This window comes from Archangium violaceum (assembly GCF_016887565.1).
Classification (GTDB): domain Bacteria; phylum Myxococcota; class Myxococcia; order Myxococcales; family Myxococcaceae; genus Archangium; species Archangium violaceum_B.
On record NZ_CP069396.1, the window covers coordinates 3671906 to 3728938 of the forward strand.

General features: G+C 69.0%; 48 protein-coding genes (2 of these 48 only partly in view). 23 read left to right on the forward strand and 25 right to left on the reverse strand.

Annotation, left to right across the window (positions count from 1 at the left end; genetic code table 11):
* From JRI60_RS15250 to JRI60_RS15260, 3 genes are all read right to left on the reverse strand, one after another.
* On the reverse strand, positions 1-1935 hold the 5' portion of the coding sequence (locus JRI60_RS15250) for a DUF1592 domain-containing protein (protein ID WP_204226589.1). Its footprint begins 363 nt before the window's first position; 1935 of the gene's 2298 nt are visible here — the first part of the coding sequence; its start codon is at positions 1933-1935; its stop codon lies off the left edge, out of view.
* Positions 1936-1984: 49 nt separating this feature from the next.
* Complete coding sequence (locus JRI60_RS15255) at positions 1985-3277, reverse strand: DUF1552 domain-containing protein (protein ID WP_204226590.1); 1293 nt, start codon at positions 3275-3277, stop codon at positions 1985-1987.
* Between the two features lie 224 nt (positions 3278-3501).
* Positions 3502-3705: a hypothetical protein gene (locus JRI60_RS15260; RefSeq protein ID WP_204226591.1), complete on the reverse strand. Its 204-nt coding sequence runs from the start codon at positions 3703-3705 to the stop codon at positions 3502-3504.
* Positions 3706-3841: 136 nt separating this feature from the next.
* Between JRI60_RS15260 and JRI60_RS15265 the strand changes: the two genes are divergently transcribed.
* Genes JRI60_RS15265 through JRI60_RS15295 form a run of 7 tightly spaced genes read left to right on the forward strand, consistent with a single transcriptional unit; the run spans position 3842 to position 12064 of the window.
* Positions 3842-4318: a chemotaxis protein CheW gene (locus JRI60_RS15265; RefSeq protein ID WP_204226592.1), complete on the forward strand. Its 477-nt coding sequence runs from the start codon at positions 3842-3844 to the stop codon at positions 4316-4318.
* Entirely contained in the window at positions 4315-5691 is a 1377-nt protein-coding gene (locus tag JRI60_RS15270) for a CheR family methyltransferase (protein ID WP_204226593.1), read from the forward strand. The genes JRI60_RS15265 and JRI60_RS15270 overlap by 4 nt, the downstream gene beginning before the upstream one ends.
* Complete coding sequence (locus JRI60_RS15275) at positions 5688-6227, forward strand: chemotaxis protein CheW (protein ID WP_204226594.1); 540 nt, start codon at positions 5688-5690, stop codon at positions 6225-6227. The genes JRI60_RS15270 and JRI60_RS15275 overlap by 4 nt, the downstream gene beginning before the upstream one ends.
* A 5-nt stretch (positions 6228-6232) precedes the next feature.
* Positions 6233-7708 carry a CHASE3 domain-containing protein gene (locus JRI60_RS15280; RefSeq protein ID WP_204226595.1) on the forward strand — a complete coding sequence of 492 codons (1476 nt, stop codon included), beginning with the start codon at positions 6233-6235 and terminating at the stop codon, positions 7706-7708.
* Positions 7705-9816 (forward strand): hybrid sensor histidine kinase/response regulator, encoded by a 2112-nt coding sequence (locus tag JRI60_RS15285; RefSeq protein WP_204226596.1) that lies wholly within the window; start codon positions 7705-7707, stop codon positions 9814-9816. The genes JRI60_RS15280 and JRI60_RS15285 overlap by 4 nt, the downstream gene beginning before the upstream one ends.
* On the forward strand, positions 9813-10883 hold the full coding sequence (cheB, locus tag JRI60_RS15290; protein ID WP_204226597.1) for a chemotaxis-specific protein-glutamate methyltransferase CheB: 1071 nt from the start codon (positions 9813-9815) through the stop codon (positions 10881-10883). The genes JRI60_RS15285 and cheB overlap by 4 nt, the downstream gene beginning before the upstream one ends.
* Positions 10880-12064: a response regulator gene (locus JRI60_RS15295; protein WP_204226598.1), complete on the forward strand. Its 1185-nt coding sequence runs from the start codon at positions 10880-10882 to the stop codon at positions 12062-12064. The genes cheB and JRI60_RS15295 overlap by 4 nt, the downstream gene beginning before the upstream one ends.
* A 33-nt stretch (positions 12065-12097) precedes the next feature.
* Here the strand turns inward: JRI60_RS15295 and JRI60_RS15300 are convergent, their stop codons facing one another.
* A complete protein-coding gene (locus JRI60_RS15300; RefSeq protein WP_204226599.1) occupies positions 12098-13099 on the reverse strand; it encodes a hypothetical protein in 1002 nt (333 codons plus the stop codon).
* Between the two features lie 23 nt (positions 13100-13122).
* On the opposite strand from JRI60_RS15300, the gene JRI60_RS15305 reads away from it, so the two are divergent.
* A complete protein-coding gene (locus tag JRI60_RS15305; RefSeq protein ID WP_204226600.1) occupies positions 13123-15024 on the forward strand; it encodes a hypothetical protein in 1902 nt (633 codons plus the stop codon).
* Here the strand turns inward: JRI60_RS15305 and JRI60_RS15310 are convergent.
* The 6 genes from JRI60_RS15310 to JRI60_RS15335 all read right to left on the reverse strand — a co-directional run bounded on the left by JRI60_RS15310 (position 15005) and on the right by JRI60_RS15335 (position 22634).
* The gene (locus JRI60_RS15310) at positions 15005-15436 is read right to left on the reverse strand and encodes a demethoxyubiquinone hydroxylase family protein (RefSeq protein ID WP_204226601.1); all 432 of its coding nucleotides are present in this window, start codon (positions 15434-15436) and stop codon (positions 15005-15007) included. The genes JRI60_RS15305 and JRI60_RS15310 overlap by 20 nt on opposite strands.
* 105 nt (positions 15437-15541) lie before the next feature.
* Positions 15542-16684: an NAD-dependent epimerase/dehydratase family protein gene (locus JRI60_RS15315; protein WP_204226602.1), complete on the reverse strand. Its 1143-nt coding sequence runs from the start codon at positions 16682-16684 to the stop codon at positions 15542-15544.
* A gap of 93 nt (positions 16685-16777) precedes the next feature.
* Complete coding sequence (locus tag JRI60_RS15320) at positions 16778-18412, reverse strand: hypothetical protein (protein WP_204226603.1); 1635 nt, start codon at positions 18410-18412, stop codon at positions 16778-16780.
* 37 nt (positions 18413-18449) lie between these two features.
* Positions 18450-19373, reverse strand: a complete 924-nt coding sequence (locus JRI60_RS15325) for a patatin-like phospholipase family protein (RefSeq protein ID WP_204226604.1) — start codon at positions 19371-19373, stop codon at positions 18450-18452.
* A gap of 179 nt (positions 19374-19552) precedes the next feature.
* Positions 19553-21343, reverse strand: coding sequence for a membrane dipeptidase (locus tag JRI60_RS15330; protein ID WP_204226605.1), 1791 nt, complete (start codon positions 21341-21343; stop codon positions 19553-19555).
* Positions 21344-21392: 49 nt separating this feature from the next.
* Entirely contained in the window at positions 21393-22634 is a 1242-nt protein-coding gene (locus JRI60_RS15335) for a radical SAM/SPASM domain-containing protein (RefSeq protein ID WP_239470536.1), read from the reverse strand.
* A gap of 175 nt (positions 22635-22809) precedes the next feature.
* On the opposite strand from JRI60_RS15335, the gene JRI60_RS15340 reads away from it, so the two are divergent.
* The gene (locus JRI60_RS15340) at positions 22810-23172 is read left to right on the forward strand and encodes a hypothetical protein (RefSeq protein ID WP_204226607.1); all 363 of its coding nucleotides are present in this window, start codon (positions 22810-22812) and stop codon (positions 23170-23172) included.
* 23 nt (positions 23173-23195) lie between these two features.
* Here JRI60_RS15340 and JRI60_RS15345 read toward each other — a convergent pair whose 3' ends face one another.
* Positions 23196-23705, reverse strand: coding sequence for a DUF4442 domain-containing protein (locus tag JRI60_RS15345; protein ID WP_204226608.1), 510 nt, complete (start codon positions 23703-23705; stop codon positions 23196-23198).
* 166 nt (positions 23706-23871) lie between these two features.
* On the opposite strand from JRI60_RS15345, the gene JRI60_RS15350 reads away from it, so the two are divergent.
* Entirely contained in the window at positions 23872-24324 is a 453-nt protein-coding gene (locus JRI60_RS15350; protein ID WP_204226609.1) for a hypothetical protein, read from the forward strand.
* A gap of 75 nt (positions 24325-24399) precedes the next feature.
* Here the strand turns inward: JRI60_RS15350 and JRI60_RS15355 are convergent, their stop codons facing one another.
* Both JRI60_RS15355 and JRI60_RS15360 read right to left on the reverse strand, forming a co-directional pair.
* Entirely contained in the window at positions 24400-24981 is a 582-nt protein-coding gene (locus JRI60_RS15355) for a DJ-1/PfpI family protein (RefSeq protein ID WP_204226610.1), read from the reverse strand.
* A gap of 60 nt (positions 24982-25041) precedes the next feature.
* Positions 25042-25695 (reverse strand): HAD family hydrolase, encoded by a 654-nt coding sequence (locus tag JRI60_RS15360; protein WP_204226611.1) that lies wholly within the window; start codon positions 25693-25695, stop codon positions 25042-25044.
* Between the two features lie 190 nt (positions 25696-25885).
* Here JRI60_RS15360 and JRI60_RS15365 point away from each other — a divergent pair, with 190 nt between their 5' ends.
* Together JRI60_RS15365 and JRI60_RS15370 are read left to right on the forward strand one after the other, a co-directional pair.
* On the forward strand, positions 25886-27808 hold the full coding sequence (locus JRI60_RS15365; RefSeq protein WP_204226612.1) for a YgiQ family radical SAM protein: 1923 nt from the start codon (positions 25886-25888) through the stop codon (positions 27806-27808).
* 88 nt (positions 27809-27896) lie between these two features.
* Entirely contained in the window at positions 27897-28346 is a 450-nt protein-coding gene (locus JRI60_RS15370) for a hypothetical protein (protein WP_204226613.1), read from the forward strand.
* 3 nt (positions 28347-28349) lie between these two features.
* Here JRI60_RS15370 and JRI60_RS15375 read toward each other — a convergent pair whose 3' ends face one another.
* The 6 genes from JRI60_RS15375 to JRI60_RS15400 all read right to left on the reverse strand — a co-directional run bounded on the left by JRI60_RS15375 (position 28350) and on the right by JRI60_RS15400 (position 39701).
* Positions 28350-29204 carry a CheR family methyltransferase gene (locus tag JRI60_RS15375; RefSeq protein ID WP_204226614.1) on the reverse strand — a complete coding sequence of 285 codons (855 nt, stop codon included), beginning with the start codon at positions 29202-29204 and terminating at the stop codon, positions 28350-28352.
* 37 nt (positions 29205-29241) lie between these two features.
* The gene (locus JRI60_RS15380) at positions 29242-35661 is read right to left on the reverse strand and encodes a hybrid sensor histidine kinase/response regulator (protein ID WP_204226615.1); all 6420 of its coding nucleotides are present in this window, start codon (positions 35659-35661) and stop codon (positions 29242-29244) included.
* A gap of 111 nt (positions 35662-35772) precedes the next feature.
* The gene (locus JRI60_RS15385) at positions 35773-38013 is read right to left on the reverse strand and encodes a response regulator (RefSeq protein WP_204226616.1); all 2241 of its coding nucleotides are present in this window, start codon (positions 38011-38013) and stop codon (positions 35773-35775) included.
* Positions 38014-38280: 267 nt separating this feature from the next.
* Positions 38281-38661 (reverse strand): helix-turn-helix domain-containing protein, encoded by a 381-nt coding sequence (locus JRI60_RS15390; protein WP_204226617.1) that lies wholly within the window; start codon positions 38659-38661, stop codon positions 38281-38283.
* Positions 38662-38740: 79 nt separating this feature from the next.
* Positions 38741-39205 (reverse strand): DUF2267 domain-containing protein, encoded by a 465-nt coding sequence (locus JRI60_RS15395; protein ID WP_204226618.1) that lies wholly within the window; start codon positions 39203-39205, stop codon positions 38741-38743.
* A 124-nt stretch (positions 39206-39329) separates the two neighbouring features.
* Positions 39330-39701: a DUF423 domain-containing protein gene (locus tag JRI60_RS15400; RefSeq protein WP_204226619.1), complete on the reverse strand. Its 372-nt coding sequence runs from the start codon at positions 39699-39701 to the stop codon at positions 39330-39332.
* Between the two features lie 82 nt (positions 39702-39783).
* Here JRI60_RS15400 and JRI60_RS15405 point away from each other — a divergent pair, with 82 nt between their 5' ends.
* The 3 genes from JRI60_RS15405 to JRI60_RS15415 all read left to right on the forward strand — a co-directional run bounded on the left by JRI60_RS15405 (position 39784) and on the right by JRI60_RS15415 (position 43561).
* On the forward strand, positions 39784-40461 hold the full coding sequence (locus JRI60_RS15405; RefSeq protein ID WP_204226620.1) for an SET domain-containing protein: 678 nt from the start codon (positions 39784-39786) through the stop codon (positions 40459-40461).
* Between the two features lie 236 nt (positions 40462-40697).
* Entirely contained in the window at positions 40698-42782 is a 2085-nt protein-coding gene (locus JRI60_RS15410) for an alpha/beta hydrolase family protein (protein ID WP_204226621.1), read from the forward strand.
* A gap of 134 nt (positions 42783-42916) precedes the next feature.
* Positions 42917-43561 (forward strand): DUF3332 domain-containing protein, encoded by a 645-nt coding sequence (locus JRI60_RS15415; RefSeq protein WP_204226622.1) that lies wholly within the window; start codon positions 42917-42919, stop codon positions 43559-43561.
* Between the two features lie 9 nt (positions 43562-43570).
* Here the strand turns inward: JRI60_RS15415 and JRI60_RS15420 are convergent, their stop codons facing one another.
* A complete protein-coding gene (locus JRI60_RS15420) occupies positions 43571-44275 on the reverse strand; it encodes an NAD(P)H-dependent oxidoreductase (protein ID WP_204226623.1) in 705 nt (234 codons plus the stop codon).
* A 35-nt stretch (positions 44276-44310) separates the two neighbouring features.
* Here JRI60_RS15420 and JRI60_RS15425 point away from each other — a divergent pair, with 35 nt between their 5' ends.
* A complete protein-coding gene (locus tag JRI60_RS15425; RefSeq protein WP_204226624.1) occupies positions 44311-45456 on the forward strand; it encodes an aminotransferase class V-fold PLP-dependent enzyme in 1146 nt (381 codons plus the stop codon).
* 77 nt (positions 45457-45533) lie between these two features.
* Here the strand turns inward: JRI60_RS15425 and cysK are convergent, their stop codons facing one another.
* From cysK to JRI60_RS15440, 3 genes are read right to left on the reverse strand one after another with little or no spacing between them, the layout of a single operon-like run.
* Entirely contained in the window at positions 45534-46454 is a 921-nt protein-coding gene (gene cysK / locus JRI60_RS15430) for a cysteine synthase A (protein ID WP_204226625.1), read from the reverse strand.
* Between the two features lie 54 nt (positions 46455-46508).
* On the reverse strand, positions 46509-47354 hold the full coding sequence (gene epsC, locus JRI60_RS15435; RefSeq protein WP_204226626.1) for a serine O-acetyltransferase EpsC: 846 nt from the start codon (positions 47352-47354) through the stop codon (positions 46509-46511).
* Between the two features lie 18 nt (positions 47355-47372).
* Positions 47373-48068, reverse strand: coding sequence for a hypothetical protein (locus JRI60_RS15440; RefSeq protein ID WP_204226627.1), 696 nt, complete (start codon positions 48066-48068; stop codon positions 47373-47375).
* 148 nt (positions 48069-48216) lie between these two features.
* Here JRI60_RS15440 and JRI60_RS15445 point away from each other — a divergent pair, with 148 nt between their 5' ends.
* Genes JRI60_RS15445 through JRI60_RS15455 form a run of 3 tightly spaced genes read left to right on the forward strand, consistent with a single transcriptional unit; the run spans position 48217 to position 49772 of the window.
* Positions 48217-48924, forward strand: coding sequence for a DUF6249 domain-containing protein (locus JRI60_RS15445; protein WP_204226628.1), 708 nt, complete (start codon positions 48217-48219; stop codon positions 48922-48924).
* A gap of 12 nt (positions 48925-48936) precedes the next feature.
* Positions 48937-49488 carry an RNA polymerase sigma factor gene (locus JRI60_RS15450; RefSeq protein WP_204226629.1) on the forward strand — a complete coding sequence of 184 codons (552 nt, stop codon included), beginning with the start codon at positions 48937-48939 and terminating at the stop codon, positions 49486-49488.
* Positions 49485-49772, forward strand: a complete 288-nt coding sequence (locus JRI60_RS15455) for a hypothetical protein (RefSeq protein WP_204226630.1) — start codon at positions 49485-49487, stop codon at positions 49770-49772. Before JRI60_RS15450 ends, JRI60_RS15455 begins: the two co-directional genes overlap by 4 nt.
* 51 nt (positions 49773-49823) lie before the next feature.
* Here the strand turns inward: JRI60_RS15455 and JRI60_RS15460 are convergent, their stop codons facing one another.
* Complete coding sequence (locus tag JRI60_RS15460; protein ID WP_204226631.1) at positions 49824-51476, reverse strand: hypothetical protein; 1653 nt, start codon at positions 51474-51476, stop codon at positions 49824-49826.
* A gap of 270 nt (positions 51477-51746) precedes the next feature.
* Positions 51747-52928 (reverse strand): heparin lyase I family protein, encoded by a 1182-nt coding sequence (locus JRI60_RS15465; protein ID WP_204226632.1) that lies wholly within the window; start codon positions 52926-52928, stop codon positions 51747-51749.
* 315 nt (positions 52929-53243) lie between these two features.
* Here JRI60_RS15465 and JRI60_RS15470 point away from each other — a divergent pair, with 315 nt between their 5' ends.
* From JRI60_RS15470 to JRI60_RS15485, 4 genes are all read left to right on the forward strand, one after another.
* Complete coding sequence (locus JRI60_RS15470; RefSeq protein ID WP_204226633.1) at positions 53244-53864, forward strand: hypothetical protein; 621 nt, start codon at positions 53244-53246, stop codon at positions 53862-53864.
* Positions 53865-54008: 144 nt separating this feature from the next.
* Positions 54009-55424 (forward strand): hypothetical protein, encoded by a 1416-nt coding sequence (locus JRI60_RS15475; protein ID WP_204226634.1) that lies wholly within the window; start codon positions 54009-54011, stop codon positions 55422-55424.
* Between the two features lie 65 nt (positions 55425-55489).
* Positions 55490-56803 (forward strand): M18 family aminopeptidase, encoded by a 1314-nt coding sequence (locus JRI60_RS15480; RefSeq protein WP_204226635.1) that lies wholly within the window; start codon positions 55490-55492, stop codon positions 56801-56803.
* A 69-nt stretch (positions 56804-56872) separates the two neighbouring features.
* Positions 56873-57033, forward strand: partial view of an adenylate/guanylate cyclase domain-containing protein gene (locus JRI60_RS15485; protein WP_204226636.1) — the start only. 1441 nt of this gene lie beyond the right edge of the window; 161 of the gene's 1602 nt are visible here — the first part of the coding sequence; its start codon is at positions 56873-56875; its stop codon lies beyond the right edge, outside the window.

Consider the following 57033-nt stretch of genomic DNA (forward strand, 5'->3'; position numbering starts at 1 on the left):
CGTCAGCGAGACGAGCAGCTCCGGAATGCTCTGCCCCCCCTCGCGGAAGCGCTCGGTGAGCTGACGGGCCACGCAGGACTCGTCATCCCCAGAGCTGCCGTAGGCGAAGCGCAGCCACTGCATCGAGAAGCAGGACTGCACGTCCGCGCTGGCGCCCAGCTTCTGTTGCAGCTCCTCCACGCCGTTGAAGGTGCCGTCGGTGTCGGGCGTGGGCGCGGACCACACCGCGCCCGTCGCATCCACCGGGGTCTGCCCGTCCGGCAGCTTCGGCTGGTAGCGGCCGACACTGTCGAACTGTTCGAAGCCGAAGCCGATGGGGTCCATCAGCTTGTGGCACGAGGCACAGGCCGCGTTGGTCGAGTGCTCCTGGAAGCGCTGGCGGTTGGTCGACTCGGGGTCCACCGGGGACAGCTGCACGTTGAGGCCCGGGGGAGGCGGCGGGAGCGGCTGGCACAGCATGCGCTCACGCACCAGCTTTCCGCGCAGCACGGGCGAGGACGTCTGCGGCGTGGCATGGCTGGCCAGGATGCTCCCATGGGTGAGGATGCCCTTGCGGCCCGTGCCGGACAGGTCCCACATGCGCAGGCCGGTGGCGGTGGTCGCCGAGGAGCTCACCTGTCCCGACAGGCCGTAGAAGGACACCAGCGTGTCCGTGGCGAACGTGTAGTCGGCCGTGAAGAGCTCGGGCAGCCGACCGGAGCCCCTGCGGACGACATGGTCGAAGAGCTCCGTCGTCTCGGTCTTCATCGCCGTGCGGATGTCGGAGGTGAAGCTCTCGAAGGCCACGGCGTCCTTCTGCGCCTGGTCGAGCTTGCCCAGGTCCAGCCACTGGCTCACGAAGTGGTCGAGCATGAGGCGGCTCCGGGGCGACGCCAGCATGCGGCGCGCCTCGGCGGAGATCTGCTCCGGCGTGTGCAGGGTCCCCGCGCGCGCCTTGGCCAGCAGCGTCTCGTCCGGCATCGAGCCCCAATAGAGGTACGACAGCTCCGAGGCCACCTCGTAGTCCGTCAGCACGTACCGCCCGCTGCTGGTGTACTGCCCCAGCTCCGAGCGGTAGAGGAAGTGGGGGGACTGGAGCATGGCGGCGATGACGGCCTCGATGCCCTCGGTGTAGCCGTCCTCCGATGCCACGCTCGTGTAGAGCGACTGGTAGCGGCTGCGCTCCCCGTCCGTCAGCGGGCGGCGGAAGGCGCGCTCGCCGAACTTCTGGATGAACTGCTGCGCGCACGTCTCTCCCGGCTCGCAGGTGACGTGCTGGGCCAGGTTGGCCACGGCCGCCTCGGCGGCCTGCTCGGAGGTGCTGAGCAGCTTGTCCGTCAGCAGCGTGCCCACCGCGCGCGCGTCCGAGTTGTTGTCGAAGCCGTGCACGACTTCTTCCGCGGGCAGGGACTCTCCCCACTGGGAGTCCAGGTAGAGCAGGTCGCGCAGGGTGTTGTCGTACTCGAAGCGGGTGAGCATGCGCAGCCGGCGCCGGGCCGCGGGATCGATGGCGCCCGGGGTGCACGCCACCACGGCGGTGGCCTCGCAGGCCCCGGCGACACCGTTGATGCGGTCCGCGAAGGCCTGGAGGTCCGTGTAGCGGTTGGTGCCCTGGGCCACGAGCGTGCCGCCGCCGTGGCCCTTCGGGTGAGTGCCCGAGGGCTTCATCACCAGCAGGGGCGCGCCCGCGCTCGTGTCACGCGCCAGCCCCCGCACCGTCATGAAGTTGGCCTCCACCGCGCCCTCCTCGTTGGGGGGCAGCAGCACCAGGCGCGTCCCGGCCGCCAGTCCGTCGGACTTGTGGCAGGCGATGCACTGCGTGGACAGCACCGGCTCCCAGAGCTTGGTGCGGAAGAACTCCAGGTCGTCGGGGCAGCCGTCCTGCTTGGTGCAGGCGGAGAGGGAAGCGGAGAGAAGAAGAGCGCCAAGGGCAGAGAGGTGCCGGGACGTGAGCACGGGGCCTGCCTCCTCATCGTGAAGGTGGACGGTCAGGTGGGGGGCGGGGTCAGACGAGCCCGGAGAGCGGGCCACTGGCCTTGGTGACGTCGCCGAAGGTGTCGATGGTGACACCCAGGGCATGGCAGACCGAGGTGAGCAGCTTCTGGTGCGGTGCTCCGCTGAAACGCAGGTAGCGCCCGAAGCGGAAGTAGCTGTTGGAGCCCCCGGCCAGGACGAAGGGCACGGAGCGGCAGGTGTGCAGACGGCTGTCGCCGAGCTCCTTGGCCCAGAGCACCAGGGTGGAGTCGAGCAGGGTGCCGCCCGTCTCCAGGTCCGGGTGGGCCTGGAGGGCGTCGAGCAGATAGGCGAACTGCTCGGCGAACCAGCGCTCGCACTTGACGAAGTTCGCCACCCCCGAGGTGTTGGAGTCGTCCTTGTGGGACAGCTCGTGGTGGGCCTCGCCCATCCCCATCCAGTTGAACACCTGGGGGGCGATGGTGTGGGCCCACTGGAGGGAGGCCACGCGCGTCATGCCGCAGCCCAGCGCGCTCACCATCAAATCGATCTGGGCCTTGCCCACCGCGGGGAAGTTCCCGTTGGCCATGGCGTCGATGGGGGCCGGAGCGGTGGCCGAGGGGCACCCGGGCAGCGCCACGGGCTCGGTCAGCCCGCGCTCCGTCTGGCGCAGCGCCTCGAGGTGTTGATCGAGCTTCTGCTTCTCCTGCGCGCCCACGCGCTGGGACAGGTCGTTCATCTCACCGCGCACCAGGTCCAGGATGCTCTTGCGGCGGCGCAGCAGCTTGTCGGTGGTGGTCGTGTTACCGCCGAGCGCGCCGAAGAGGCGCTGGAAGGCGTTGCGCGGACTGTCCTCGGGCGAGGCGAAGACGCCGGGGGCCGAGTACGACATGCGCGTGGAGCGCGCCGCACCCCAGGCGCTCGTCTGCACGCCGAACTCCAGGGACTGGAAGCGCGAGCCCTGGCCGATCTTGCTCGCGACGTACTGGTCGACGGAGAGACCTCCGGAGGGACTGCCCGCCGTGCCGCCGCCGGTGAGCATGTTGGACATGCCCGCCTCGTGGTTGTCCACCTCCACGAAGTCGATGCCCTCGCAGATGAGCAGCTTGGACTGGTGGCGCGCGAGCGGCTCCAGGATGCTGCCCGCGGGGAAGGAGAACTCCGTCTCCGTTCCGCTGGGGCGCCAGTGGTTGTGCACCGTCCCATTGGGCGAGAAGAAGACGATGAGCCGCTTTGCCTGCTGAGCCGCGGCACGGGCTTCTCCGCTGAGTAGCCCCAACAGCGGGCTGGCCAGGAGCGAGGCTCCCAGGCCCGCGGTGAACTGTCTTCGCCCGATCCGAATCATGCGCGTCCGCTCCCGTTGCCGTGGTTTCGACTCGGCGGCCTGCTCGTGGGCAGGTCCTGGTGGCAATGACTGTCAGTTACGTCAAGGTGAGACACTGCGTGTAATAACTCCACGCGGCCAGGATGAAGACTCACGCCACCCGGCATCGACCACAACTCAAAACATTTCTGGGTCCGAGGTAGGTGGACGTGATTCCTTGTCCACCCAGACCTACTGTGCAATTCTCAATTATCCGGATGGCGCTGGAAATGTCGAGGCTTCTTACGAGGAGGATCGACGGATTTCACGCGAATGTCTTTCATCGTTTCGCTGTGGGTGAGGCGATTCGCACGCGATTGCGGATTTCCGTCTGGATTCAAAGTGGGGCCGCGGGCCGCCGTGCTGTGGTGACGTAATCTTTGAGAGTCTTCAGCGTTTTCGATGCGCATGTGCCGGGGAGTGCGTGCGGGTATGGCGTCCGGTGCCCCCCACCATGCAGGCGGCCATCGCACACCGTCTTCCCCTCGCCTTGGCATACGTTGAAGGTGCATGATTGGCGTGGAAGTTGAACCCGAAGGGGGAGTCATGCCCAGGCAGGGGTCTCGCTGCTTCCTCGTGGTGAGGGCGCAGGAGTGGATGTGCGCGCTGCCACTGGAGGAAGTGGAGGAGACGATGAGGCCGCTGCCGGTCGCCCCGGTGTCGGCCGCTCCCGTCTTCGTGCGTGGCGTGTGCCTGGTGCGTGGCACCCCGGCGCCCGTGGTGAGCCTGGCGACGCTGCTGGGAGGCCAGGCCCAGTCCGGCCCCGGCCGGCGCTTCGTCTCGCTGCGCGTGCCCGAGGGGCGCCTGGCGCTCGAGGTGGATGAGGTGCGCGGCCTGCGCTGGGTGGAGGAGGGCGCGCTGGACTCGGTGCCCCCGCTGCTGCGCGCCACCGCCAGTGGCCACCTGCGGCACCTGAGCTCGTTCGACGGGCGCCTGATGGCGGTGCTCGGCGCGGCCCACCTGCTGCCGGAGGAGCTCTGGGAGCGCCTGGAGCGGCCCTCCTCGGGTGAGGGGGGCGCGTGATCGACCGCTTCGTCGCGCTCGTGCAGCAGCGCCTGGGGTTGGTCATCGACAAGGGCCAGTGGGGCGAGCTGGAGCCCCTGCTGGCGGAGCGCGCCGCCGGTGCCGTGGAGCGTTACCTGGAGCGGCTGGCCTCCTCCTCCTCCCAGGAGGAGTGGAAGGCCCTCGCCGAGCGGCTCACCGTGGGGGAGACGTACTTCCTGCGCCACCTCACCCAGCTCGAGACGCTGGTGGACGAGGTGCTGCCCTCCTTCCTGCGTCAGTCCTCCAACATCCGCGTGCTGTGCGCCGGCTGCTCCAGCGGGGAAGAGCCCTACTCCGTGGCCCTCCTGGCCCGTGAGCGCGGGCGGGTGGACGCCTCCCGGCTCCGCATCCTCGGCATCGACGTCAACCCTCGCGCCATCGCCCTGGCCCGCCGCGCCTGCTACTCCTCCTGGTCCCTGCGCGCCGTGCCCGTCGCCCTGCGCGATCAATGGTTCAAGCGGACCCCCGAGGGCTTCGCCCTCCGGCCCCAGGTGCGCGATCAGGTCATCTTCGAGGAGCGCAACCTGTTGGAGGACGCCCCCGCCTTCTGGGCACCGGGCTCCTTCCACGCCATCCTCTGCCGCAACGTCGTCCTCTACTTTCCTCCCGAGGTGACGCGAAGGATCATCGCCCGCATGGCCCAGGCGCTCGTGCCGGGCGGCTTCCTCTTCCTCGGACCCAGCGAGACGCTGCGGGGTATATCGGAGGAGTTCGAGCTGCTGCGCCGGGGGGACGCCTTCTACTACCGCCGGTTGCCGACATCGCCCACCGCGATGACCTCGCGGCCCCCTCCGCTGCTTCCACCGCCCCCCTCCGTCGCGGCCCTCCCGAGGAGCACGAGCACCCCCCCGCCGGTGGACGGGTTGGAGGCGGTGCTGCGGCTGCTCGAGGCCGAGCGCTACACCGAGGCCTGGGCGCGGCTGGAGGCGCTCCCCCAGGAGGAGCAACCCAGGGCGCTGCTGCTGCGGGCGGTGCTGCACCTGCACGCGGGGCGCCTGGAGGCGGCCGAGCACCTGGGCCGGCAGCTCACCTCGGCGGGCGCCACCGAGGCCCCGGCCCAGTACCTGCTGGGGCTGTGCCTGGAGCAGAGCGGAAACGAGGTGGGAGCCAGGTCCCGTTACACCGCGGCGGTGCGCGCGGATCCCACCTTCGCCCTGGGGTACCTCCGCGCGGGTACACTGGCGCGCCGGGCTGGTGACCTGGCCGACGCCCGGGTGGGCCTGCGCATGGCCCTCTCTCTGCTGCCCCAGGAGAAGCCGTTGTATCTGTCACTCTTCGGCGGAGGTTTCGGCCGCCACGGGCTGATGCAGGTGGGTCTGCAAGAGCTCCATGCCTGTACGGAGGTCCCATGAGTCTCCCCAGAACCCGCACGGCCCAGCGGCTGGACGAGCTGCGCGAGAGCTTCGACTCCTCCTTCTCCCGGCCTCCCGCTCCGCAGAGGGATCCCGGCGAGGCGTTGCTGCGGCTGCGCGTGGGAGGTGCCCCCCTGGGCGTGCGCCTGGGGCAGCTCTCGGGCCTGCATCTCATGCCCCGCCTGGTGCGCCTGCCGGGCAGTCCGGGCTCGCTGCTGGGGCTGGTGGGGCTGAGAGGCCAGCTCATCGCCGTGCACGACCTGGCGGCGCAGCTGGGCCTTTCGTCTGGAGAGCCTCCCCGGTGGTTGCTGCTGGCCGGTGGCACCCGGCGCGTGGGCCTGGCGGCGGCTGGCTTCGAGGGCCAGCTGCGCGCCACCGGTGAGCAGATGCGCTCGGGCGGGGGCTCCTCCTCCGCTCACCCCTTGCTGAGCACCAGCGTCCTGTTGCCGGACGCCCCGCCGTTGCCGGTGCTCGATGTCGATGCCCTCGTGAGAAAGCTGCTGGAGGAGGCCTCCGCCCCCCAGCAGGGGAGATGATGAAGATGTTCTCGAATCGGACGTTGAAACAGCAGTTCACCGCCGTGGTCATCGTGGTCTCGGCGTTGATCGTGCTCTTCGTCATCATGTCCCTGAAGAGCATCCGGGACTTCACGGACGCCGCCACCTCCGTGGGGCGCACCCATCAGATCATCACCGGGCTCGAGCGGGCCCTCTCCAGCGTCAAGGACGCGGAGACGGGTCATCGCGGCTACGTCCTCACCGGGGATGAGGCCTTCCTCGCGCCCTATAACGATGCGCAGGCCAGCATCGACAAGGAGCTGTCGCTCCTGAGGGAGCTCGTCTCCGACAGCCCCGAGCAGGTCCGGCGCCTGGAGGTGCTGCGGCCCGCCATCTCCCGGAAGCTGGCCAGTCTGAAGGCCAGCATCGAGCTGCGCCGCACCAAGGGCTTCGATGCCGTCCAGACCAGCCTCGTCATGGGCGAGGGCAGGGAGATGATGGACGCCATCCGGAGCATGGTGGCCGAGATGCGCCTGTCGGAGGAGAAGCTGCTCCAGGAGCGCGATGCGCAGATGGACGCGGACAGGCTCTCGTTCATGCGGGTGTTCTTCTGGGGCGGCGTGGTGGCGCTGGTGGTGGTCATCGGGGCCGCCACCCTCGTCGGCATGGGCCTTCAGAAGAAGATCGGCTCGGCCATCTCGGGGGTGCAGGGCTCCTCGGCCGAGCTCCAGTCGGCGGCCTCGCAGCAGGCCACGGGCGCGCGCGAGCAGGCCTCGGCCACGACGGAGATCTCCACCACCGTCAAGGAGCTGCTGTCCACCTCGCGGCAGATCGCCGGCAGCGCGCAGCAGGTGGCCCGCGTGGCGGACGAGACGGCGGGAGCCGCCCGCACCGGCAACGAGACGGTGCAGCACGCCCAGGAGGCCATCGACACGGTGCGCCGCCAGGTGGACGCCATCGTCAACCACATGCTGGAGCTGGGCAAGCGCTCGCAGGAGATCGGCGGCATCGTGGACATCATCAACGAGCTGGCCGAGCAGACGAACATCCTCGCCATCAACGCCACCATCGAGAGCGCCGGGGCGGGTGAGCACGGCAAGCGCTTCGCGGTGGTGGCGGAAGAAATCCGCAAGCTGGCGGACCGCGTGGGCGGCGCCACCAAGGACATCCGCGTCCTCATCGAGGAGATCCGCGCGGCCTCCAACACCACCATCATGGCCACCGAGGACGGCTCCAAGGCGGTGCAGAGCAGCGCGAAGCAGTTCAGTGACGTGGCGGGCAGCTTCCGCCGCATCGCCGAGCTGGTGCGCGCCAACCTGGATGTGGCGCGGGAGATCGAGCTGAGCACCCAGCAGCAGACGACGGCGGTGGAGCAGGTGAACACCGCCATCCTCGAGGTGGCGCAGACGGCGCGTCAGGCCGAGTCCAGCTCCACGCAGACGTTGCAGACGGCCACCCGGCTCATCCAGCTCTCCCAGCAGCTCAACGCCATCATCGACGATTCGCGCGCCAACGCATGAGCCTGGACAGCGATCCCTACCGCTACTTCCGCATCGAGGCCCGGGAGCTGATCGAACAGCTCACGCAGGGCCTGCTCTCGCTGGACGATGGCGAGGGCGGTGCGCAGGCCGTGCCGGAGCTCTTCCGCTACGCGCATACCCTGAAGGGGGCGGCGCGAGTGGTGGGGCAGGTGCGCATGGCGGAGATGGCGCACGCCGTGGAGGACGCGCTGTCCTCCTATCGCGAGGCTGGCCAGTCCCTGCCCGCCGACAGCATCCGCGAGTTCCTGCGCCTGGTGGGGCAGATGGCGGAGCAGCTGGATACGCTGGACGCCCCGCCGCCGCCCCCCGAGGAGGCTCCGTCCGAGGAGGGGGCTCCGGCGCTGGCGCTCCCCGAGGCGCCGACGTCCGAGGTGGTGCGCGTGGAGCTGGCGCGGCTGGACACGCTCCTGGAGGGCCTGTCCGAGGCGGTGGTGCAGCTCGGTGGCCTGCGCGGGGCGGTGGAGTCGCTCGGGCAGGCGCAGTACGGAGCGGGCAGCCTCATCGAACAGCTCTCCGCGCCCGTGGCCTCCAACGGCTCGCCCGCGGAGCGTGCCCGGTGGTTGTCGCGCGTGCTGTCCACGGCCGAGGGCCTGCGCTCCGTGCTGGTGAAGGCGGGGCGGCAGCTCGGCGGTGGGCTGGGGCAGGTGGAGTCGGAGCTGGCGCGCCTGCGGGATGGGGCGCACACCCTGCGGCTCGTCCCGGCGCAGACGCTCTTCGGTCCGCTGGAGCTGGCCGCTCGTGACGCCGCCGCCTCCCTGGGCCGTCAGGTGGAGATGCACGCCGAGGGCGGGGACATCCAGCTCGACGGACACGTGCTGGCGGCGGTGCGCCAGGCCCTGTTGCACGTGGTGCGCAACGCGGTGGACCACGGGGTGGAGCCTCCCGAGGAGCGGCGGGCGCTGGGCAAGTCCCCCACGGGCCGCTTCTCCTTGAAGGTGCAGCGGCGCGGCGGGCGCGTCCTCTTCCGGTGCGAGGACGACGGGCGCGGCGTGGACCTGGGCCGGGTGCGCCAGGTGGCCGTGGAGCGAGGGCTCGTCTCCGCTTCCGAGGTGGACACCCTGGACGAGCAGGGGCTGTTCGGGCTGCTCTTCCAGCCGGGGTTCAGCACGGCCCGCGCCATCACCGAGGTGTCCGGCCGGGGCGTGGGGCTGGACGTGGTGCGCGACATGGTGCTCCGGCTCAAGGGCGAGGTGCACATGACCTCGCGGCCGGGGCTGGGCAGCTGCATCACGCTGGAGGTCCCCCTCACACTGGCCTCGTTGGAGATGCTGGGAGTGGAGGCCGGCGGGCAGCGCCTGCTGGTGCCGCTGGAGGCGCTGAGCGGCGCCATCCACCTGCCCGCCGAGGCCGTCTCCTGGACGGGGGCGCGCGCCTGCATCTCCCACGAGGGAGAGGCGCTGCCCTTCCTCCCGCTGGTGGACGCGCTGGGCGGCACGAGCGGCGCGCAGCGGCCACGCACCTGGTCCGTCCTGGTGCTCGACGCGGGCACGGCGGGCCGGGCCGCGGTGGGCGTGGAGAAGCTGCTGGGCATCTCCCGCCGGGTGAGCCGGCCGCTGCCCGCCACCGTGCCCAACCTGCCCCTGGTGGCCGGGGCCAGCTTCGACGAGCAGGGTCTCCCCCTGCTGCTGCTGGACGCGGCCGGCCTGGTGCGCCGGGTGCAGGCGGGCTCCTCTGGCGGGGTTCCCCAGGTGAAGCCCTCGCGGCGGCACCTCATCCTCGTGGTGGATGACTCCGTCACCACCCGCATGCTGGAGAAGAGCATCCTCGAGGCCGCGGGCTACCAGGTGGAGCTGGCCGCCTCGGGCGAGGAGGGCTACGAGAAGGCGCGGCGGGGTGGCCACTCGTTGGCCATCGTCGACGTGGAGATGCCGGGGATCAGCGGGTTGGAGCTCACCCGGCGCATCCGCGCCACTCCCTCCCTGCAGGCGCTGCCCGTGCTCATGGTGTCCTCGCTGGCCACCGATGAGGACAAGCGGCGCGGCCGGGAGGCGGGTGTGTCGGCCTACATCGTCAAGGGTGAGTTCCAGCAGCACGGCTTCCTGGACACGGTGGCCCGCCTGACGGCCTCCGGGCGGAGGCCCGAATGAGCCGCCTGCGGGTCCTCATCGTCGACGACTCCCTGACGGTGCGCCGCCGGCTGGCGGATGCCTTCGCGTTCGATCCGTCGTGGGAGGTGGTGGGGGAGGCCTCCGACGGTCAGCAGGCCTTCGAGCAGTGCCAGCGCCTGCGCCCGGACGTGGTGACGATGGACCTGGTCATGCCGAAGGTGGACGGGCTCCGGGCCACCGAGCTCATCATGGCCCACTGTCCCACACCCATCGTCGTTCTCTCGGCGACCGAGAATCGCACCGAGGGGCTGCGGACGTTGGACGCGCTGGCCGCCGGCGCGGTGGACGCGGTGGACAAGCCCTCGGGCACCCTGGACTCGCGGTGGATGGAGACGCTGGTGTCGCGGGTGCGGGTGGCGGCGCGCGTGCGCGTCATCACCCACGTCCGGGCCCGGTTGCGCACGGAGGAGTCCCGTTCCCATGCGCCGTCGCCGCGCGTGCAGCCCCCCGTGGTACCGCCCCGGTTGCTGGTGATGGGGGCCTCCACCGGAGGGCCGGCGGCCGTGCGCCACATCCTCTGCTCGCTGCCTCCGGGCTTCCCCCTGCCGGTGCTGTTGGTGCTGCACATCACCGAGCACTTCGACACCGCCATGGCCGAGTGGTTGGAGGCGCAGAGCGGCCTGCCGGTGCGAAGCGCCGTGGACGGGGAGCCGCTGCCGATGCCGGGCCGCGTGGTGGTGCGGATGGCACCGGGCAACCGGCACCTCGTGGTAAGGGGAGGGAGGCTGCGGCTGGTGGACGGGCCGGAGCGCCACTCGTGCCGTCCCTCGGTGGACGAGCTCTTCGAGTCCGTGGCCCGCGAGCTGGGGGCGGCCTCCATCGGCTGCCTGTTGACGGGAATGGGACGGGACGGGGCCGAGGGATTGTCGGCGATGCGACGCGCGGGGGCCGCCACGGTGGTGGAGGATGAATCCACCTGCGTGGTATTCGGAATGCCCCGAGAGGCCATCCGGTTGGGGGCCGCGCAGCACGTGGTGGGATTGACGGAGATTCCCTCCCTGCTGGCGGCGCTCTCTCGCGGTGGGGCCAGGGAAGGATTGTCATGAAGGCACGTGTGCTCATCGTGGACGACAGCGCGACGGTCCGGGCGGACCTGCGCGGGGTGCTGAGCACCGCCGGCTTTGGCACCACGTTGTGCGAGAGCCTCGCGGTCGCCCGCAAGGCGCTGAGCGAGAGTGAGTTCGACCTGCTCATCCTGGACATGCTGCTGCCGGATGGTGACGGCGTGGAGCTGCTGGAGGAACTGCGCCGGGTGCCTCGCACGGCGCACCTGCCGGTGCTGATGCTGTCCACCGAGGCGGCGGTCATCCAGCGGCTCAAGGGCCTGTCCCATGGAGCCAACGACTACGTGGGCAAGCCGTACGACTCGGCGTACGTGGTGCGGCGCGCCCACGAGCTGACGCAGCTGCCGGATTCGGATGGCACGCCCCGGCTGGTGTCGGCCGGGCGGCGGCGCCGGGTGCTGGTGGTGGACGGCCGCATCGACTTCCGCCACCGCGCCGCGGATGCGCTGCGCAAGGACGGCCACGACGTCATCATCGCCGAGTCCGGCGAGGACGCCCTGCGGCTGCTGGAGGCGCAGCCGGTGGATTGCATCCTGTTGGACCTGGAGATGCCGGGGCTGGAGGGACCGGAATGGGTGCGCGCCGTGAGGGCCCTGCCCGGGACGGCGCACGTGGCCGTGGTGGGGCTGACGGCCGGCTTCGACGCGAAGCTCATCTCCGAGGCCCTGGCGGTGAAGGTGGATGCCTTCTGCTCCAAGACGGAGGACATCGAGGTGCTGCGCGCCCAGGTGCGCACGGAGCTGCGGCGCCGGGCGGAGTCCGAGCAGTCCACGGCGCCGGCCGCGCCCGTGGCGCACGCTCCGGCCCACCACCCGGTCGCTCCCGTCGTCCCGGTGGCGCCCGTGCCCAACGCCTCGGCCCCGCATGCGCCGTCCGTCGGGGGGGCCCATGGCTCGCTCTTCGACGCCCTGGTGGCGCGCTGTGGCCTGTCGCCCGTCATCGCCCCGTCCACCATGACGCGCGCCTGCCGCAAGGCCGGCGTGGAGCCGCAGATGCTCACCCCCGTGACGCTGGCGAAGGCGCTGCCGAGCATCCGCGACATGCTGCACATCTTCCTCGATGCCCAGGAAGCGGAGCGTCGCATCCAGGCCATCCAGGCGCTGGCCCACGCGGAGCCCCCCGGCGCGTCCTCGCCGGAGAGCAAGAAGTCCCGCGGCCACTGAGGCCCGGGGCCTGGGTGGGTGGGGCGTCCGCGGTCAGGCGCCGTGCTGGCGCTCCAGCGCGCGCAGCGCGGCGCGGGTCCGTCTCAGCCCCACCGCGTAGACGACGGCCAGCACCGCCAGGCAGGCCAGCCCCAGCCAGGTGTAGCGGCGGACGAGGTCCATCTCGCTCCAGCCGTAGGTGTCGGCGAGCACGGAAGGATCCGACAGTCCGGAGCCCTCGTTCATGCCGAAGGGAATGAGCTCGAGGTTGCTCCGGGCGGCCCACCACTCGGTGAAGGCGTCCATGAAGGACACGGCGCCGATGACCAGGTAGCCCCAGTGCAGCCAGCCCCGGCGCAGGGCGGAGTCCCTGGGCGCGTAGAGGGTCACCATCAGGAGGCTGCCGATGACCAGACAGCCCCCATCTCCGCCGAAGGTGAAGAGCTGTCTGGCCGAGGAGATGGACAGCCCCACGGTGCACACGAACTGCAGGACGAGCCCCGTGGCTCCGGCGATCATCAGGACCCGGCTCCGGGAGAGGTAGCCGCGGAAGATGAGCGCCCCGAGCGAGGCGGCCAGCAGCACGAAGACGACGTTGGAGCGCTCTCCCCAGATGGGAGTGAACCAGGGCCCGGGGATGGCGGGGAAGCCGCAGAACCAGGCGGAGACGGCGTGCCCCAACTCGTGGATCCACATGGAGAGGAAGGTGCGGAGCAGCGCGCGCGGCAGGGACGACTGCATGAGCAGCCAGGCCACGGCCAGCGCCACGGGGAGGGCGAACTGGTGCAGCCGCAGCTCGTCCCGGGCGTCGTCGAGGTCTCCTCGCCAGGAGAGCGTCTCCGCCGGGAGGTGGGGAGGGCGCTCGGGCTCGGGGAAGGCGAGGGCGGGAAGCGCCTGGGGCTCCTCCACGACGGGCGGTGGGGGCGCGGCCCTGGCGGCGAGCTGCGCGGCCCGTGCCTCCGCCTTGGCGTAGAGGACGCCGCACCTCGGGCACTCGGGCGCGAGGATGCGGGGCTCACCACAGCGGGGGCAGACCTTGGGCTGGTGGCTCTCCATTGGATGTAGTGTACATGGCGCCCATGGGAAGGAACGAGGCGGGCGCCGGACGGTGGGCGCCGCTGGTGGCCGTGCTGCTCGGGACGTTGCTGTGGCCCTCGGCGTGGGTGGGGGTGCCACCGCACTCGGCCGACCATAACGTCCACCTGGCCAACGCGGTGGAGAGCGGGCTCCTGCTGCGCTCCGGGCGCCTGGTGGGCTGGAGCGACTTCCAGTTCGCGGGACATCCGGCCAACGCCTTCTACCCGCCGCTCGTCAACCTCACCGTGCCCGCGCTCCACCTGCTCACCGGAGGCCTCCTGGGCTGGGAGGGGACGTACTCCGTCGTCCTCCTGGTGTTCCTCGGGGGCTTCGCGCTGGCGCTGTTCGTGCTGCTGCGCCCGGTGCTCGGTCCGCTCTGGGCGCTGGGCGCGCTGGGCCTGTGCCTCTTCGTGGACAGGGGCGGCACGTACGCGGGTGGCCGGCACTGGTACCTCGACATGGGCGTCTGGCCGTTCGGCGCGTCCGTGGCCCTGGTGCTGGCGGCGCTCGCTCGGCTGCCGGAGCTCCTGGTGGGGGGAGGGCGCCGCGAGGCCCTCGTTCCGGGGGCGTTGCTGGGCCTGGGCCTGCTGGCGCATCCCTTCGCGCTCGTCCTCTTCTTCCCGCTCGCCGCGCCGCTGGTGCTCCTCGTCTGGAAGGAGGCGGGGGGCGGACTCCGTGCCCCGAGGCGGTGGCTGGCCGTGTCCGCCATCGGCCTGGGCCTGGCGGCATGGTGGCTCGTCCCGTTCCTCCTCCGGGGTGGGCAGGCCGAGCACGTAGGATCGCCGCCCCAGTCCCTGACGAGGCTGTGGAGCGGGATCTGGGGAGGCGAGCTCGTGCCGGGGCTGCCGGGGTGGGTGGGGCCGCTGGCGGTGGTGGGCTCGGGGGTGGCGTGGCTGAAGGGAGGCGTGAGGGGGCGCTGGCTCGTGCTCGCCACCTGGGGCGCGCTGCTGCTGACGACGGACGGGCCGTACCGCCTCCTGGGGTTGGAGAAGAACCGGACGATCGAGGGGCTTCAGGTGGTGCGTTTCCGGGCGGTGGGGCGCCTGTTGCTGGTGGGGCTCTCCGTGCTGACCGTGCGCGAGCTGTTCGCCACGCTGCGCGCGCGCCATTGGTGGAGGGCGGGGACGTTGGGGCTCCTGGCGTGTGCGGGCGTGGGCACGTGGCGTCTTCGGGGAGGAGATCCCCCGGGGGGCACCTCGGAGCCGCCCAAGCACTTCCAGTGCTACACGGCCGAGGAGGAGGCCGGGCTCGAGCAACTGCTGCGGGAGGCCCTCCCGCGAATGGGGCGGGGGCGCCTGGCGCTCTACAATCCCTCACCCCACCAGCACTGCCTGATGCTCGCGGTGCCCCGGGTGGAGCGCCCCTTCTTCAAGGTGGGCTACACGCCGGCCACCGTCTTCGGCGGCAAGTTCAGCACCACGGATCCGGTGATGCTGGGACACCTGGGGGTGACGGCGGTGCTGATGGACGCGCCGGCCGACGCGTCGCTGGCGGGCCTGCCGGTGCTTGCGAGGCGGGGGCGGTTCGAGGTGCGGGAGGTCCATCCACTCCCCCGCGTCGTCGCCGAGACGCCCGGAGCGCAGGCGGAGGTGCTGTCCTGGGAGGACGAGGCGGTGCGCCTGCGCATCACCGGGCCCGAGCCCACCGAGGTGTTGCTCTGGATGGGCTGGGCCCCCGAATGGCGGGCCACGCGCGAGGGGCGGGAGGTGCCGCTCGAGCCGGCGCTCGTCGAGAGCGCGCGGTTGATGAAGCTGCGCGCGGCGCCGGGCGAGGTGGAGCTGCGCTTCGGGCCCTCGAGAGGAGCGCGTCCGGCGGCGCTCCTCTCGGTGTTGACCCTCTTGGGAATGGCGTGGGCGGTGCGGCCGCGTCCACGCCCTTCCTCCGTCAGTGGATCGTCTTCTTGAGACGGCTCATGCGCTCGTGGGTGCGCTTCTGAGCGGGCAGCAGCTCCATGCGGACCAGGCGGCGGGCCTCGCCGTGGGTCTTGTCCATGTCGCGCTGGTAGTCCGCGAGGCCGTGGTCCTCGCCCTCCTCGAGCGCCTGTATGGCCGCCTTCTCTCCGAGGACATCGGCGCCCGCCTGGATCAGCTTCGAGAAGGTGCCCCAGATGCCCGAGCCTCCAGCGGGTTTGCCTCCGAGCTTCTCGATGCGATCACGGAGGGTGTCCACGCGGTGCTCGTGGTCGTGCAGGCAGTCTTCCAGCTGACTGCGGATCTTCTCGTCCGACACGTGGCCGATGGCCTGACGGTAGGTCTCCACGGCGGAGATCTCCCCACGAAGGAACGAGTTGAGCGTCTCGACGTCGGTATTCGCCATGCGCGTTCTCCCTGCATGAATGGGCTCGCGCAAAGGTGATGCTCCCTCGCGGGGCGGCAACGAACGCTTCGTCGGCCGCCCCCCCTCCGGGTCTGAGACGCGAGCCTATCCCTGCTTGCCCTGTGCCTGGGCCCAGAGCGAAAGCAACTCGGCCTCACGTTCCGGGGAAAGTCCGGCACGAGGCTTGTCGCGGCGCTCCTGGGGTTGGCTCTTGAACCAGGCGAGCGCATCCCGGGTGGTGATGACCGGCGAGCGGAACTTCAGCCCGGCGCTCACCGCCCGGGCATTGCTGCGCAGGTGCATGCCCGCGTAGGCCCCGAGGGCCGGAGCCCAGATGGGGATGGCGCCCTCGCCGTCCTCGCCGTTCTTCAGGAGGAACTCGCCGGGCACCCAGGTGAGCTTCGTGTCCTTGCCCGTCACCTCCCTGCACGCGGCGAACATCTCGCCCATGGTCCAGGGCTTCTCCGGCCCCACGGCGTTGAAGGTGCCCGGGGTGTTGTTCTCGATCAGCAGCACGAGCCACTCGGCCAGGTCGCGCGCGTCGATGATCTGCAGCGGATCCGACGGGCTGCCCGGGGCGAGCATCTCGCCGCCCTGCTCGAAGCGCCGGGGGAAGTACGAGTAGCGGTCCGAACCATCCTCGGGACCGACGATGTAGCCGGGGCGGACGACGGTGGCGCGGCCGGGCATGGCCTTCTCGGTGGCCTCCTCGCACGCGCGCTTCAGCCCGCCGTAGTTCTCGAAGTTCTTGCCCATCGTCTCGACGGTGGGGTCCGCGAGCGTCGCGGTCGCGGCGGTCTCGTCCGCGTAGGGGGTGTCGTTCTTCGCGTACGCCGAGACGCTGGAGATGTAGACGTACTGCCCGATGTTGGGGGCCAGCAGCTCGGCGGAGGCCCGGACCATGCGCGGGTATTGGCCGGAGGTGTCGAGGACCGCGTCGAACGAACGGCCCTCGAGTGCCTTCAGGCCCTCGCCCTTTTTCGGATCCCGATCCCCGTGCAGCTTCTCCACGTCCGGGAACAGGTGCGGCCGTGTCCTGCCGCGGTTGAAGAGCGTCAGCGTGTGTCCGCGCGCCTGGGCGGCGGTGACGAACGCCGGGCCGAGAAAGTTCGTGCCACCCAGGACGAGGATCTTCTTCTTGGAGGAGGCGCGGCCCTCACCGGACGAGGCCCGCATGCCGGGCGCGCAGGCCGTCAGCGCGCTCGCGGCCAGGATGTACTGCAGGAACTGCCTTCGGGAAGTGGTCATGGTCAGGAGTCGAAGGGTAACCGAGAAGGGGAGCGACCGGGCCACGAACGGCCCGGTCCCTCGGTAGCCCCCCAAGACACCCGGCGGTTTTTCCTATTCCCCACGTGCCTGGGCGTCGGCTTCGAGCTCGAGGAAGACCTTTCCATCGCTTCCAGCGAGCCCGAGCAGCCACATCAGATCCGGCACCTCCGCGCCCTCCTTCATCCAGATGCGGAAGCATTGCGTGCGATTGTCCCGCCAGAACGCCACGCCCCCCATATCCGTTCCGGCCTCGGGCCTGTCGGTGCCCACCCTCGGAGACAGCGAACGCCGGGGGCCGAGCTCGATCCACCTTTCCTTCTCGGGGGAGGACGTGCCGCAGCCCTGGTTGCCCACCCGCAACGTGACCGTGGGAAGGGCAGCGGAGAACAGGATCGCGACCTCTGGACCTACCCGCCGGAGGGCTGCCTTCGTCGAGGCGGGGGGCTGGTGGCCGGGACCCACCACGAGCGCGAGCGACTCAAGGCCGATGTGCCTGGCCGCCGAGACCAGCGCTGTCAGCGCCGGGACCGGCAATCCCTCCTGGAGCGCCACTGGGATCCAGGGAGGCGGGGTGGCCTGTCCGCTGAGAGCGAAGAACGTCATGTGCCGTTGCTGGGCATCCAGCACCCGGGCGAGGGCCTCGGTGCCCTCGCTCCAGGCCACCCGAGGACCGTGGGGGGACGACAGTCCATCCGGGTGGGCGATGAGCGCCGGTGGGGGGACGTATCTCAGGTTGGGAACCTCGGCCTGGATCAGGGTCGCGACATGGGCGTCATCTCCGGCGATACCGCTGGAGCGCTCCGCCTCTCGGAAGATGAAGCGCTCGGCCATCCGGTCCACGCCGTGAGCGCTCACGATGATGGCGAGCACGAACCCCCGGGTGACAAGGCTCACGGGATGCGTCCGTGGAGCACGAAGGCCACGGATGAGCCAGATGCACGAGGACAGCAGCGCCACTGCGAGTGTGGCCTGGCGGAGCAGATGGAGCAGGGACCACCGTTCCGCGAGTACATCGTGCGTGGAATCCCATGTCGCCAGTCCCGACTGGGCGACGGCGGCGAGGAGGTCGAACGCTGTCCTCGAGGCGAGGCTGGCGCAAACCCCGTTGACCACGAGTCCTGCCAGGCAGAGTCCACCCAGGCGCTTGGTGCCAGCGTCCTCAGGGCGGGAGCCCGAGGGTTCTCCGGGCGGCTCGGGAACGAGCCCGACTCCGGCCACATCGAGAATCAGTGCCACGATGAGCGCGCCGAGCAGCAGCATGCAGCCGAGGATGACGATGGAGCGGACGCTCATGAGCTCCGCCAAGCCTATCGCCAGCGTCGCCCATGAGGAGGCGTGGCCCACGGTCGCCATGAGGCCCACGACGCCGTACTTGCAATGGACGAAGAGGTACAACGAGCACAGGAGCCAGGGCAGTCCGATCAACAGCGAGGACGACTTCAAGGCGGGCCGCTGGTATTTGCCCCAGCGGTAGAAGATCACCGCCAGGAGCACCGGGCTGAAGATCAGCCAGGTCAGGAGGAGCCGCTGCGTCAACGGGACGTAGCGGCTGACATCGGACACGAAGAAATGCCCATCGTATTGCAGCCTCTGGGCTTCGAGCCGTTGGTGCAGCGCGTAGGCGCACGCCGGTCCATACAGGAACAGCGGGGGTAGGCTGGCATAGAGCCAACCACGCCAGGCGCGAGTCTTTCGCTGGATGGACACGGTCCCCAGCGTAGCATCGAGCCGGGCGGCGGGTGGGCTACGGAGCCGGCATCGAGGGGACGGGTGGAGGGACGTTCACCACGGTCTGCTGGAGCATCGCCATCCGCGCGACGTCCTCGCCGTGCCGCATGCGCAGCCGGATCGTCTCGGGCGAGAAGTCGAGGGAGTCCCCCATCGGCTTGCGCGGGGTGAGCACGGTGATGGGGCAGTAGCGATAGGCGCTCCCATCGGGCTTCTTCAGGGTCAAGCCCGCCTCGTGGGCCTGTCTCACGACGTCATTGATGCGGACGAACTCGTCCACGTCGTTGAGCAGGATTTCATTGATGGTGATGTCGGTGAGGCTGCGCTTGGCCACGTCCACGATGTTGGCCGGAGTCTTCGCCGATTCGACCTCTCCCGCGCTGCAGGGGATGACCACGATCTCGGTCGCGTTGAAGCGCAGTGCGTCACCGAGGGGGGTGACGTTGCGCAGACCTCCGTCCACGAACGCCTTCGGGCCAATCGCTTCCCAGATGACGGGCATCGTCGCGCTGTGCCACACCGCGTCCAGGAAGTCCGGAGCATCGCTGTCCACCAGATCGTACAGTCCCGACACGAGCGAGACGCGGCCGACATGGGTGGGGATGCGGAAGGGCCGTCCCTTGGCGTGCTTCTCGATGAGCGCCCGCAGCGGCGTGTCATCGTAGAACCCGAGCTTGCGCTGGACGGCGAGCCGGAAGGCCACGATGGGCCAGGAGAACTTCTTGTAGATGTCCTGCTCGCGGATGTTCAGCCAGAGGTTCATCAGCCGTTGGTACTCCTCCTGCGCGAGGAGCGTGCCATTCAGGGCTCCGACGGACACTCCGAAGATGCGCTCCCAGCGGAACCCGAACTGTTCGCGCAGGACGCGCTCGGCGCCGACCTGAAACGCACCCTTGGCACCACCGCCGGAAAGAACGAGTGTAGCGAGTCGCTCCGCCATGGCCTGCCCCCCGATGGCGTGGATCGGCGATGCGGTAACGGAATCGTCGCCACGCGGATGCGGCGTTCATACCGGTGCATCCAGGGGGCCGGAATCACCCCGGAGCGCGGGGCCACGGTCCTGGGCGAGACATCCAAGGCCCGGGAGCTCGTCCCGGAGTGCGAGAACCTCCCGGCTCTTCAACGTGGTGGTTTCACGCGGGGGCCGGGACGGGGCGTGGAGGGGGCGGCGGGCTTGGGGGCGGGTGGCTCGCCGAGCCTGGGAATCGCGGCATCCGCCAGGTCGCCACCGAGGAGGGCCGCGGAGCGTGACTCGCAGGCCTCCCACATGCGGAGGAAGGCCTCGGCCGAGGAGAAGAGCGGATCCATCTGCGCATCCGTCATGCCCACGTGGACGAGGTCGCGGATGAAGTCCGGCAGCAGGCCGATGTGGGCCAGCCCATCGGTGTTGAAGTCGAACTCGCGCGTGTTGGCTCGTGCCTTCACGAAGGGCGCGTCCGAGCGGTACATGGTGCCCGCGTAGGGCAGTTGCGGTTTGTCGATCTGCCGCCGTTGCTGGACGGGGCGCCGCTTCTCGCGCGCCTTGTCATCCTTCAGGCTGTAGGCGGCGTTGGGCCCGTAGCGAGGGCCCGGCTGCTGGTTGAGGCCATTGAAGTCGGTGCCCATGGCCACGCCGCCAGCGCCCACCTCGCGCAGCAGGGACAGGGCGTACTGGTAGGACTGGGCCCACGTCTTGGAGGAGCGCGCGCAGTCGTTCTCCACCGTGCCGCCGGGGAAGTCCTTCAGCTCGAGCTGGTTGGTGATGGGGGCCAGCAGTCCGCCCAGCGCGAGGATGCGCCGGGCCTGCTCGCGCGTCTTCTGGTACTCGCTGGCGCGCTTGGACTTGCGGCTCGTGTCCTGGGGGGCCAGGGCCTGCTCGCGGAAGGCGCAGTGCGAGGCGACGACGGGGTAGCCCGTCTGCTCGGCCAGGCCGAGCACCGAGTCGGTGCAGCGCTCGGACATGTGCTCCACGTCGAGGATGAAGCCCTGGCGCATGGCCTCGCGCAGGAAGGTTTCCCCCAGGGGCGTGAGGCCGAGCTGGTTGACGTGGCCCTGGCCCGGGGCGTTGAGGGCGTAGCCGTGCGGGTAGTGCGCCCGGCGTGTCAGCTCGTAGAAGGCGATGACGAGCTTGGTCTGCGTGTCCAGGTCCTGTCCGAGCCGGAAGCCCACGCTGGGGTTGCCCTGGACGTCGAAGAAGCGCCCCCGCAGGAAGTGGTTCAACAGGTTGAACTTGTCGTCGTAGACGGCGGCGCCACCGAAGCTGTTGTTGGCCAGGTGCAGCGGGGTGATCATCCGGAAGCCCTGGTCCCGGAGCCACTGGAGGATGCGGGGCAGCCGCTCCTGGGGGAGGGCCTGCTTGTTGAGCAGCTCCCGGTCACCCAGGAGGCTGTCCAGCGAGTCCACCTCCACGCCAGCCACCACGGCCAGCTTGCCGGACGCGATGAGCCGGCGGGCCTCCGAGGCGCTCAGGGCCAGTCCCATCCAGCTCGAGTGCCGCTCGGTGAAGCGGCGCAGCTCGCGCATCTGCTTCTCGATGGAGCTCTCGTCCTTGTCGGGGTGGTGGAACTCCTCGGCCAGCAGCTCGTTGTTGACGGCCACGCTGCACAGCAGCCGCAGCCCTCCGGCATGGGCCCGTTGGATCCACTCCACGAAGAGCTGCTGGTGGACCATCGTGTTGAAGTGGGGCCAGTCGGCATAGGTGCCATGGCCGCAGGGGCCGTGGCCCACGCCGCCCTCGATGAAGACCTGCACCAGGGGCCAGTTCTTCCCGAAGTTGCCCAGGCCCCACTTGCCGTGGAGGTGGATGTCACATCGGGCGAGCGCCTGCTCCATCTTCCCATCCGGGAACCCGGCGAGCACATGTCCGCCGAAGCCCAGGTGGGCCATCACGTGGCAGTGGAGATCGGCGAATCCGAACACGGGGGAAGCCATGGGAACCTCCGGGGCCGGCTGCGAGAGGGGACAGCATGCACCGGACGCTTCAAGGCGTCGCGGCTTCCGGCCACTTTCGTCTCTTCACCAACTCTCGTGGCGTGGGAGGGCGCGGGTCCGGGGCATCGAGCGGCTCGACGACGAGCTCGAACAGTCCGTTGTCGAAAGGTTGGCCGGGAGCGGGAGCCTTCGGGGTGAGGCGCTCGCGCAGGCCCTGCTTCGCCAGCGTCCTCGCGCGATAGTGGCAATAGGGGTTGTTGCCCGGCCTGCCGAACAGCGAGTGCGCGGTGAAGCTGCACCCGGCCATGCACGCCGCCGCGAACGGGCAGGTGCGGCAGAAGCCCCAGAGGTCCTCCACGGTGCGCGTGCGCGTGAAGGCGAGCTCCGGCGAGCCCTCCCAGATGTCGCGCAGCGGCCGCTGGCGCAGGTTGCCGCCCACGTAGTGCGCCGTCTGCAGGGAGGGACACCCCTTCACGGCGCCATTGGACTCGATGCCCATCACGTACCGGCCCGCCATGCAGCCCCGCCAGTGGTCCCCGGCATCGGGGCGGGGCGAGCGCAGCAGGCCTTCCTCGGGCCCGAAGTACCCCAGGTTGTTGCCGGGCATGAGGGTGATGCCGTCCTCGAAGGCGCGCGTCTTCAGGGCCGCGATGCGGGGGAGCAGGTCGATCAAATCCCACGGCTGGAGCAGCATGGCCGGACGGTCCGCCGCGCGCCCGAGCGGGGCGGTGATCTGAAGCTGCCAGGCGCGGATGCCGAGCCCCTTCAGGTGCTCGTAGAGGGGCTCCAGGTCGGCCTGGTTGAGCCGGTTGAGGTTGGTGTTGGCCGCCACGCGCACGCCCGCCGCGCCCAGGAAGCGCAGCGCCCCGGTGGCCGAGGCGAAGCTGCCCGGGGCGGCACGCATCAGGTCGTGCGTGGGCTCCAACCCGTCGATGCTGACGGAGGCCGCGTACAGGCCGGCGTCGGCCACCTGCCGGGCGAGGGCCTCGGTGATGCCACGGCCGCCGGTGGTCATCCCCGGGCGGATGCCCGCCTCCTTCAATGCGCGGACGATGTCGAGGAAGCCCGGGTGCAGGTACGCCTCGCCGCCGATGAGCACCACCTCGCGGGCGCGCATCTCCCGGAGCTGACGGACCACGCCGAGCGCCTCCTCGGTGGAGAGCTCATCGGGGCGGTGCGTGCCCGCGCGCGAGCCGCAGTGGGTGCAGGGCTGATCGCAGCGGAGGGTGAGCTCCCAGACGACGTAGGCCGGGTGGTGGTCCGGCTGGGTGACCTCGAGTCGGCGCAACATGGACATGCCTTTGGATGGAGCAAGAAGCGGGCACAATCCCCACCCCTGACAGGAATGTCAGAGGGGATGAACGGGAAATCCCAACTATTTCAGGGATTTGGGAGCGGCATGCGATTCGCTCCAGGCTCGCCCGCCCGGCTACCATGGAGGTGGCCGCTGGATTCGAGGTGTTCCGATGACCGCTCTCTCCTCCTGTCAGAAATGTCGTGGTTTCGTCCCGCCCGCGAGCGCCGCGTGCGTGCACTGCGGTGCTCCCATGGTGGAGCAGGCGCCTCGCGGAGGCGTGATGCTGAAGGGCCTGCTCGGTGTGGCGGGCGCGGGTGTGGCGGCCATCACCCTGATGGCCTGTTACGGCATGCCCCCGTGCGACGCGCCACCGCCGGAGGGAAGCAACGACCCGTACCACTGCTACGACATCGAGGAGCCCTGCATCAGGGCCCTGCCGGATGGCGGCCGTGAGCCGTATTCCTGCGACGGGACGGTGGGCGGGGATGCCGGCACGCAGCCCGCTGATGCCGGGGTCGACGCGGGGCCCTGAGCGGTGAGGCTCGGGGGCTCGTGTCAGTGCGTGGCGGGGCCGATGAGCCAGTGCGCACGGGCCCGGGCCACCACCTCGCCGTTCTCATCGGTGAGGTCCGCCTGGACGTGGTACTCGCGCCGCTCACCGGCCACGGCGGTGGGGGCGCGGCACTCGGCGGTGATGGGGCCCCGGGCCTTCTTCAGGTAGTCCATCTCCAGGTGGGTGATGATGCCCCGCATGCCCTCGGGCAGAGCGGACATCATCGCCACGCCGGTGGCCACCTCGCCCAGGTTCATCAACGCGATGGCATGCACCGAGCGCAGGTGGTTGCGGACGCGGCGCCGGTCGCGCATGCGCACCCGGGTGTAGCCCTCCTCCAGGGTGAGCACCTCCGGGTGGATGGTGCCGGTATAGGGCGCGAGATTGCCGAGGATCTGCCCCATCAGGACCCCACCGCCGGGAGCGTGGCGCAGCAGGCTCCACGCGCGGCGCAGGGTCTCGGCCGAGGCGAGACGGGAGAGGGATTCGGTCAGGCTGGAGAGGGTGGGCATGGTCCAGGGACATAGCATTACGCCGAGGCGTGGGCCGTCTCCTCGCCCTGCGGCCATGCGCCCCGGCCCCCTGGCCATGCTTCACGGGGTGCCTACTTTCGTGGAGAGGGCTGAACGCGCTTTCAGATGGGCGCGGCTCGGACGATTCCACGAGAGGACTTCATCGATGGCACGCACAAGCAAGCAGCGCCGGAGCAGCAGCGGACGGGAGGCGCTCCGGAAGAACGGGATGATGGCGCACCTGCTGGACTCGCTCGACGCGGGCGAGGACATCGGCCACTTCGGCCGGCTCGTCTTCGCGATGGTGGCGCGCTACTTCATGGACGAGGAGGAGCTGCGCCAGACGCTGGTGCAGGATCCGGCCTGTGACGAGCACCAGGCGCTCTCGCTCATCGAGCAGGTGAAGCAGCGGGACTACAGCCCGCCCCGGCGCGAGAAGGTGCTCCAGTTCCAGGCGCAGCAGGAGTTCCCCATCTGCCCCAACGCGGAGGATCCGGACGCCTGCAACGTCTACAAGGATCTCCAGTTCCCGGAGAGTGTCTACGAGCACATCTCCGAGTACCGGGAGCAGAAGGCGCACGCACACGAAGAGGACGCGTCGGCGGCCGGTCCGGCGTGAGGCTTCGCGAGAAGTGGCTCCAGCGGGAGCTGGTCGCCCCGGCGGCAACGGGCACCGCCGGGGGCGAGCGCGGGCTCAGTGCTGGATGCGCGTGCCCAGCACCTGGAGGAAGCCGGCGATCCACTTCGGGTGCGCGGGCCAGGCCGGAGCGGTGACGAGGTTGCCGTCGATGACGGCGTCATCCACGGGGACCTGCACGTAGGTGCCCTTGGCGAGCGTCACCTCGGGGCCGCAGGCGGGGTAGGCCGTGCAGCGCTTGCCCTCGAGCACGCCCGCCGCCGCGAGCACCTGCAGCCCGTGGCAGACGGCGGCGATGGGCTTGCGCGCCTCGGCGAAGTGGCGCACCACCTGGAGGACCTTCGGGTTGAGCCGCAGGTACTCGGGGGCGCGGCCACCGGGAATCACCAGTCCCTCGTACTGGGAGGCCTCGATCTCCGCGAAGGTGGCGTTGACGGCGAAGTTGTGGCCCGGCTTCTCGCTGTACGTCTGCGCCCCGTCGAAGTCGTGCACCGCGGTGCGCACCGTGTCTCCGGCCTTCTTGTCCGGGCAGACGGCGTGGACCGTGTGTCCCACGGCCTGCAGGGCCTGGAACGGCACCATCACCTCGTAGTCCTCGACGTAGTCGCCCACCAGCATCAGCAGCTTCTTGCCTGCCATATGGCACCTCCGGGTTGAAGACGCTCCTTGGATAGCACAGCGAGCGTCCCGAGGCGCTCGTCAGGCGCGCGGAAGCGGGGGCAGGTGCTGGAGCAGCTGCCCCAGGTCCGGTTGGATTTCATCCGGAGTGGCGGTGGCGAGCAGCGCGGCGTCGTGGTTGCCCCAGGTGACGCCGTAGGTGCGCAGCCCCGCGGCCCGCCCGGCCTGCATGTCCGCGGTGGTGTCACCCACCATCCACAGGCCCTTGGCACCACCGAGCGCGCCCAGGGCCCGGTGGATGACATCCGGCGCGGGCTTGTGCGGGAAGCCATCGGTGCCCTGCACGTGGTCCACCATGGGCATCATCCCGAGCGCCTCGACGAAGCGCCGCGCCATGTCGGTGCGCTTGGTGGTGGCGATGGCCAGCTTGTAGCCCCGCTCCCGCAGGGTCCGCAGCAGCTCGAGGACGCCGGGGAAGGGGCGCGAGCGGTTGACGAAGTTGCGCGGGTAGTGCTCGCGGTAGATGGAGCACAGGCGCGTGACATCCTGCCCGGGCGCGAAGTGCTCGAACATCTCCTCCAGGGGGTGGCCGATGAGCACGCGCACCTCCGTGTCCGTGGGCACCGGCAGTCCCAGGCTCATCAAGCTGTACTGGAAGCTGGCGATGATGTCCGGCAGCGAGTCCACCAGCGTGCCGTCGAGGTCGAAGACGATCGTCTTGTGCATGGGCGTCATGGGGAGTGCCCGGGTCTCTATCACCCCGGACGGTGACCCGGGGAAGCTTCCCTCCTCGCCCGCCCTCCCACCTGCCAGGGCTCACCGGGAGGGGTGCCCGGCCCCCGGCTTGACGGGGGCCTGGGCGCTTTTTCGGACACCGGGCATTTGCATCGCCCCGTCTCCAGCGGTTAGGGGAGGGATGGGCACCATGGCCACACACTCCCGCTACTCGCACCCCTTCCTTCCCGTCACCCGCGCCGACATGCAGGCCCGGGGGTGGGAGCAGCTCGACATCATCATCGTCTCCGGGGACGCGTACGTGGACCATCCCGCGTTCGGCCCGGTGCTCATCGCCCGCTTCCTCGAGGGCCGCGGCTTCAAGGTGGGCATCATCGCCCAGCCGGACTGGCACTCGGCCGAGCCCTTCAAGGCCCTGGGCAAGCCGAGGCTCTTCTTCGGGGTGGCCGCCGGCAACCTCGACTCGATGCTCAACCGGCTCACCGCGCAGAAGAAGAACCGCTCGGAGGACCAGTACAGCCCGGGCGGCCGCACCAACTGCCGGCCGGACCGCGCCACCATCGTCTATGCCCAGCGCTGCCGCGAGGCGTACCCGGACGTGCCCATCGTCCTCGGGGGCATCGAGGCCTCGCTGCGGCGCATCGCGCACTACGACTACTGGAGCGACAAGGTGCGCCGCTCCATCCTCATGGACGCCAAGGCGGACCTGCTCGTCTTCGGCATGGGCGAGCGCCCCGTCTGGGAGATCGCCGACCGCATGCGCCGGGGCGAGAAGGTGGAGGACCTCCGCGACGTGCGCGGCACCGCGTACATCATCAACGACGCGGAGATGAAGACGCACGAGGCGGATCCGGCGAAGCGGGCCGCGGACCGCAAGGTGGTGGTGCTGCCCTCGTACGAGGAGGTGGTGGAGGACAAGCTGGCCTTCGCCCGCATGTCGCGCGACTTCCAGATGGAGACCAACCCCGGCAACGGGCGGCCCCTGGCGCAGCGGCACGGCAACCGCGCCGTCTACTTCAACCCGCCGGCGCAGCCGCTGGATGACGGGGAGGCGCGCGGCGACACGGTGGCCATGGACGAGCTGTACGACCTGTCCTTCAACCGTGTCCCGCACCCCATGTACAAGGAGGGCATCCCCGCCTACGAGACGGTGAAGCACTCCATCGTGCTGATGCGCGGGTGCTTCGGCGGCTGCACCTTCTGCTCCATCACCGAGCACGAGGGCCGCGTCATCCAGAGCCGCAGCGCGGAGAGCGTGCTGCGCGAGGTGCGGGCCCTGCGGCGCATGGGGGACTTCCGCGGCACCATCACGGACCTCGGTGGCCCCACGGCCAACATGTACAAGCTCAAGTGCAAGAGTCCGGACATCGAGCGCAAGTGCCGCAAGCTCTCGTGCGTGCACCCGGGCGTCTGCGAGAACCTCCAGACGGACCACGGGCCGCTCATCGACCTGATGAAGCAGGTGCGCGAGGAGGAGGGCGTCAAGCACGTCTTCATCGCCAGCGGGGTGCGCTACGACCTGGCCGAGCGCTCGCCCGAGTACGTGAAGGAGCTCGCCGCGCACCACGTGGGCGGACAGCTCTCGGTGGCGCCCGAGCACGTGTCGCCCCGGGTGCTGGAGAAGATGAAGAAGCCCGGCATCGAGAGCTTCGAGCGCTTCCAGAACATGTTCGCCTGCGCCAGCGAGGAGGCCGGCAAGGAGCAGTACGACATCCCGTACTTCATCAGCGGCCACCCGGGCTCGACGCTCGAGGACATGGTGGAGCTGGCGCTGTGGCTGAAGAAGAACGGCAAGCGCCCGCGCCAGGTGCAGGACTTCATCCCCACGCCCATGGCGATGGCCACGGCCATGTACTACTCGGGGTATGACCCCTTGAAGATGGAGCCCGTCTATACGGCCAAGGGTCTGCGGGAGAAGCGGCTGCAGAAGGCGCTGCTGCTCTACTGGAACCCCGAGCACTGGCCGCTGGCGCGCGAGGCGCTGACGCTGGCGGGCCGGGAGGACCTCATTGGCCGCGGGCCGCAGGCGCTGGTGCCTCCGGAAACCGGTGCCGAGGCCTCTCGCCGCAAGCAGGCCGAGGCCCGCGAGCGCTCGGAGCGCCGGACGCGCTGAGGGGCGCCTGGTCCCTCGCCCGCCTGTCCTCCGGACATATGGACTGGAGGCCCAGGCGGTTGCCGCGATGCATCCCCACCTTGGGGGAATGACGGACCTGTTCCAGCTCTTCGCGGTAGCCGCGGTGGTGATGGGAATCTCCCAGACCATCGCCAGGGAGCGCATCTTCGCGTCCTTGCGCGCGCGTCTGGGGGGGAAGGAGACGTGGTGTGGCTACCTGGTCTCCTGCCCCTACTGTGTCTCGCACTACGTGGCCTTCGTCCTGGTGCCGCTCACGGGCACCTATCCCATCCGCGTGGTGGTGGGGGGCTGGGTGGGGAGCGTGCTGAGCTGGTTCCTCTCCTCCGTCCTCCTCTCCGTCATCGCGGCCTTCTTCCGGGTCCTCTTCTGGTTCGTGGATGAGTCCCAGGGCCTGGTGCGACGGCGCCAGCGGACGGAGGAGGAGGAGATCGCCACCAAGCGCGTCATCCGCAAGCAGGTGGAGCAGCAGCTTCCTCCCGAACATCGCACGGAGTCCCCGCCGCCGGCCCCTCACTGAGGGCTAGGCGCGGCGCCGGTAGAGGCGCTCCTGGAAATCCACCTCGTCGTAGTCGTTCTCCAGCACCGTGTGGCGCAGCGTCTCGCCCCGGCCCAGGGCGAGGATGCCGAAGCGCCGCAGGGACTGGTGCAGCAGCCGGTGCACGCGCTCCTGCAACTGCGTGCCGAAGTAGATGAGCACGTTGCGGCACAGCACGACGTTGAACTCGTTGAAGGTGCCGTCGCTCACCAGGTTGTGCTGCGCGAAGACGATGTTCTTGCGCAGCGGGGCCTTGAAGATGGCGTGGTCGTAGTTGGCCGTGTAGTAGTCGCTGAAGGCCGCCGAGCCCCCGGCCCGCAGGTAGTTGGCGGTGTACTCGCGCATGTGCTCCAGCGGGAAGATGCCCGACTTGGCCCGCTCCACCACGGACGCGTTCATGTCCGTGGCGTAGATGCGGCTGCGCTCGTACAGCCCCGCCTCCATCAGGAGGATGGCCAGCGAGTACACCTCTTCCCCCGTCGAGCACCCCGCGTGCCAGATGCGCACGAAGGGCGCCGAGAAGAGGTGCGGAACGATCTTCTCCCGGAAGGCCACGAAGAAGCTCGGGTCGCGGAACATGGTGGTGGTGTTCACCGACAGGTGCTGCAGCAACAACTCCATCTTCGAGGAGTCGTGCAGCACCTGCGCCTGAAGCGCGGAGATGGTCTCCAGCCTCTGGGCGTGCACCATGTTCCACACCCGCCGCTTCAGCGACGCGCGGGCGTAGCCACGGAAGTCCAGTCCGTAGCGCCGCACGAGCCCCTCGAGGAGCAGATCCAGCTCGATCTCCTCGAGGGTCATCTCACCCTCCACCACCTCACGCGCCGCGCTCTCGCTCATCTTCCGTGACCCGTTGGTTCGCTACCCGTTGGTTGCGTTATCCGATGGTGCGCGTGCGGTCCGCGGTGCGGAACAGCCACACGCGCAGCAGGCTGAGCAGCTGATCCGTCTCGACGGGCTTGGTGATGTAGTCGCTGGCGCCCGCGTCGATGCACTTCTCGCGGTCACCCTTCATCGCCTTGGCCGTGAGCGCGATGATGGGGAGCGTCTTCAGCTCGTTGACCTGGCGGATGGCGCGCATGGTCTCGTAGCCGTCCATCTCCGGCATCATCACGTCCATCAGCACCACGTTGAGGTCCGGCGTGGCGCGGATGAGCTCGATGCCCTTGCGGCCGTTCTCCGCGTAGATGACCTGCATCTTGTGCTTCTCCAGCACGCTGGTGAGGGCGAAGATGTTGCGCACGTCGTCGTCCACCACCAGCACCTTCTTGCCGGCGAGCACCGGATCGCTCTGGTGCACCTGCTTGATCATCGCCCGCTTGTTCTCGGGCAGGTTGGCCTCCACGCGGTGCAGGAAGAGGGCCGTCTCGTCCAGCAGCTGCTCGGGCGACTTGACGCTCTTGATGATGATGGCGTCGGTGACGCGCTTGAGGACGGTCTCCTCCTCCTCGGTGAGCTCCTTGCCCGTGTAGACGATGATGGGCGGGGTGTGGCCCTGCCGCTTCATCGCCTCGATGAGCTGCAGGCCCGTCATGTCCGGCAGGCCCAGGTCCAGCACCACGCAGTCGAAGTACTTCTCCTGCATGGCGGTCAGGGCCTCCTGTCCGCTGCCCACCGGCGTCGTCTTCACGTCGCCGTTGCCGATGAGGGTGACGATGCTGTCGCGCTGGCGCTGATCGTCCTCCACCACCAGCAGGTTCTTCACCGGCCGCTCGATGAAGCCCTTCACCCGGCCCAGGGCCTCGCTGAGGACCTCGCGGGTGGCCGGCTTCTGCAGCACCGCCAGGGCGCCCAACCTCAGGCCGCGGCTGCGCTCCTCCTCGCTGGCGGAGATGATGTGCACCGGGATGTGGCGGGTGCGGCTGTCGTGCTTGAGGCGGTCCAGCAGGTTCCACCCGTCGATGACCGGCAGCCCGATGTCCAGGGTGATGGCATCCGGCCGGAACTGCCGCGCCATGGCCAGACCCGTGTCGCCACGCAGCGCGACCAGGCCCTTGAAGCCGCGCTCCCGCGCCAGGCCGAGGATGATGCGGGCGAAGACGATGTCATCCTCGATGATGAGCAGCGTCCGGTCTCCCGGCTGGATGCCGCGCCGGTCGTCCTCGACGTCCTCCTCCCGGGCCAGCTCCGCGTCCTGGATGGCGGTCTCCACCTCCGCGCGCAGGGCGTTGAGCCGCTCCTCGGACGCCGCCCGGTTGGAGACGTTGCCGTTCCCGTTGCCATTGCCGTTGTACTGCTGCGGGCGCGGCTGGCTGGGGGCCGGCACGTACGTCTGCGGCACGAAGAGGGTGAAGGTGCTGCCCTTGCCCGGGGCGCTGACGACCTTGATCTCACCACCCAGCAGCTTGGCGATCTCCCGGCTGATGGACAGGCCCAGACCGGTGCCGCCGTACTTGCGGCTGGTGGTGCCATCCGCCTGCTGGAAGGCCTCGAAGATGATGCGCTGCTTGCTCTCCGCGATGCCGATGCCCGTGTCGATGACGGAGAAGGCGAGCACCGAGCCGCCCTGGTTGAGCACGGGGTGATCGATGCTCCAGCCACCGCGGGCCGGACGCACGTCGAGGGTGACGTGGCCTTCCTCGGTGAACTTGAAGGCGTTGGCCAGCAGGTTCTTGAGCACCTGCTGCAGCCGGCGTCCATCCGTGAGGATGTGCGAGGGCAGGCCCTGGGCGAACTCCAGCTTGAAGCCCAGCTTCCGGTCCACCGCCACCTGACGGAAGGTGCGCTCCACGAAGTCCTTCAGGCTGTCGAGCGACACCTCGTCCACGTCCACGCTCATCGTTCCGGACTCGATCTTCGACAGGTCCAGGATGTCGTTGATGAGGGAGAGCAGGTCGCTTCCCGCGCCGTGGATCGTCTGGGCGAACTCCACCTGACGGCCGCTGAGGTTGCCCTCGGAGTTCTCCGCCAGCAGCTTGGAGAGGATGAGCAGGCTGTTGAGCGGCGTGCGCAGCTCGTGGCTCATGTTGGCCAGGAACTCGCTCTTGTACTTGGAGGACAGGGCGAGCTGCTGGGCGCGATCCTCCAGCGACACCTTGGCCTGTTCGATCTCGCGGTTCTTCCGCTCGACCTCCATGTTCTGCACCTGGAGGAGGCGGCTGCGCTCCTCGAGCTCCTCGTTGGTCTGCTGCAGCTCTTCCTGCTGCTGCTTGAGGCGCTCCTCGGAGGCCTGGAGGCTCTTGGCCTGCTGCTCCAGGCGGCGGTTGGTCTCGGTGAGCTCCTGCTGCTGGCTGCGCAGCTCGTCGGCGAGGCTCTGCGACTGCTTGAGCAGCTCCTCCGTCCGCATGCCGGCGGCGATCGTGTTGAGCACGATGCCGATGGACTCGGTGAGCTGGTCGAGGAAGGACAGGTGCGTCTCGCTGAACCGGTAGAAGCTGGCCAGCTCGATGACGGCCTTCACGTTGCCCTCGAAGATGACGGGCAGGACCACGATGTTGAGCGGCTTGGACTCACCCAGCCCGCTGTTGATGCGGATGTAGTCGTCCGGCACGTCCGTGAGGAGGATGCGCTCCTTCTCCACGGCGCACTGACCGACCAGGCCCTCGCCCAGCTTGAAGGAGTTGGCGAGGCTCTTGCGCTCCTTGTAGGCGTAGGTGGACAGCAGCCGCAGCACCTGATTCTTGTCGGCGCCGTCCATGAGGTAGAAGACGCCGTGCTGCGCCTGGACCAGGGGCGCCAGCTCCTTGAGGATGAGCTTGGAGACCGTCTCCAGCTCGCGCTGACCCTGCAGCAGGCGGGTGAAGCGCGCGAGGTTGGTCTTCAGCCAGTCCTGCTCGGTGTTCTTCTGCGTGGTGTCACGCAGGTTGGCGATCATCTGGTTGATGTTGTCCTTCAGGGCGGCCATCTCGCCCTGGGCCTCGACCGAGATGCTCCGGGTCAGGTCGCCCTTGGCCACCGCGGTGGCGACCTCGGCGAGCGAGCGCACCTGGGTGGTGAGCGAACCGGCCATGGAGTTCACGTTGTCGGTCAGGTCGCGCCACGTGCCGGCCGCGCCGGGCACGCGGGCCTGGCCACCCAGCTTTCCTTCGATACCCACCTCGCGGGCCACCGTGGTCACCTGGTCGGCGAAGGTGGCCAGCGTGTCGATCATCCCGTTGATGGTGTCGGCCAGGGCGGCGATCTCACCCTTGGCGACGAGGGCCAGCTTGCGCTTCAGGTCACCGGCGGCGACCGCCGTCACGACCGTGGCGATGCCTCGCACCTGGGCGGTGAGGTTGCTCGCCATGCTGTTCACGTTGTCGGTGAGGTCCTTCCAGATACCGGCGACGCCCTGCACCTGCGCCTGGCCGCCCAGCTTTCCTTCCGTACCCACCTCGCGGGCCACGCGAGTCACTTCGGAGGCGAAGGACGAGAGCTGATCCACCATCGTGTTGATGGTCTGCTTCAGCTCGAGGATTTCGCCCTTCACGTCCACGGTGACCTTCTTGGACAGGTCTCCGTTGGCCACGGCGGCCGTCACCTTGGCGATGTCTCGCACCTGGGCGGTGAGGTTGCCGGCCATGCTGTTCACGTTGTCCGTGAGGTCCTTCCAGGTGCCGCTGACGCCCTTCACCTGGGCCTGACCGCCGAGCTTTCCTTCCGTACCCACTTCCTTGGCGACGCGGGTCACTTCCGAGGCGAACGAGGAGAGCTGGTCCACCATCGTGTTGATGGTGTTCTTGAGCTCGAGGATCTCGCCCTTCACGTCCACGGTGATCTTCTTGGAGAGATCTCCGCGGGCCACCGCCGTCGTCACCTCGGCGATGTTGCGCACCTGGGCGGTGAGGTTGCTCGCCATCGAGTTCACGTTGTCGGTGAGGTCCTTCCACGTTCCCGACACGCCCTTCACCTGGGCCTGACCGCCGAGCTTTCCTTCCGTACCCACTTCGCGGGCGACGCGGGTCACCTCACCGGAGAAGGTGTTCAGGTTGTCCACCATCGTGTTGATGGTGTTCTTCAGCTCGAGGATCTCTCCCTTCACATCCACGGAGATCTTCTGGCCCAGGTCACCATTGGCGACCGCGGTGGCGACCTTGGCGATGTCACGCACCTGGGCGGTGAGGCCGCTGGCCATGCTGTTCACGCTGTCGGTGAGGTCCTTCCACGTACCGGCGACCCCGCGCACGACGGCCTGTCCACCCAGCTTACCCTCGGTACCCACCTCGCGAGCGACGCGGGTCACTTCGGAAGCGAAGGACGAGAGCTGATCCACCATCGTGTTGATGGTGTTCTTGAGCTCGAGGATTTCGCCCTTCACGTCCACGGAGATCTTCTTGGACAGGTCACCCGTGGCCACCGCGGTCGTCACCTTGGCGATGTCGCGCACCTGAGCGGTCAGGTTGCTGGCCATCTGGTTCACGTTGTCGGTGAGGTCCTTCCACGTACCGGCGACGCCTTCCACCTGCGCCTGGCCGCCCAGCTTTCCTTCCGTACCCACTTCCTTGGCGACGCGGGTCACTTCGGAAGCGAAGGACGAGAGCTGATCCACCATCGTGTTGATGGTGTTCTTCAGGGCGAGGATCTCGCCCTTCACGTCCACGGTGATCTTCTTGGACAGGTCGCCGCGAGCAACGGCGGTGGTGACCTCGGCGATGTTGCGCACCTGGGCGGTCAGGTTGCTCGCCATCGAGTTCACGTTGTCGGTCAGGTCCTTCCAGGTGCCGGACACGTCCTTCACCTGCGCCTGGCCACCCAGCTTGCCCTCGGTACCCACCTCGCGGGCGACGCGCGTCACCTCGACGGAGAAGGTGTTGAGGTTGTCCACCATCTTGTTGATGGTGTTCTTCAGCTCGAGGATCTCTCCCTTCACGTCCACGGAGATCTTCTGGCCGAGGTCTCCGTTGGCCACCGCGGTGGCGACCTTGGCGATGTCGCGCACCTGGGCGGTGAGGCCGCTGGCCATGCTGTTCACGCTGTCCGTCAGGTCCTTCCAGGTGCCGCTGACGCCCTGCACCTGCGCCTGACCGCCCAGCTTTCCTTCGGTGCCCACCTCGCGAGCGACGCGGGTCACTTCGGAAGCGAAGGACGAGAGCTGGTCCACCATCGTGTTGATGGTGTTCTTCAGGGCGAGGATCTCACCCTTGACGTCCACGGTGACCTTCTTGCTCAGGTCACCGCGGGCCACCGCCGTGGTGACGTCCGCGATGTCACGCACCTGGGCGGTGAGGTTGCTGGCCATCTGGTTCACGTTGTCCGTGAGGTCCTTCCAGGTGCCGGCGACGTCCTTCACCTGGGCCTGACCGCCGAGCTTGCCCTCCGTACCCACCTCGCGGGCAACGCGGGTCACCTCGCCCGAGAAGGTGTTCAGGTTGTCCACCATCTTGTTGATGGTGTTCTTGAGCTCGAGGATTTCGCCCTTCACGTCCACGGTGACCTTCTGGCCGAGGTCTCCGTTGGCCACCGCGGTCGCCACCTTGGCGATGTCGCGCACCTGGGCGGTGAGGCCGCTGGCCATGCTGTTCACGTTGTCCGTGAGGTCCTTCCACGTACCGGACACGCCCTTCACCTGCGCCTGACCACCCAGCTTGCCCTCGGTACCCACTTCGCGGGCCACGCGGGTCACTTCGCCGGAGAAGGTGTTCAGGTTGTCCACCATCGTGTTGATGGTGTTCTTCAGCTCGGCGATCTCACCGCGCACGTCCACGGTGATCTTCTTGGACAGGTCGCCGTTGGCCACCGCCGTGGTCACCTTGGCGATGTCGCGCACCTGGTCGGTCAGGTTGCTGGCCATCAGGTTCACGCTGTCGGTGAGCTCCTTCCAGGTGCCGGACACGCCGCGAAGGACGGCCTGACCGCCCAGCTTTCCTTCCGTACCCACCTCGCGGGCCACGCGCGTCACCTCGCTGGCGAACGAGGAGAGCTGGGCCACGGTGCTGTTGACCACCTGGGCGGTGCGGAGGAACTCGCCCTTGAGCGGGCGGCCCTCGGCCTCGAGCGCCATGGTCTGGGTCAGATCACCCTTGGCCACCGCGCCGATGACGCGCGCCACCTCGGTGGTGGGCTGCGCCAGGTCGGTGATGAGCGAGTTCACCGCCTCCACGCTCGACAGCCAGCCGCCGGAGGCGCCGTTGACCGAGAGGCGCTGGGAGATGCGGCCTTCCCGGCCCACCACATGGCTGATGCGCTCGAACTCGTGCGCCATCGCCTCGTTGAGGGCGATGATCTCGTTGAGCGTGTCGTAGAGCTTTCCCGTGGTACCTGTCTTGTCCTCGGGCATGCGGACGCGGAAGTCGCCCTTGCGGACGGACTGGAGCGTCTTGAGGAGGAGCTTGGTGTCGAGCGCGTTCTCGGGTTGCGCCTTCTCGGGCTGCGTGGCCATGGTGTGGGGCGTCTCCTGTGCTGCGACTGCGGGTCCGCGCGAGGGGCTTCACCCGGGGGGCGGGTGGGGCGTCCGTCGGCGGAAGGGGGGTTGAAGGGGGTGGGTCGGCCGTCAGGCCGCTGTACAGAGCTTCTTCAAGACTTGTGACAGGTCGTCCGAGGACACGGGCTTGACGAGGTGGGCATCGAAGCCGGCCTCGAGCGCGCGTTTGCGATCCTCGGGGTGGCCGTAGCCGGTGAGGGCCACGAGCCGGGTGGTGGAGCCGCCAGCGGAGGCGCGGACGAGCTCCGCCACCTTGTAGCCGTCCAGCTCCGGCAGCCCGATGTCCACCAGGGCCACCTGGGGGCGCTGGGAGAGGACCATGTCCACCGCCGAGCGCCCATCGCTGGCCTCCTCCACGCGGTGACCGTGGAGCTCCAGCAGATCCTTCAGCGTCTCGCGGATGTCCGGGTTGTCCTCCACCAGGAGGATGTGGAGCGGCTGCAGCTTGTTGAGGGAGGCGGCGGCCTTCACCATGCTCGGCAGCGAGATCGCCGCGGGGATCTCGGGGGGCAGGGGGAGGCGGACGGTGAACTCGCTGCCCTTGGAGGGCCCCTCGCTGCGAGCGCTCACGCTGCCGCCGTGCATCTCCACCAGGCTGCGCACCAGGGTGAGACCCAGGCCGAGCCCGCCCTGGGCCCGGTCGCTGCCCGGATCCACCTGGACGAAGAGCTCGAAGACGCGGTGGAGCATCTCCGGCTTCAGGCCGATGCCGTTGTCGCGCACGCTCAGCATCAGCTCCTCGCCCTGGCGCTCGGCGCGCAGGTGGATCTGCCCGCCGGAGGGCGTGTACTTGGCCGCGTTGTGCAGCAGGTTGGCCACCACCTGCGTCATGCGGGTGGGGTCCACGTTCAGCGTCACCTGCTCGGATGGCAGGGACACGCTCAGCTCGTGGTGGCGCTGGCTGATGATGGGCTCGCAGGCCTGGACGGCGCCCTCCACCAACTCCGTCAGCGACACGGGGATGGGCTTGAGCTCCACCTTTCCGCGGGTGATGCGGCTGACGTCCAGCAGGTCATCCACCAGCCGCGTCATGTGCGCTACCTGGCGATCCGCGCTGGAGATGGCCCGCTGGATGATGTCGTCCTGCCACATGCGCATCCGGAAGACCTCGAGCGCGTGGCGCACGGGGGCCAGGGGGTTGCGCAGCTCGTGGGCGAGCATGGCGAGGAATTCATCCTTGCGGCGGTCCGCCTCGCGCAGCGCGCCGATGAGCCGCTCGCGCTCGAGCGCCACGGCCACCTGATCGCACACGCCCTGCATGAGGGACAGCTCGTCCGGGGAGAAGACGCGCATGGTGCGCGTGCCGAAGGCCAGCGTGCCCAGCACGCGTCCCTGGCTGATCAACGGGTAGCACGCGAGCGCGGACAGCCCCAGCTCCGGCGCGGCGTCCGGGAGGGGCCCGTTGGCGGCGGCGCCACCGTCGAGCACCCAGCGCTGGTTCTCCGCGACCACCCGGCCCGCGACGCCCTGTCCGGGCTCCAGGTGCTCCAACCGCGGCAGCATGGCCGCCGGGATGCCCGCGTGGGTCGCCAGCTCCAGCGCGCCCCGGCCCTCCTGGACGAGGTAGCCCAGGCACACCTCGAGTCCCATGTGGGCCGTGAGCTGGCCGTGGACGCCGTCGAGCAGGGTGCGCCCGTCGGTGCCCTTCAGCAGCCGGCTGGCGGTGTCCGCCAGCAGCCGCAGCCGCGCGTTGCTCTCGTGCAGTGCCGACTGGGCCTGTTCCTTCTCCTGGACCAGCCGCGCCAGCTCCTGGGCGCGCTGTTCGCGGGCCTCGGACACCTTGCGCTCGCGCTCCATCTCCTGCTCCAGCAGGGAGCGCTCGTAGTGCGAGCGGGCCTCGGCCAGTTGCCGCTCGTGCTCGCGGTTCTCCGCCTGCCGCAGCAACTCCGCCTGCCGCCGCACCTCCTCCTTCTTGCGGTGCAGGTCCAGGAACACCGCCACCTTCGTGCGCAGCACCTCCGGGACGATGGGCTTGAAGAGGTAGTCCACCGCGCCCAGCTCGTAGCCACGCGTGACGTTCACTTCGCTGCGGGTATAGGCGGTGATGAAGATGATGGGGATGTGCCGCGTGCGCTCGCGCATGCGGATGAGGCTGGCCGTCTCGTAGCCATCCATCCCCGGCATCTGCACGTCCAGGAGGATGAGGGCGAAGTCGCGATCCAACAGCAGCCGCAGTGCCTCGTCTCCGGAAGAGGCGGTGACGACGTTGGCACCCAGGTCCGCCATCAGCACCTCCAGGGAGCGGAGGTTGGCTGGGGTGTCATCAACGGTGAGCACGTCGACGCGCGGGAGCGCGGTGGGGGAAGACATGATGGTCGGAGCCGTGGGCGCGCGAGCCGTCCGAAGATCAGACGTCGCACCTCTTTACAGCCTTCTCACCTTCCGACCCAGCGCGAAGGGGTCGGTGGCTGTCGGCTGACTGACGTCCAGACGGCCAGCCGTCCCAGGGACTGTCTGACGCATGACACTGGGTGTCCCGAGGCCTGCTGGGAAGTGCCCGATGGACGACAATCCGCGTCGGCGGATGTCGGATGGCGGATGACCCGGGGCGAGAGTAGACGCGACGGCGGGGCCGGGTTACCGCCCACACTCCTCGTCGGGGTGGGTGATGGCCCGGACGAGGATGCGGAACAAGCGGAACCTGTCGGGGGGCAGCTCGCACACGAGCATGATGAGGCGCCGGAGCTCGGGAGACTCGGCGGGCTCGTCCGCCGTCGGTTTTTCCGGAGAGGACGGCTCCCGGGGCTTCAAGGAGAGGAGTACATCGGCCGACAGACGCAGGGTGACGCACAGCTGCCAGAGCTTGGGGACACTGGGCAACATGTCCCCGCGCTCGACACGCCCGTAGACCTCCGGGGCGAAACCCACCGCCCGGGCCACCTGCTCCTGGGTGAGGTCCAGATGCACGCGGGCCCTTCGTAGCACTGCACCGAGCTGGGGTTGCGGCGTGTCGTCCATGAAGGCGGCGGACCCTACTTCATGGAACGAGTGGCTGGGAACAAACCTGATTCGTGCTCCAGCGGTGTCTCCCGCGGTGTCAGATGGAGCGGGCCCAGAGCGCTCGCAGGTCCACTGGCAGCTCGTCGCCGACCTGCGCGGCCTCGCCCTCGCTGATATGCGCGCGCACCGTGGCGAAGACGGCCCGGGTGATGCTCTCGGCCCGGGCGGTGTCACCGCCGAGGTCCCCGGCCACCTGCTGGAGCAGCGCGTCCACGCCGGACTTCCACGAGGGAGGCTCGCCCCGGGGGGCACAGGCCTGGAGCGCCTCCTGGAGCTTCATCGGCAGCCGTGTCCGCGGGTCGTCCTCCTCACCCAGCAGGAGCCACTGCTCCAGCGTGCACAGCACCGACAAGAGGGCCTTCTCCGCGTGCTCGCTCGGCAGGCCGCTCCTCTCGCGCAGGTCGTCGAGGAAGAGCGAATACGTCCGTGTGCGCTTCGTCCCGCGCCGCTGGGCGCGCAAGTCCTGTCCCTGTTCTCCAAAGCCTTCGGGCTCGTCCGCCATGGGCGCTCACCTCCTGGCGGATAGGGTGGCTATCCAGAGGAGGAGATGCACCCGTCGAGGGCCCGGGCACAGAGGGAGCGGGGGAGCGGGAGCCTCGCCCGGGAATGGAATGGAGCCGCGCGGCTCAGCCCGTCTGCCGCCAGGCGGCGAGCGCGAACAACACCCAGCCGACGAGGAAGCCGACCCCTCCGAACGGCGTGATGGCGCCCAGGACGCGCACCCCGGAGAGCGCCAGCGCGTACAGGCTGCCGGAGAAGAGGACGATGCCGGCGAGCATGGCCCAGCCCGCGGCGTTCAACAGGGGGTTGGGACGCAGCTGCATCAGCAGACCCATCGCGATCAGACCCAGCGAGTGGTACATCTGATAGCGCGCGCCGGTTTCGAAGATGGTCAGCAGGTCCGCGGAGAGCCTTGTCTTCAGCGCGTGCGCGCCGAATGCTCCCGCCGCCACGGATATGAACGCGCTTGCCGCGCCAAGAATGAGCCACAGCCGCATCGCCGAGCGCCTTTCTTCCTTCAGAGGTCCGACTGAGGCACCCTACCGCGCCTTCCCTGGCGCGTCTCCAACGCACTTTCCGATGCCCGCTCCCACCACCAAGAAGCCCTCCTCCCGCAAGATGCCCACCCTCTCGCCCCAGCCCTTCGTGCTCAGGCCCTCGTCCATCCAGGGACAGGGCGCCTTCGCCACGCGGCCCATCCGCAAGGGCGCTCGCATCATCGAGTACGTCGGCCAGCGCATCTCCCAGGCCGAGGCGGACGAGCGCTACGACGACACCTCCATGTCCCGCCACCACACCTTCCTCTTCAACGTGGACGAGGACACCGTCATCGACGCCGCCTACGAGGGCAATGACGCGCGCTTCATCAACCACTCGTGCGACCCCAACTGCCAGGCCTTCCTCGAGGGGGACCGCATCTACATCTACGCCCTGCGCCCCATCGCCGAGGGCGAGGAGCTCTGCTACGACTACGCCTACGACCGCACCGAGGACATGGGCGAGGAGGAGGAGCAGCTCTACGTCTGCCGTTGCGGCGCCGCCACCTGCCGCGGCACCATCCTCGCCCCCAGTGAGGAGGAGAAGGCCCCCGCGCCCCGGAAGAAGTCCCCCGTGAAGGCCTCGAAGAAGAAGTCCTCCGGCTCCGCCCGCAAGCCGCCGGTGAACACCCGGAAGGGCAAGTCCTCCGCCAGATCCGGACGCTCCGGCCCGGGTACGGGAACGAAGTCCCGCTCCGGGACTCGTGCCGCCCGCGGTTGACGCGGTGCTTCTCGTTTCACGGTGGGAGGACGGGGACGGGTACCCTCTCCCCGTCCCTCTCCCGGAGGGAGAGGGGAGGTTGACTCGGCGTATGGGTGGGCGGCTCGGGGTGGATTGCTCCTGGCTCCGTCGGGCATGAACGGTGGACAGCAACGGTTGGAACGGGCACCGTCCACCCGCCTCGCGCCCCGGCACACGCTGGAGCCCGCGAGCGGTTGACTCCCACGGAGGCCTCTTTGTCTCTCTCCCTCATGGCGGCGCTCGCCCTCGCCGCCGCTCCCGCCAAGACGCAGCCGTACACCATCCAGGACCAGGTCTCGATGCGCCGGATCAGCAGTCCGAGCGCCTCTCCCGATGGCAAGCGCATCGCCTTCGTGCTGCGCTCCACCGACCTGGAAGCCAACAAGGGTCGCACCGACCTGTGGTTGATCAACGCCGACGGCAGTGGCCTGCGTCAGCTCACCCACTCCCCCGAGAGCGAGGGGCAGCCCGTCTGGAGCCCGGATGGTCAGAGCCTCTTCTTCCTCTCCTCGCGCGGGGGGTCCAGCCAGGTGTTCCGCCTGCCGCTGGATGGTGGCGAGGCCCAGAACGTCACGAAGCTGCCCCTGGACGTGGGCGCCTTCGCCCTGTCGCGGGACGGCAAGACGCTCGCCGTCGCCCTGGAGGTCTTCCCCGACTGCGCCACGCTGGAGTGCAACACCCAGCGGCTGAAGGCGAAGACGCAGCAGAAGAACACCGGCCGCGTCTACGACAAGCTGTTCGTCCGTCACTGGGACTCGTGGGCGGATGGCCGGCGCAACCACCTCTTCGTGCTGCCGGTGGACGGCAGCGCCGCCCCGCGTGACGTGATGGCGGGCATGGACGCCGACGGTCCCAGCAAGCCCTTCGGCGGCCCCGACGAGTTCACCTTCACCCCGGATGGCAAGGGGCTCGTCTTCACCGCGCGCGACGTGGGCAACACCGAGTCCTGGTCCACGGACCTGGACCTGTTCCTGGCCCCGCTGGACAAGCCCGGCACGCCGAGGAAGCTCACCGAGAAGAACCGCGCCACGGACACCCATCCCGTGTTCAGCCCGGACGGCAAGACGCTGGCGTACCTGGCCATGTCGCGCCCGGGCTTCGAGTCGGATCGGCTGCGCGTGGTGCTGCGCTCGTGGCCCGAGGGCAAGGAGCGTGTCCTGGCCGAGCCGTGGGACCGCTCGCCCGGCTCGCTCACCTGGATGCCGGATGGGAAGTCGGTGCTCGTCACGGCGGATGACATGGGCCAGCACCCCGCCTTCTCCATCGACGTGGCGAGTGGCCAGGTGCGTGCGATCAGCGGGAAGGGTGGTGCCGTCGATCCGCAGCCGGTGGCCGACGGCCGCGTCATCTTCCTGCGCGAGGATCTGAAGGCGCCCGCGGACCTGTACTCGGCGCGCGCGGATGGGAGCGACGTGCGTCAGCTCACGCGCGTCAACGAGGAGACCCTGGCCCGCATCCGCTTCGGTGACTACGAGCAGTTCGAGTTCGCCGGCTGGAATGGCGAGACGGTGCGGGGCTACGTGGTGAAGCCGGTCGACTTCGATGCGAAGAAGAAGTACCCGGTGGCGTTCCTCATCCACGGAGGCCCGCAGGGCAGCTTCGGCAACCGCTTCAACTACCGGTGGAACCCGCAGACGTACGCGGGCCGGGGCTACGCGGCGGTGATGGTCGACTTCCACGGCTCCACGGGCTACGGCCAGGCCTTCACGGACTCCATCAGCGGGGACTGGGGTGGCAAGCCGCTGGAGGATCTGCAGAAGGGCCTGGAGGCGGCCATCAAGCGCTACGGCTTCCTGGACGGTGACAAGGTGTGCGCGCTGGGGGCGAGCTACGGCGGGTACATGATCAACTGGATCGCCGGCCAGATGCCGGAGCGGTTCCGGTGCCTGGTGAACCACGACGGCAACCTCGACGAGAAGCTGGCGTACTTCAACACGGAGGAGCTGTGGTTCCCCGAGTGGGAGCACGGTGGAACGCCGTGGGACAAGCCGGAGGGGTACACGAAGCACAACCCGATCGATCACGTGGGGAAGTGGAAGACGCCGATGCTGGTCATCCACGGCGGGCAGGACTTCCGGGTGGTGGATACGCAGGGCCTGTCGACGTTCACGGTGCTGCAGCGGCGGGGGATTCCGTCCAAGCTGCTCTACTTCCCGGACGAGAACCACTGGGTATTGAAGCCGGCCAACAGCATCCAGTGGCACGAGACGGTGTTCGACTGGCTGGACCAGTGGGCGAAGGGCGGAAACAAGAAGCCGACGGGGCCGGCGGTGGTGCCGGTGGCGAAGGAAGCGCATTAGTCGAGAACATCCCCTCTCCCTCTGGGAGAGGGCCGGGGTGAGGGTCATGCCTCTCCTGGCCCTTTTCGCGTCAAATGGGCATAAGGTCGCGCGCTGGCGTGCCGGACGAGCCGGTGCGCCCTCAAGGAGGATTCATGAAGTCGCGTCCGTCTCGCCTGTTCGCCGCGCTGTTCGCCACCGTCCTGTCGCTGCACGTGTCCGGCTGCTTCGGCTCGTTCGCGTTGACGCGGAAGATCTACGGCCTCAACGAGAGTGTCTCGGACAACAAGTTCGTGCGGTGGCTGGTGTTCCTCGGCTTCAGCATCATCCCGGTGTACGCGGTGGGCACCTTCGTGGACGCCATCGTCTTCAACAGCCTGGAGTTCTGGACGGGGAGCAACCCGCTGGCGAGCGCGGAGCCGCAGGAGGACGGCTCGCGGATCGTGCGGCTGAGCCCCACGGACACGCTGCGGCTGTCGCGAGACGAGCAGAGCGGAGTGATGCGCGTGGCGCTGGAGCGCGAGGGCCAGGAGCCGGTGGTGCGCTACTTCGAGCCGCTGGACAACGGCATGGCCGTGCGGGACGAGGCGGGCGCGCTGCTGGTGCGGGCGTACGAGCGCGCGGATGGGGCGGTGGAGGTGGTGGATGCCTCCGGCTCGGCGGTGACGGTGCACTCACGCGAGGCAGTGGCCCAGGCGCGCGAGGCCTTCTTCCAGGAGGGCGTGGCGGGGCTCGCGAGCCAGGTGACGTCGCGCGCGTCCATGGAGCAGGGACTCGCGCTGGCCTGCCCGGCGCACTGAGCGCGTGTCTCAACCCGCTCGGCGGCGGAAGGTCTCGTCGAACGCCGCCAGCGGGGGGTAGGAGAGGGGCTTCACCGTGTCCAGGGTGAGCAACCGCTCACCGTAGGCCGCCAGGTACGCCGCGCGCTGCGTGTCGCTCACGCGCGCCGGCGCGTAGCTGAGGAAGGGCGGCAGCGCGTCGAAGCCGCAGAAATAGAAGATGCCGTGGTTGATGGGGTAGAGCAGGTCGTTGATGTCGCCGTTGATGCCATCCGGGGCGTAGAAGCTGTCCCCTCCGCCCGTGGTCAGCGACAGCATGGCCCGCTTGCCGCGGAAGACGCCCCGGTCGAACCAGCGGCCTCCGCCGTAGGCGAACCCCATGGCGAAGACGCGGTCCACCCAGCCCTTGAGGATGGCCGGCAGCGAGAACCACCACAGCGGCGCCTGGAAGACGAGCACGTCGCACCACTGCAGCTTCTCCATCTCCGCCTGGACGTCCGGAGCGAAGCCGTGGTGCTGCGCGGCGTGCATCTCCTCCTGCTGCGGCTTGAAGTAGTCCGGGTTGGCCACCGTGGTGAAGTTGTGCCGGTCCAACACGGGGTTCCACTTCATGGCGTGCAGGTCGGACACGCGGACCTCGTGGCCCGCCGCCCGGAGGACCTCCTGGGCATGGAGGGTGAGGGCTCCATTGAAGCTCTGCGGCTCGGGGTGGGCATGGACGATGAAGACTTTCATGCCGCCAGCGTAGCAGGCGCATAATGCGCGTGCCCATGACCCCGCCCCTCGACCTCGACAGGTACCGCGCCGAGTTCCCCGTCGTTCAGGAGCAGCTCTACTTCAATCACGCCGGGGTTTCTCCCACGAGCGTGCGCGTCGCCACCGCCATGCGCGAGTGGGTGGACGATGTCCTCCACCACGGCGTCCGCTACGAGCGCGGCTGGGAGGCCCGGACGGAGAAGACCCGCGAGCTCGCCGCGCGCATCATCGGCGCCGCCCCGGCGGAGATCGCCCTCGTACGCAATACGAGTCACGGCCTCGGGCTCGTCGCCGAGGGGCTGGACTGGAAGCCGGGCGACGAGGTCGCCGTCGCCTCGTCCCTCGAGTACCCCTCCAACGTCTACCCCTGGCTCCACCTGCGCGACCGCGGCGTCGTCGTCCGGGAGATCGAGCCTCGCGAGGGCGGTGTCACCCCCGAGGCCGTCGCCGCCGCCCTCACCCCGCGCACCCGGCTCGTGGCCCTCAGCTCCGTCCAGTTCGCCACCGGCTACCGCACCGACCTGGAGGCCATTGGCGCCCTCTGCGAGCGCTCCGGCGTCCTGTTCTGCGTGGATGGCATCCAGAGCGTCGGCTGTATCCCCGTGGACGTGAAGAAGAGCCGCATCCACTTCCTCAGCGCCGACAGCCACAAGTGGATGATCGGCATCCCCGGGATTGGTTTCCTCTACGTGGACCGGAACGTGCTCCCGCGCGTGCGCCCCGTGCTCGTCGGCTGGCGCTCCACCACCGACGCCTGGAACTTCAACCGCGCTCACTTCGAGCTGCGCCCGGACGCCACGAAGTTCGAGGAGGGCAGTCACAACTACGCGGGCACCTATGCCCTCGGCGCCGCCCTCGGCCTGCTCCTGGAGGTGGGCATGGAGAACGTCGCGGCCCGCATCCGCGAGCTCCTCGCATACGCGGACCGGGAACTGCGCGCCATCGGGTGCGACACCGGGCCCTCTCCCGAGCACCGCGCTGGGATTCTCACCTTCCTGCCTCCACAGGGGGAGGCGAGGGCACTCGCTTCGTACCTCTCCGAGCGCAACGTCAGCTTCTCGCTGCGCCGCGGGCGCATCCGCATCTCGCCCCACTTCTACAACCAGCCCGCGGAACTGGACCGGCTCGTGGAAATGGTGCGCGGGTTCTCCGGCAGGTGAACCATTTACCCTCACCCCGACCCTCTCCCAGAGGGAGAGGGAGGGGATGGGGAGAGGGAGGGGTTGGGGGCAGGGGGTTACTGCGCCGGGAAGAGCGTCTCGATGGACAGGTAACGCTCGCCCGTGTCGTAGCAGAAGCAGAGCACCCGGCTCTTCTCGGAGATCTCCCCCAGCTTCTTGTTCACCGCCGCCAGCGCCGCTCCCGAGGAGATACCCACGAAGATGCCCTCCTCACGCGCCGACCTCCGCGCGAAGTCGAACGCCTCCTCCTCCGTCACCTGGATGACCCCGTCCAGCGCTTCCTTGTGCAGGTTCTTCGGGATGAAGCCCGCTCCAATTCCCTGGATCGGGTGCGGCCCCGGCGCTCCTCCGCTGATGACCGGCGACTTCGTCGGCTCCACCGCGAACACCTTCAGCTTCGGCCAGTGCTGCTTCAGCACCTCCGCGCACGCCGTGATGTGTCCGCCCGTCCCCACGCCCGTGATCAGGTAGTCCAGGCCCTCGGGGAAGTCCTTGAGGATCTCCTGCGCCGTCGTGCGCTTGTGGATCTCGATGTTCGCCTCGTTCTCGAACTGCTGCGGCATCCACGCGTTCGGCGTCTGCGCCACCATCTCCTGCGCCCGGGCAATGGCTCCCTTCATGCCCTGCGCCCGCGGCGTCAGCTCGAACGTCGCCCCGTACGCCGCCATCAGCCGGCGCCGCTCGATGCTCATCGAATCGGGCATCACCAGGATGAGCTTGTAGCCCTTCACCGCCGCCACCATCGCCAGGCCGATGCCCGTGTTGCCCGACGTGGGCTCGATGATGACGCTGTCCTTCTTCAGCACGCCCCGCTTCTCGGCGTCCTCGATCATCGCCAGGCCGATGCGGTCCTTGATGCTGCCGCCCGGGTTGGCCCGCTCCAGCTTCATGTACACCTCGACGCTGGCGGGGAAGAGCCGGTTGACGCGGACGTGCGGCGTGTTGCCGATCGTCTCCAGGATGTTGTTCGCCTTCATGGATCGTGGACCTCGCGGGGAAGTGTCTGCTGCGGCAGATAGGCCTCTGCTATATCAGATGTGATACTCGAGTTCGTCGAATTCCGCACCCCCATGTCGCGGGCGGACCTCGCTGCGCCGGCTGACGACGGACTCGGGGGGGATGCTCTGGGTGATGAAGGCGTTGCCGGCGATGACGCTGCCGCGGCCCACCACCGTCTGCCCCCCGAGGATGGTGGCGTTGGCGTACACCACCACGTCGTCCTCGAGCGTCGGGTGGCGCTTCTTGTCCGCCAGGGCCTTCTGGACCTGCAGGGCGCCCAGGGTGACGCCCTGGTAGATGTTGACCCGGTCTCCGATGATGGTCGTCTCGCCGATCACCACGCCCGTGCCGTGGTCGATGACGAAGCGCCGCCCGATGGTGGCCCCGGGGTGGATGTCGACGCCCGTGCGCTGGTGCGCCAGCTCGGTGAGGAGCCGGGGCAGCAACGGGAAGCCCAGGTCGAGCAACGTGTGGGCGATCCGGTAGATGGCGATGGCGTAGAAGCCCGGGTAGGTGAGGATGACCTCGTCCACGCTGCGCGCCGCCGGGTCCGCCTCGAAGATGGCCTCGGCGTCCTGGCGCAGCCAGGCGTAGACCTCCGGCAGCTGCTCCATGAAGCGGCCGGGCAGGTCCGGCGCGAGACCCGGGTAGCGCGACGCGAGCGTGTCCAACGTCCGCGTCAGCACCGCCTCCACCACCGCCACCTCGGAGCGCACCGCGACCGCGCTACAGTCCAGCCTCTTGGAGAAGTGGGGGAAGAGGAGCGCGAGCACCTTGTCGATGAACTCCGGAGCAGCGTGGCGCACGTCCGGAGGGAAGCAGTGGTGCTTGCGTGCGTCGATGAGCGTCTGGATGAGCCGGCCGTTGGGTTCTCCCATGACGCGACAGGTTAACCGCTAGTAGCGACCTCCGCCCAGTGCGCTGATGGCGGCCGACAGCACCCGGTTCTCCACCCCCCAGACGGCCTTGTTGAGCCCCTTGATGCCGGCTCCCCGCAGGTAGTCCGTGAAGTCGTGCAGGGCCGTGGAGCGCTGCATGCCCTCGCCCTTGGCCGCGTAGAGGAGCGGGGTGTTCGGCGCGCCGGTCATCCCCAGGTCCGGGCAGGCCTCGGACAGCTTCTGGGCGTCGATGCCCGTGGCCGCCGACAGCATGGCCACCGTGAACTTGTGCACGGGCAGCTCCCGGGCATTCGGAATCTTCTCCAGCACCTTCTTCCGCGTCTCCGGGCCGGAGTCCAGCTTGTCCAGCGTCACCTTGGACATGGCCAGCAGCTGCTCGTTCGTCACGTGCTTGTTGTCCAGGATGGCCCGGCGGAAGAGGCTCTCCGGCGTGTCACCCTTGATGGTGATGTCGCACTGCTTGAGGCGCTCGAGCATGCCGTTGATGGCGCGCCCCACCTCCGAATCCGCCGGGCCCCGCCAGGTGCCGACGGGGGCCAGGGCCGCGGCCTTCACCCCCGGAGCCTCGAAGCCACTCTTCAGGGCGTGGCCCACCTCCCGGGCGGCGGCCGTCGTGGACGCGGCGGGCGCCTCGGTCCGGGCGGGTTGGGAAGGCAGCTTGACGGCTACGGGACGACGGCCAATCGGGTCCATGGTTGGATTATCGGCGTTTCACGGGGGGAGTTGCTACCGGGGGGGAGCCCGGCGTGGACGGGTTTCGCGCGGGAAAAAATCCGGGCTGAATCCAAGTGGCCGGGACCGGGAGTCCTAACGCCCAGAAAACCGACGGAAGGAGTCCTTCATGAAGGTCCAGTTGCTCACCCTGTGCCTCCTGGCCACTCTCGCGGGAGAGGCCCGGGCCCAGGCCACGCCCGAGTCCGAAACCCCCGCCGCCCCCTCCACGCCGCCTGGTGCCCCCGTGCCGGCGTCCCCGAGGCTCGAGGCGCAGCGCCAGGCGCTGGAGGCCCGCCGGGCTGCCCTCGACGCCCAGCGGCAGGCGCTGGAGGAGGATATCCAGCAGTTGGAGGAGCAGGCGCGGCGGATCGATCCTGAAGGGCGGCTCAGCTCCGACCAGCTCTTCGAGCTGCTCCAGGCGCGCGAGCGAGCCCAGCGGCCCGACGCTGATTTCGATCCCGGTCCCTACATCGTCAGCGTGTGCTTCTTCACCTGCCTGCTGACGGGCTTCCTGGCGTGGCTGGTGGCCAACAACCGCAAGAACCATCAGCTCCACCAGACGGTGCGCATGATGGTGGAGAAGGGGGCGGAGATTCCCCCTGGGCTGCTCGCGCCGCCGCCCAGGCGGAAGCCGTCCGACCTGCGGCGGGGAATCATCCTGTCCACGACGGGCGTGGGGCTGACGATCTTCCTGGCCGCTCTCCCCCATTCGGACGGGGCCTGGGGGGTCGGGGTGACGCTCTTGCTCATCGGCGTGGGACACATGCTCGTCTGGCGCCTGCAGCGGGGCCGGGGTCCCCTGGCCTCCGAGCTCTCGCCGGAGCCCCAGCTGTAACCCCCACGACCCATGTCCACCCCTCCTGAAGCCCCTTCGGACGCCGAGCTCATCACGCGAGTGCTCGTGCGGGACGACCGGCGCGCGTTCGGCGAGCTGGTGGCGCGGCACCAGTCCGCGGTGCGTGGTCTGCTGCGCCGGCTGACCGGGGGGGATGTGGCGCAGGCGGATGACCTGGCGCAGGAGACCTTCCTGCGCGCCTTACGGGGGCTGCGCGGGTACCGGGGGGGAGCGAAGTTCTCCTCCTGGCTCTACCGCATCGCCTGCAACGTGTACTTCAGCCACGACCGGGGCAGCCGCGACGTTCCCTCCGAGCCTCCCGCCCTGGAGGAGGGGAGCGCCGCGCTCCACCTGCTGCCAGACACGTTCCTGGAGCGGTACGACCTGGAGCGGGCGCTCGCTTCCCTCAAGCCCCGCGAGCGGGCCGCACTGGTGCTCACCTACGCCAACGAGCTGACCCACGAGGAGGCGGCGGTCGTCCTCGACTGTCCCCTGGGCACGCTCAAGACCCATGTCGCGCGCGCGAAGGAGAAGCTGCGCCGACAACTCGAGGAGGAACCATGAACGGCCACGATGACGAAGTCTGGCTCGATTCGCTGCTCCAGCGGCAACTCCCGTCGGGACTTCCGGACGAGGGTTTCCAGGCGCGATTGCTCCAGCGCCTGCCCCGGCGCCCGCGGCCCGTACTGCGCCTGCTCATCCTCGGCGCCGCGTGCGGGGTGGCCGCCGTCCCGCTGATCATTTCCGCGGAAGTGGCGGCGCTCTCCTCCTCGGGCCCGGCCGACCTCGCCGTCCCCTTCAGCCTGGGGACCGCCCTGTTCTGGTACCTCGTCGACTGCCTGGGGTGAGAGGCACCGGGCGGCCCGGCTTCAACGGGCCCCCCGGGATGTCCCTGGCGCTCAGCGGAGCGTCATCGCACCGTACATCGCATCCAGCACGGCCGAGGCGACCTGGAAGCGGGGCGCGTACATGTTCTTGGAGATCCACAGCGCCGGCAGCTGGACGTTCGGCCGCTGCAACTCCTGGACGAAGAAACGGTGGGCTCCCTGGATGAGCTCCCGGACCTTCTCCGTCTCGTTGGGCAGCAGCTCCGGCTCGTACTTCAGCAGGGTGGCCAGACCGGAGGCGACATAGGCGGTCTCCTCCAGGGTGGGCTCCTGCTGTCCCCAGCCGCCCTGCTTCGTCCGGTTCTCCACCTCGGTCAGCATCTGCCGCACCCGCTCGGGGTAGGTGAAGAGGATGGAGCGCAGGCTCAGCCACTTCTGCACGCCGTAGGTCCACGTGGCATGCCACTTGTCGTGGTTGAGCTGGTCGAAGTCGAAGTCCTGGGGATCCAACTGCTCCAGCAGGCTGCGCAGGATGCCCTGGTTGACGGGCTGGCTGGTGAAGGCCTCCTCGAACGTGCCCGCGGCCAGGTCCATGGACATGACCGAGTGGAGCAGGGCGGAGGGGGACGGATGGAGCTCGTACGGGTAGCAGAAGAAGGTGCCGTTCTTGCGCTGGAACCGCTGGAGGCTGGTGCTCGTCATCGGCTTGAGATCGCGCACCCCCGCCTTGACGAGCACGGAGTAGAGGGCGAACGCGACCGCGGTGTCATCCAGGTCCGGCAGGTCGGCGTTGTTCGTGTCCCACGAGACGCGGCCCAGCTCGTCGATGTTCGTCTCCTGGTAGATGCGCGTCAGCAGGGGCAGGATGGTCTCGTCCCTGACGAGATCGAAGATGTTGCCGGACACCAGCCAGGGGCGCACGTTCCACAGCCGCCGCGAGGTGACGATGGGGTGCAGGTTGGGGAAGCCCGTGCGCTGGTAGTCCTCGAAGGTGTCCCGCAGGTACTGGTAGAGGCCGCTGGGGACCTCGCGTCCGTGCTCGCAGAGCAGGAGGATGGTGGCGGCGGTGGCGGACGGCGACAGGCCGATGGCTCCATTGGGAAGCATCGTCTGGGGGAGCTGGCCCACGTCCTCGACGAGCCCGGGTGTGAGGGCCGCGAGCTCGGCCGTGTAGCTCAGCGTGCTGCCCGGATCGAACAGCGGGCCCAGATGCCGCAGCTTGCCCAGCTTCATGTCTCCCTTGCGATCCAGCGTCTCGATGAACTCGCGGGCCCGGGCGCCGAGCGGGAAGGTGCACTGGTGCCGCTCGAGCCACTTGAGGAGCTTGGGGGCCACGAGCTCGAAGGCCACCGTGTCATGGTGCGGATAGTCGTGACACGCGAGGATCAGCGCCTCGACGCGGGCCTTCAGCTCCTGGGGCCTGGGCAGCGGCTGGCCCAGGCGCACCAGGGCCATGGTGGCCGCCAGGGTGTCCACGAGCGCCGAGTGCGGCATGTAGCTGGCATCTCCCCAGCCGCCATCGGTGTTCTGCGCGTCGAGCAGCAGCGCGAGGTTCTTCCGCTTGTCCTCTTCATTGAAGAAGTCGCAGCACAGCACCCAGGCCAGGTCGTAGACGGAAAGGTTCCAGTCCCCCTTGTCCGAGAGCAGGGCCTGGAAGTGATGCCGGATGTGGAGGCGCAACGCGGCCGCATCCTGAGCACGGGCCGCGTCCTTGAGAATGCGCACCGAGGCGCAGGAAGGGGTCTGAGAGCCTGAAACGAACATGCCGGCCGCCTTGGAGGGGGGTTACCACATCGTGGGTGAGGTAACGCATACTCTCCTCGGAGGTAGGCCCGCAGTAAAGAAGGCAACGGCATATTTCGCTTTGATTGAAAACGTGTCGGACGTGGAAAGCCCGACGTATGTGATTAAGGGTTGCTCTCCAGGGCGGTGTTTGGGGTCCCCAGGACCGTGAGGCTGGGTGTCTGCCTCACGGTCGGTGTGGGATGAGGCTGGCTACAGCACGTCCGACAGGCTGCGGCCCATGACCCAGCCGTCGTGGTAGACGACGCCCACCTGCGAGACGGTGTCACTGCGGTACAGGCCCACCTTCAGGTAGTTGAGCATCCCGGAGAACTGGGTGGCGATGTAGCGCTTGGGCATGACGAGCGTGCCGTTGTGGTACAGCTCGACGAAGCCGACGCTCGGGTCGGGCGACCACCTCACGTGGAAGATGAAGTCCTGCCACTGCCCGCGAACCAGCGGGGTCTTCCACACGATGACGCCGGGGTCGCCGCCAATGTTCAGCCGCACCTCCTCGCCGTACACGTAGAACTCCACCGGCGGCGAGCCGCTGCCGCCCTCGTGGTGCCACTGGGCGAAGAGCTGCCACGTCTTCACGCTCGGGAAGTCCGAGGCGAACATCGTGCTGAATTTGTAGTAGTACTCCGAGCCCACCGCCTCGCGGGTCGTCTTCACCAGCTCGTTGCGGTTGCCACTGGCGTTGATGGGATCATCCCCCTGCCTCACCGTGGCCTTGAGGGCGTAGCTGCCCTGGCGCGAGGGCGAGGACACCACCTGCAGCCGGTCCGCGCTGACCATCTGCGCGCGGGTCCACTGGGAGGTGTCGCCCGTCTCGAAGTCGCCGCGCCACACCACGGTGGAACTGGTGATGGTCGTGCCGCAGGCGCGGACCTCGGCGATGCTCGCCCAGTCATTCAGGGTATTGCCATTGACGTAGATGCGCACGCGGCGCGCGGTGCGCGCGGTGAAGGAGTAGGTCTCCGCGGCCGTCGTCGTGCCGCTGCTCCTGCCGGTGTAGACGGTCGTGTAGCTCATCCCGTCCGTGGACACCATCACGTCGAAGTCATTGGCGCGCTGGTCTCCCTGGTGCCAGGCGATGGCCACGCCCGACACGGAGCGATTGGCGCCCAGGTCGTAGTCGATCCACGACTCCTTGCCCAATTGGCTCCAGCGCGTATCGAGCCGGTCATCGAGCGTGTTGGCCGGAACGTTGCCATCATTGCCGCTGGCGATCACCGACGCGGCGGTGAGCTGCGAGCAGTTCTGCGTGGTCAGTGCCGCGGTTGCCGTCCCCCATGTCTGGGAAATGCCTTCGTTGGCTTCGGTGTCGGGTGTTCCGCAAGCAATGACGCCGAGGATGAGAAATGTTCCGGCCAGGAGAAGGGTTTTCTTCACGTAGGGAGCTCCCGAGAAGAGTTGAAGACAGACAAGGGAAGACCGTTCCGCGGGGGCGCGGGCGGTGCGAAATGACAGACTTTGGAAGGACTGAACTCCTGCTCAACGATGGTGCGCTCGGCCGTTCGACCGGCCCCCTCGAGCATCCATCAAATGTATTTTGTACTCAACACAGGCGCCCGATGCCTGCATGCTGGGCAAGTGGACGGGCGAAGTCCATTCAATCTGTTGCACTGTAATTATTCACATCCACAGGTTCGCGGATGTCCCAGACGAGCCCGAGCCGCGCCAACCAACCCTGGTAGGATTCGGGTCATGCGACTCTTCGTGAAGGGGTGTGTCGTCGCGGGGCTGGGCTGTGTCTGGACGATCGCGTTGTCCGGATGCTCGCTCGCGCGGAAGAACGACCCCCAGCGCCCGCTCGTCGACAAGATACGGCCCGCTCCGGTGGGCTCGTTCGGTCCGGGTGCGACGGAGCGTGTCCCACCCCCCGAGTCCGAGGCGTGCACGCTGGGCACCGCGCGCCAGTGTTACGCGCACGCCCTGGCCTTCGCGTCCGGTCAGGGGGGCCAGAAGGACTTCATCCAGGCCGTGGCGCTGCTTTCCAAGGCTTGCGATGGGCGGGTCGAGGAGGCCTGCAGGACCCTGTCCCTGCGGATGAAGCGTCCCGAGCGGCTCTCTCCCAGCCCCAAGCGCTCCGAGGGAGGCCGCTCGGGCACGGGGCCCACCGACGCGGATGACTTCGCCCGGCTCCGCTGCCGGCTGGTGGAGCCCGGCGTCCTGCGCGGCTGCGAGGTGGTGTTCCCCTTGATGGCCGGGAGCCGGCGGGCGCGCGTCCTGGAGTCCGTCTCCTCCTACCGCTATGCGCTTCCCACCTTCGATGGGGCCGCCTTCGAGTCGGACTACACCCTCACGGTCGACCTCGATTCCTTGTGAGCACCATTCCCCGCGACCGCGCCGTGGCCCCGCCGGTTGCTGGAGGAGCCTGGTCAGGGTGGGGGCGGGTAGGCAGGGCCCGCGAAAAAACCGGCGATTCCAGGCAGTATGTGCGCGCGTCGGAATCGTCTGGGAGGACTTCGAATGAGGCGGATGGCCTTCGGGTGTCTGTTGTTGCTCGCGGCGTTGTCGGGGTGCACGTCACGGTTCGTGGACTTCGCCCCGGACGAGGAGGCCGTCTACGCGCAGCCCGTCGAGGAGGTCTGGCCCCAGGTGCGTGAGTACTTCGCGTCCAACGGCTTCGCCCTCCGGGAGACCGGGGGCGTGGCCTCGCTGGAGACGGAGTGGCGCGAGGAGTTCGTCGGCTCGCGGATCGCCGGCTACTGGCACCGCTACCTGGTCGTCGCCACCCCCGAGGGCCCCGGCCATTGCAAGGTGGTCATCACCCGGCAGACCCGCAGCGCCAACACGGCGCTGAAGGCCGCGGGCAGTGAGCTCCTCTGGGGAGTGGATGGCCGCACCGAGGACAACCCCGTGGGCTTCGGAAGCGACGTGGCCTTCAAGGAGTCCTTGCGGCAGGCGGGCGGTGATGCCGCCGTCCAGGGCGAGTCCCAGCAGACCGCTCGCGACCTGGTGATGGAGTGGAAGGTGTTCCGGAAGCTCGCCCCGGTGCTCGCCCAGAAGGCCCGGAAGTCCAGCGACACGCCCGAGGTGAAGGTGACGCGGGATGCCGACATCGAGTGCGGCGTGCCCATCCTGGGGCTGGGCAAGGTGGTGCGTCCCGGCAACGTGGTGCTGATGGGCGAGCTGCATGGCACGCAGCAGGTGCCGCACTTCCTCTCCCAGAGCGCGTGCCAGGCGCTCCTCCAGGGCGTCCCCGTGACGGTGGGTCTGGAGGTGCCGGTGGAGAACCAGGAGCGGCTCCGGACCTTCCTGCACGGCGCGGGCAGGCCGGAGGACTGGGCGAAGCTCATGGAGAGCCCCTTCTGGCGCAGCCCGTACCCGGATGGCCGCAACAGCGAGGCCGTGGTCTGGCTCATCGAGTCCCTGCGCAAGCTGCGCGGCCAGGGGCTGGACGTGGAGCTCTTCGCCTTCGATCACCCGACGCTCGAGGGCGAGGCGCGCGAGGAGGCCATGGCGAAGACGGTGCTGGAGGTGGCCGGGAACGCCTCCAAGCGGGCGGTGCTGGTGCTGAGCGGCAACCTCCACCCCCGGCAGGTGAAGGGACTGCCGTGGAGTCCGGACTACCGCCCCATGGGCCTGCGCGTGGCGGAGCAGCTGCCCAGGGTGTTCTCGTTGGACATCGCCTACAAGAGCGGCACGGCGTGGATCTGCGCCGTGGACGCGCAGCAGAAGCTGGACTGTGGCGTGAAGCAGGCCAAGGGACGGGACAACGGGGAGCGCTACTTCGTGCACCTGTTCGACGGCCGCAATGGGCAGGGCTACCACGGCATCTTCTACGTGGGCGCGGTGTCCGCCTCGCTGCCGGCGGTGTACCACGGGGTGGAGCCCGCGGGGGACGCCCAGGCCTCCACGCCTCCGTCCCAGCCCGCCAGGTAGACACTCCCCGGCGGGGGCCCGCGTTTCCTGTGGCGGGCTCCGGCGGCGGCGCTAGCCTGGAGGCGATGATTCCCTCCGATACCGACGCCGCCGCCAACGATCTGCTGGCCTATATCGACGCCTCGCCCACGCCCTACCACGCGGTGCGCGAGACGATCCGCCGCCTCACCGCCCAGGGCTACCGCGCCCTGGACGAGCGCGAGTCCTGGGACCTGAAGCCCGGTGACAAGGTGTACGTCACCCGCGGGGACACCAGCATCGCCGCCTTCCACCTCGGCACCACCCCGGTGGACCGCGCCGGCTTCCGTCTGGTGGGCGCCCATACCGACTCGCCCAACCTGCGCCTCAAGCCCAACGCGCAGGTGCAGCGCTCCGGCTTCCAGCAGCTCGGGGTCGAGGTGTACGGCGGCGTCCTCTTCAGCACCTGGCTGGACAGGGACCTGTCTCTCGCCGGCCGCCTGGTGACGGCGAAGGACGGCCGCCTCGCGCACCACCTGGTGGACTTCCGCCGCCCGCTGCTGCGCATCCCCAACCTCGCCATCCACCTCAACCGCTCCGTCAACACCGACGGCCTCAAGCTCAACGCCCAGGATCACCTGGTGCCGGTGCTCGCCCTGGAGCGCTCGGGCTCGTTGGACCTCAAGACGATGCTCGTCGAGGAGCTGGCCCGTGGCGGCACCCGGGTGGAGCCGGGCGACATCCTCGGGTTCGATCTGTGCCTCTACGACACGCAGCCCTCCATCCGCTCCGGCGCCTTCGGTGAGTTCCTCCACGCGCCGCGCCTGGACAACCTGGCCAGCAGCCACTCCAGCCTGTCCGCGCTACTGGCGAAGTCGGGTCCGAGCGAGGCCACGTGCGGCGTCGTGCTGTACGACCACGAGGAGTGTGGCAGCACCAGTGCCCAGGGCGCCGCGTCCCCCTTCCTGAAGGACCTGCTGGAGCGCATCACCCTGGCGCACTCGGACGGGCGACGGGACTCGTTCCACCGGGCCATCCGCCACTCGTTCCTGGTGTCGGCGGACATGGCGCATGCGTTGCATCCCAACTACTCCTCCATGCACGAGCCCAAGCACCAGCCGCTGCTGGGGGCGGGTCCGGTCATCAAGTCCAACGTCAACCAGTCCTACGCCACCGATGGCGAGAGCTGGGCCTGGTTCGCCCTCTGCTGCCGCGAGGCGGGGGTGACGCCGCAGAACTTCGTCACTCGCACGGACCTGGGGTGTGGCAGCACCATTGGCCCCATCACCGCGGGTGAACTGGGCATCCGCACCGTGGACGTGGGCAATCCCATGCTGTCCATGCACTCCATCCGCGAGATGGCCGCGGCGGCGGACGTGGCGGCGATGATCTCCGTACTCCGGAGCTTCTTCTCTCGCTGAGGGCCGGGGGCGGGGGGGCCCAACGAGGTTGTTACGAGGAGCGGCTGTCCGGATGCTAACGTTCCGGACATGCAGCTCATCATGAACCCGGGCCAGCTGGATGAGCAGGTCTTCGAGCTTTCCGACGACGCCGTCACGATCGGGCGTACGAAGGAGAGCTCCATCTGCGTGCTTCACAAGAGCCTGTCGCGGCGGCACGCGTTGCTGCAGCGCGAGGGTGAGCGTCTCTT

Bases quoted from the DNA above. Each gene is read 5' to 3' on its own strand.
- JRI60_RS15440 (WP_204226627.1), bottom strand. From the start codon at position 48,068: ATGGACCCGATTGGCCGTCGTCCCGTAGCCGTCAAGCTGCCTTCCCAA.
- JRI60_RS15405 (WP_204226620.1), top strand. From the start codon at position 39,784: ATGCCCGCTCCCACCACCAAGAAGCCCTCCTCCCGCAAGATGCCCACC.
- JRI60_RS15255 (WP_204226590.1), bottom strand. From the start codon at position 3,277: ATGATTCGGATCGGGCGAAGACAGTTCACCGCGGGCCTGGGAGCCTCG.
- JRI60_RS15325 (WP_204226604.1), bottom strand. From the start codon at position 19,373: ATGGCGGAGCGACTCGCTACACTCGTTCTTTCCGGCGGTGGTGCCAAG.
- JRI60_RS15265 (WP_204226592.1), top strand. From the start codon at position 3,842: ATGCCCAGGCAGGGGTCTCGCTGCTTCCTCGTGGTGAGGGCGCAGGAG.
- JRI60_RS15300 (WP_204226599.1), bottom strand. From the start codon at position 13,099: ATGGAGAGCCACCAGCCCAAGGTCTGCCCCCGCTGTGGTGAGCCCCGC.
- JRI60_RS15475 (WP_204226634.1), top strand. From the start codon at position 54,009: ATGAGGCGGATGGCCTTCGGGTGTCTGTTGTTGCTCGCGGCGTTGTCG.
- JRI60_RS15295 (WP_204226598.1), top strand. From the start codon at position 10,880: ATGAAGGCACGTGTGCTCATCGTGGACGACAGCGCGACGGTCCGGGCG.
- JRI60_RS15380 (WP_204226615.1), bottom strand. From the start codon at position 35,661: ATGGCCACGCAGCCCGAGAAGGCGCAACCCGAGAACGCGCTCGACACC.
- JRI60_RS15340 (WP_204226607.1), top strand. From the start codon at position 22,810: ATGACCGCTCTCTCCTCCTGTCAGAAATGTCGTGGTTTCGTCCCGCCC.
- JRI60_RS15355 (WP_204226610.1), bottom strand. From the start codon at position 24,981: ATGGCAGGCAAGAAGCTGCTGATGCTGGTGGGCGACTACGTCGAGGAC.
- JRI60_RS15450 (WP_204226629.1), top strand. From the start codon at position 48,937: ATGTCCACCCCTCCTGAAGCCCCTTCGGACGCCGAGCTCATCACGCGA.
- JRI60_RS15275 (WP_204226594.1), top strand. From the start codon at position 5,688: ATGAGTCTCCCCAGAACCCGCACGGCCCAGCGGCTGGACGAGCTGCGC.
- JRI60_RS15370 (WP_204226613.1), top strand. From the start codon at position 27,897: ATGACGGACCTGTTCCAGCTCTTCGCGGTAGCCGCGGTGGTGATGGGA.
- JRI60_RS15390 (WP_204226617.1), bottom strand. From the start codon at position 38,661: ATGGACGACACGCCGCAACCCCAGCTCGGTGCAGTGCTACGAAGGGCC.
- JRI60_RS15365 (WP_204226612.1), top strand. From the start codon at position 25,886: ATGGCCACACACTCCCGCTACTCGCACCCCTTCCTTCCCGTCACCCGC.
- JRI60_RS15425 (WP_204226624.1), top strand. From the start codon at position 44,311: ATGACCCCGCCCCTCGACCTCGACAGGTACCGCGCCGAGTTCCCCGTC.
- epsC (WP_204226626.1), bottom strand. From the start codon at position 47,354: ATGGGAGAACCCAACGGCCGGCTCATCCAGACGCTCATCGACGCACGC.
- JRI60_RS15350 (WP_204226609.1), top strand. From the start codon at position 23,872: ATGGCACGCACAAGCAAGCAGCGCCGGAGCAGCAGCGGACGGGAGGCG.
- JRI60_RS15420 (WP_204226623.1), bottom strand. From the start codon at position 44,275: ATGAAAGTCTTCATCGTCCATGCCCACCCCGAGCCGCAGAGCTTCAAT.
- JRI60_RS15385 (WP_204226616.1), bottom strand. From the start codon at position 38,013: ATGTCTTCCCCCACCGCGCTCCCGCGCGTCGACGTGCTCACCGTTGAT.
- JRI60_RS15480 (WP_204226635.1), top strand. From the start codon at position 55,490: ATGATTCCCTCCGATACCGACGCCGCCGCCAACGATCTGCTGGCCTAT.
- cheB (WP_204226597.1), top strand. From the start codon at position 9,813: ATGAGCCGCCTGCGGGTCCTCATCGTCGACGACTCCCTGACGGTGCGC.
- cysK (WP_204226625.1), bottom strand. From the start codon at position 46,454: ATGAAGGCGAACAACATCCTGGAGACGATCGGCAACACGCCGCACGTC.
- JRI60_RS15375 (WP_204226614.1), bottom strand. From the start codon at position 29,204: ATGAGCGAGAGCGCGGCGCGTGAGGTGGTGGAGGGTGAGATGACCCTC.
- JRI60_RS15345 (WP_204226608.1), bottom strand. From the start codon at position 23,705: ATGCCCACCCTCTCCAGCCTGACCGAATCCCTCTCCCGTCTCGCCTCG.
- JRI60_RS15470 (WP_204226633.1), top strand. From the start codon at position 53,244: ATGCGACTCTTCGTGAAGGGGTGTGTCGTCGCGGGGCTGGGCTGTGTC.
- JRI60_RS15395 (WP_204226618.1), bottom strand. From the start codon at position 39,205: ATGGCGGACGAGCCCGAAGGCTTTGGAGAACAGGGACAGGACTTGCGC.
- JRI60_RS15335 (WP_239470536.1), bottom strand. From the start codon at position 22,634: ATGTTGCGCCGACTCGAGGTCACCCAGCCGGACCACCACCCGGCCTAC.
- JRI60_RS15360 (WP_204226611.1), bottom strand. From the start codon at position 25,695: ATGACGCCCATGCACAAGACGATCGTCTTCGACCTCGACGGCACGCTG.
- JRI60_RS15285 (WP_204226596.1), top strand. From the start codon at position 7,705: ATGAGCCTGGACAGCGATCCCTACCGCTACTTCCGCATCGAGGCCCGG.
- JRI60_RS15260 (WP_204226591.1), bottom strand. From the start codon at position 3,705: ATGCGCATCGAAAACGCTGAAGACTCTCAAAGATTACGTCACCACAGC.
- JRI60_RS15445 (WP_204226628.1), top strand. From the start codon at position 48,217: ATGAAGGTCCAGTTGCTCACCCTGTGCCTCCTGGCCACTCTCGCGGGA.
- JRI60_RS15330 (WP_204226605.1), bottom strand. From the start codon at position 21,343: ATGGCTTCCCCCGTGTTCGGATTCGCCGATCTCCACTGCCACGTGATG.
- JRI60_RS15400 (WP_204226619.1), bottom strand. From the start codon at position 39,701: ATGCGGCTGTGGCTCATTCTTGGCGCGGCAAGCGCGTTCATATCCGTG.
- JRI60_RS15280 (WP_204226595.1), top strand. From the start codon at position 6,233: ATGTTCTCGAATCGGACGTTGAAACAGCAGTTCACCGCCGTGGTCATC.
- JRI60_RS15455 (WP_204226630.1), top strand. From the start codon at position 49,485: ATGAACGGCCACGATGACGAAGTCTGGCTCGATTCGCTGCTCCAGCGG.
- JRI60_RS15315 (WP_204226602.1), bottom strand. From the start codon at position 16,684: ATGACCACTTCCCGAAGGCAGTTCCTGCAGTACATCCTGGCCGCGAGC.
- JRI60_RS15310 (WP_204226601.1), bottom strand. From the start codon at position 15,436: ATGGCGAATACCGACGTCGAGACGCTCAACTCGTTCCTTCGTGGGGAG.
- JRI60_RS15305 (WP_204226600.1), top strand. From the start codon at position 13,123: ATGGGAAGGAACGAGGCGGGCGCCGGACGGTGGGCGCCGCTGGTGGCC.
- JRI60_RS15415 (WP_204226622.1), top strand. From the start codon at position 42,917: ATGAAGTCGCGTCCGTCTCGCCTGTTCGCCGCGCTGTTCGCCACCGTC.